Source organism: Streptomyces sp. NPDC015171, from assembly GCF_043079545.1.
Taxonomy (GTDB): Bacteria; Actinomycetota; Actinomycetes; order Streptomycetales; family Streptomycetaceae; genus Streptomyces.
In genome coordinates this window covers 1-57,671 of sequence record NZ_JBIBUO010000019.1, presented here as the reverse complement: position 1 = coordinate 57,671, position 57,671 = coordinate 1, and the positions used below count along the sequence as shown (strand labels likewise).

Below are 57,671 nucleotides of genomic sequence, written 5' to 3'. Positions count from 1 at the left end.
GGGGTTGCCGTGGACGAGAGCCAGTTCGCCCTCGCGGACCCGGGGAGCGACCAGCAGCGTGAACGCGGAGACCGCGCCTGTCCCCAGGAATTGGCCGGCTCGCACTTCGGTGGCCCGCAGCCGCCCTTCGTCGTGCGCGTTCTTGGCCCGCTGCCACAGTTCGGCTCTCACCCGGCCCTTTCGGGTGTGCGGGGCCAGGGGGGTGCGCTCGGTGACCGGCCCTCTGGTCTGCTGATAGCCGTAGTGATTGCCGAGCATCACGTAGTCGCCCCCGGCCCGCTCGGTCGCGGCGAGAATCGACGCGAACAGCGGTGGCATGGTCTCCGGCCAGGTCTGGTAGGCGGTCATGGCGGCGTTGAAGACCGTGGCCGCTCCGGCCAGGGCCTCGGCCAGTTCGTCGGTGCGGCCCGCGTCCAGGGCGACCCGTTCGACTGCAGGGTGGTCGGGGCCACTGCCGCTGCGGGTGATGAGGCGGACCCGCTCGCCGCTTTCGGCCAGTTGCCTGGCGGTCGCGACCCCGGTCGCACCTGCCCCGATGACGACTGATCCACCCATGGTCCTGTCTCCGTTCACCTCGAAAATGGAACGTTTCCCGAGGGAAACGTGGTTCACGGAGGGCCCGTCCGCACGCCCAACTCTGTCGCGCGGACGCAGAGTAGGTTAGTGGCCTGAAAGCCATGACCTCCAAGGATCTAGCCATGCATCGTGTCGCCGTCCTGGCCGTTCCCGCGGTCAAGCCCTTCGACCTGTCCATGCCGTCCGTGCTGCTCGGTGCCGCCGGACTCGACGGAAGCCCCGGCTATGAGGTGACGGTGTGCACCGCCACGCCCGGCGTGACCGCCGCCTCCGGCGGCATCGACGTGGTGATCCGGCACGGCCTTCAGGCGGTCGCGGCGGCGGACACGGTGATCGTCCCCTCGACCGCCAGCCGGCACGACGCCGAGCCCGCCGCCCTGGACGCCTTGCGCGAGGCAGCCGCCGCGGGCAAGCGCGTCGCCTCGATCTGCAGCGGCGCCTTCGTCCTCGCCCAGGCCGGACTCCTCGACGGCCGTGTCGCCACTACCCACTGGGCCCTGGCCGAGGAACTGCAGCGCGCCTTCCCCTCGGTGCACGTGGACGCCGGCCGGCTGTTCGCCGAGGACGGGCCGATCATCACCGGTGCGGGCTCGGCCGCCGGAATCGATCTGTGCCTGCACCTGATCAGTTCCGACTACGGCGCGGCCGTGGCCAATGCGGCGGCCCGTGCCGCCGTCGTCACTCCTGTCCGCCACGGCGGGCAGGCGCAGTTCGTACAGACCCCGCTGCCGGCCGAGACCGACTCCTCCTTGGACGCGGCCCGCATCTGGGCGCTCCAGCACCTGGACCAGCCGATCGCCCTGCGCGACCTGGCCGGTCAAGCCAGGGTCAGCGTGCGGACCCTGACCCGCCGTTTCACCGCCGAGACTGGTGTGACCCCGTTCCAGTGGCTGCTCCAGCAGCGGCTGCTGCGGGCCCGCGAGCTGCTGGAGACCACCGACCTCACCGTCGACCAGGTGGCCGGCCGCAGTGGCCTCGGCTCCGGCGAGTCGCTCCGCCAGCACCTCAGCCGCCAGATCGGCATGACCCCGGCCGCCTACCGGGGCGCCTTCCACCGTCTGAGTGTGAAGACCGGCCAGTGACCGCGCGGCTCGGTCCGGACCTGGTGAGATGAACAGGCTGGGAGGACGCCGAAGGGCACGGGATCAAGCGCCTGGCACCCTTCTGAAGTCCCTTCTGAAATCCGGCCCCAGGGCACGTCAGCATCGCGTCAGCCGGCCCTGTCACTCTTGTTCACGTGAACGGCCCGCACACCAACCGGCGGGCCGGGAGCAGGGAGAGGTGCCCGGAGTGGCTGATCGGGGACCAGCGAGCACGCCTCAAGGTCGGACCCCCTCACGGGGGACCACGCAGGTTCGAATCCTGCCCTCTCCGCCCCACAACACCCCCTCCACGACCGCAGGCACCGACTTGCGCCGGACGGTGGGCGCGGACGGTCAGTGCGCGCATGACTGGCCGGCTGCGCATGAAGCCGGCTCCCTTCACCAGGCCCCTGGGGATCGACCCTCTAGGCTGGCGCGGTGACTGATGAGCGGGAGCGGGTGCAGCCGTCGGGAGTGTGGGCCACGGCGGTCGGGGTGGCCAGGGTGCGGGCGCTGGAGACCGAGCGGGAGAACGCGCTGTTCCGCGACCCGCTGGCACGGGCCTTCGCCGCTGCCGGCGGCCTGTGGCCGTCCTCGTCGCCGCAGCCCGATGACGAGGCCGCGCGACGCCGCCGGCTGGCCGTGTCGTTCTCCATCGTCATCAGGACGAGGTTCCTCGACGACCTGTTGCGGCAGGCCTCAGCGTCCGGGGTCCGGCAGGTCGTGCTGCTCGGCGCCGGCATGGACAGCCGGGCCTTCCGCATGAACTGGCCCGAGGGCACGCGGCTGTTCGAGGTCGACACCGCCGCGCCACTCGACTTCAAGGCTTCGGTGCTGCGCCAGGAGCGGGCCGTCGCGCGCTGCGAGCGGACCACCGTCGCGGTGGATCTGCGTGCGGACTGGCCAGGCGCGCTGGCCGCCGCAGGGCACGACCCGGCCGCGCCGACCGCCTGGATCGCCGAAGGACTACTGATCTATCTGCCCGAGGACGCGGTGGAGCTGCTGCTGGCCCGGATCAGCGCGCGGTCGGCGGCAGGCAGCCGGATGGGGCTGACATTGGGCTCGCGCGGGGTGATCGAGCGCTTCGGCGCGGACGCCGCGCCGGGATCGGCGGCGTCCATGTGGATCTCGGAGACGCCCGACGACCCGGTGGGCTGGCTGGCCGGGCACGGCTGGGAGGCCGACAGCCACACCCTGCGCGAGCGCGCTGCCGCCTACGGCCGCCCGATCAGCACCCCGCCGCGGCGCGAGGAGCGGCCCGGCGGACTGATCTCGGCGGTCCGCCGGTAGAGCGCCTACCGGTTCCTTGGAGGATCGAATCCAAGTGGGGCCGGTGAGGGGATCCAGGTTCGCGTACGGACTCGGTCCGGCTCGCCGCACCCGGCCTCTCACGGTGCGCGCTGAGCGCCTCCGGCGCAGGTCTCCGCCTCTGCCAGATACAGCGCCACCGGGCCCAGGGTCAGCATTCCACTGGCGGCACCGGCGTGTTCCCCGCGGGCATCGCGCAAGGCCGCCTCGGCGAGTGCGGCCACTGCGCACTCGCCGAGGCGTACGGCGGCGCGGGCGGTCAGGCACCACATGGCTTCCTGCATGTGGTCAGGTGCCGGCTCGGGCACCGCGGCGAGCGCGGTACGGGCCTCCTCGACCCGGTCCTGGGCGAGCAGCACGTGGGGTCGCGCCCACGGCCGGTAGGGACCCCAGTCGAGGTGCGGATCGGTGGGCGCGGGCCGGTCGTGCAGCAGACGCAGCCCCAAGAGGGCGAGCGGCAACAGGCCGCGGTGCACGCCCGGCATTCCGGCCGTCTGGAGGGCGCTCTCGGCGGAGGCCTCGGCGGGGATCGACGTCCTGCACGACCAAGCGGACCTGGACGCAGGGTCGCAGCTGGCCATGCCCGTGACGGTCGTCCAGCAGGACTGGGGCGCGCAGCTGGGCTACGACGCCGCGGCGGTGTGGCAGGCGTGGGCGCCGGACCTCGACCACCGGCTCACCCGAGCGGGGCACTTCATGGCCGAGTAGGCACCCGGCGAGATCACGGCCGCGATCCGGGACCTGCTGACCCGCTGAGCCTTCTTGTCAGCCTTGGGGTGGGTGATGTGTCGGCACGGGAGGCCACTCCAGCGCCCGGGTGGGCCGTGGCCTACCGGCCCTGCCGTGGTCGACGGTCACCCGATGTTCCGCCCTCGCAGCGGAGACGGATGCAGCCGCGCGCGTGAGGACCGCGGGGCCCGCTCGCCGACGCTGAGCGGAGAGCCGGTGGTCATCCGCCGTCACGAGGCGGGGCCGGGACACTCGTCCGCAGGTCCGTGAGGACCTCTCGGGCCGCGCGGGTCCCGGAGGCCAGGGCGCCCTGCAACGAGCCCGTCGCACGGTGGTCGCCGCAGACGTAGCGCCCCGGAGCGAAACGCGTGCTCCGCGACAGCGGCCAGGGCGGGGGCATGGCCGGGAGGGCGTCCTGGACGGTGACCCGGTGAACGGTCTCCCAGGTCCCGGTGTCGGTGCCGTACACCTCGCCGAGGGCCGCGCGCACGGTCGCCTCGTCAGCCGGTCCCGGCGTGCCGAGGACGGAGGTGGAAACCAGGGCCCGCCCGTCGCTGGAGTAGCCGGGATGGACCTCGGTGAGCACGCAGGTGTTCAGGAACCGGCGGCGGCCGTCGACGATGAGCGTGGGCTCGGCCAGCGGTGAACGCCCGACAGCGTGGTAGAGGGTCGTGACCGTGCGGCCGGACGGTACGGCGAGACCGGGAAGAAGCCGCACGGCGGCGCTCTGCCCGGTGGCGACGACGGTCGCGGCGGCGGTCAGCTCGGACCCGTCAGCCAGCACAACGCCGTCCGGCGTCAGGGAGAGGACCGGTGTCCCCGTTCGCAGCACGGAGCGGGGCAGGCCAGCGGCGAGTTGAGCTGGGAGGGCGCCCATGCCGTCCGCCGGCAGGCAGGCGGTACCGCGCAGCAACGTACGCCACACGAGATGGAAGAAGCGCGCGGAGGTCTCAAGCTCGTCCTCGAGGAAGACACCGGACAGGAAGGGCCGGAAGAAGCTTTCCACGAAGGCGGGCGAGAAACCGGCGTCTGCGAGCGCGGTCAGCGTGGTGCCGTCCGGCCGGGCCCGCAGGCGCGCGGCGGGCGCCAGCATGTCGCGGGCCGAGAGCACGCCCAACGCCACGAGGTCGCGCGGCCCGGCGAGGCGGCCCGGCAGGAGGTCGCGGCTGTCCCGCAACCTGCGGGTGGGATCGGTGAACCGGCGCAGCTCGCCGCCCGTGTGGACCAGCACGCCCGGGGTGAAAGGCCTCAACCGCAGGGCACGCAGATCGAAACGGCGTTTGACCTGGGGGTAGGCGGTGTTCAGCACCTGGAACCCACGGTCCGCCGTGAAGCCGTGGACCCTGTCGGTCGCCACCCGGCCGCCCACCGTGTCCGCGGCCTCCAGGAGCATCACCCGCACTCCGGCCGCGACGAGGTCCGCCGCGCAGGCCAGGCCGGCCATGCCCGCCCCGATGACCACCACCTCAGCGTCCCTGCCGTCGGTCTTCCGCATGGCCTCGATCGCTCCTCGCCGGACAGGGGTGGTGCGCGGGTTCGCCAGGCTACGCCAGGCACCACCCGGCACCGGGCACGGCACGCGCGCTCACAGGAAAGACTGTCGCGGACTCAGGACGGCCGCACCGGTCGCGTCTCCTTCTCGTTTCCGCCGGCCGTCGGGATGCGCGAGTGCGGTGCCTCGGCCGGCTCTGCCCGGGCGGTCCCGGGGCGGTCGGGCCACCGGAAGCGGCGTCGGGTGTGCGGCACGGGCTCGGCGACGAGGCGGGTCCGCACGGGCAGCCCGCCGACGAGCGTCGGGGCCGGGAACGGCGGCCGCGGTGTCACGCGGGCGCTCGGTGGTCCGGTCGGAGGCGTTCGCGGCCGCCGCGACGGCCAGGCCGATTGTGCGGGCCTGCCGGTACGGAGGTGGCCGCCCACTGCTGATTGGCCCAGATCCTCGGTTTGCAGTGGCCCAGGCAGCTGGGCCGCCGCGGGGCTACGGTCGAGATATGACCATCGCTGTCAGCCTCTGCGCCTTGGGGCGGCAACGCGCTGAGTCGGGTCGGGCCTGACCGAATGGTCGGCCCATGGCCCGCGTCTCGATCAGCTGAAGGAATCCAGACCATGCCTGACAATCCACCGACCGCCGGCACGCGTCTCGCAACGGCCGCGATCACCCTCGACGACGTGTTCGTCCCGGACACCGCGGCCTCGGCCGCCGCATGGGAGCTGGCGTCCGCCTACCAGTCCCCCGCGCTGCTGAACCATTGCGCCCGGGCCTATGTGTGGGCAGCCGCGCGTGCCAGGGCGCACGGTATCGAGGTCGACTCCGAACTCCTCTACGTGGCCGCCTTGTTCCATGACATGGGGCTGGTGGCCGAGTTCGACAGCCACACCGTGCCGTTCGAGGTGGCCGGCGGTCACGTGGCGCGGGTGTTCACCGCCGGCGCGGGGTGGCCGGCGGGACGCCGCGAGCGTCTGGCAGAGGTCATCGTCCGCCACATGTGGCCCGAGGTCGATGTCGCCGTGGATCCCGAAGGGCACGTACTGTGCCGGGCGACAGCCCTTGAGATCGTCGGCAGGAACGCTGACGACTTCGCCCCGGAGTTCAGGGCCGAAGTGCTGGGGCGCTACCCCCGACTCGGTCTCGCCGCGGAATTCCTGACGTGCTTCCAGGAGCAGGCGAGGCGCAAGACCGACAGTTCCGCGGCGGCCTCCGTACGGTCAGGTCTCCAGGCCAGGATGGCGGACAACCCTCTTGACCTCCCTCAGCGCCCGACCGATCAGCGCCCGACCGATCACTGACGCCCCGACGACCGGGCGCCGGGGCCGGGCCTCCGGCCGGTTCCAGCGGGACACTTCACGGTGAGCGTCGAGATGAACGGACGCGAGTCTGCCCACGGCAGAAGTCCCTTGGCATGCTCGGGCCGTGCTGATTGGGTTCCGGGATGGAGTGCATGGAGATCCTGGTCCTGGGCGGTACGGCCTGGCTGGGGCGTGAAGTGTCCCGGCAGGCCCTCGATCGCGGCCACCGCGTGACGTGCCTGGCTCGTGGCGACAGCGGTCCGGTGGCGGAAGGCGCGCGCCTGGTGGCCGCTGACCGGCGCGATCCGGATGCGTACGCGTCCCTGCCCAGCCGGGAGTGGGACGCTGTGCTCGAGGTGTCCTGGCAACCCGGCTTCGTGCACAGGGCACTTGCGGCCCTGGGCGTGCGGGCACGTCACTGGGTCTACGTCTCCTCGGTCAGCGCGTACGCCTCCCACGGCGAGCCCGGCGCGGACGAGTCCGCCGCGCTGCTGCCCGCCACCGACCAGGAAGAGGTCGACCGTGACCGGTACGGCGAGGCCAAGGCCGCCTGCGAGAAGCTCACCCGGACGGCCCTGGCCGACCGCCTCCTGATCGCACGCGCCGGACTCATCGGCGGGCCCGGCGACCACAGTGACCGCTCCGGGTACTGGGTCGCCCGCGCCGCCCGCGACCCCCGGGCGCCGCTCCTCGTCCCCGACACCCCGAAAGCCCCGACGCAGACCATCGACGTGCGCGACCTGGCGGCCTGGCTCGTCGACGCTGCCCAGCGCCGAACCACGGGCACCTACGACGCGGTCGGCCCGACAGTGCCCTTCGCCGAGTGGATCGAGCTGTCCCGCGGCGTCGGCGGGCACACCGGACCGGTCATCACGGTGCCGTCCCAGCAGCTCCTCGCGCAGGGAGTGGCCCAGTACATGGGCCCGGACTCACTGCCCATGTGGGTGGTCGAACGAGGCTGGGAGGGCTGGTCGGCGCGCAGTGGGGCTGCCGCCGCTTCCGCGGGCCTGCGCCATCGCTCCCGCGCCGACCTCCTTGTCGACACCCTGCGCTGGGAACGCGAGCAGGGGCTGCACCGGCCACGCCGTGCGGGACTCGCCCCGGACAGGGAGCGTGGACTTCTGGCGTCCTTCGGCCAAGCCTGACCGACGTGCAGGATCCGGCGCCCCGGAGCGACGCTCCCGGAACGCCGGGGCTGCGGTGGGTGGCCGTGCCTCAGGCCCTCAGGGGTTCCTCAACTGCTTAGTCGCCGTGTGCGTGGACCAGGTCGTACTGGTGCGCCGCGAGGCCCGGTGGGCGGTCACCCCGTGCCCGCTCGCGGCGAGGAAGATGATCCGACCAGGTGTCATATCCGCATGATCACATGCCGCGCGGACCGGTTTCAGGGCTCTCCAGCTGATCTCGTACGGTGAGGGTTCGCAACGCCTGGAGGCAGGCTCCGGTCCCGGGTTCTCGCGTGGCGCCGTGTCGTGTGGCGATCTCGATCCTGCGGGCCAGCATCCGGTCGGTCACCGGGCGCACGCTGAGCGCGGGCGGTAGACGGGTTGCGGCCATGCGGGGCACGAGGACGGGGTGACCGCCGCTTGCGGCCAGGGCGATCATGGCTGTGAAGTCGGTGCAGACGTGCCGTATCCGGGGGGTGAATCCTGCCGACCGGCAGGCCTGGAGGACGGCTTCCCCGCATGCGGTGTGCGCGGGGGCGGTGATCCACGACGCGTTCGCGAGTTCCCGTAGGTCCAGCGGGGCCCCTTCCGCGTGCGCCGCGGGGTGATCATGCCGGAGGACGGCGACGAGCGGATCGAGAGACAGCAGCTGCGTGTCGACGCCGGCGGGCGCGGGCGTGGCCAGGTTGGTGTAGCGGTAGATCAGCGCGAGGTCCGCACGGCGCTGGAGCAGGAGACGGGCGGCTGGTTCGGGTTCGGCTTCGGTGATGTGGAGCCGCAATTTCGGGTGTGTCTGTTCCAGGGACCGGCTGAGGGGCGCGGCCAGCGGGGCGAGGGCGCTGGGAAAGCAGGCCAGGTGGATCGGCCCCACGGCCTCCTCGGCGTCGCTGTGCAGACGGTTCTGTGCCTGTTCGAGAGCTGTGAGCACGGTCTCGGTGTCCTCGGCCAGCCGGTGTCCGGCGCCGGTGAGGTGGATGGAGCGGCCCGTGCGTTCCAGCAGCCGGGCGCCGGTCTCCTCCTCCAGGAGCCGCAGCTGCTGCGAGACGGCCGAGGGGGTGACCCCGTGCAGTTCGGCCACTGCGGTCACCGTGCCGTGGGAGGCCAGATCACGCAGGAGAACGAGCCTTCGAACATCGAGCATTAGCTCAGCTTAAATGGAGGCTGTAGCCAATGTAGCTGGACAGGCAAGCGCTCCGGCCGCGACGCTGGCCCGTACCGCCCCCGTCCAGTGTGAGGAAGCCTTCGTGCGTGCCACCGTCATCCACGGCCCGAACGACATCCGGATCGAAGAGGTCCCCGATCCTCGGATACAGCAGCCCGCCGACGCGGTGGTGCGCGTGGTCAGTGCCTGTATCTGCGGCAGTGACCTGTGGGCCTATCGAGGTGTGGCCTCGCGGGTGGCCGGCCAGCGGATCGGCCACGAGTTCCTCGGCATCGTCGAGGAGACCGGCGCCGCGGTCACCGGCTTCGAGCCGGGTGACTTCGTGGTCGCGCCCTTCGTCTGGTCGGACGGCACGTGCGACTACTGCCGGGAGGGCCTGCAGACGTCGTGCCCGCACGGCGGATTCTGGGGTGAGGCCGGCTCCGACGGCGGCCAGGGCGAGGCGGTCCGCGTACCGTACGCCGATGGCACCCTGGTCCGGCTGCCCAAGGACGCGGCGACCGATGCCGCGTTGCTTCCGGCCCTGCTGGCGCTGTCCGATGTGATGAGCACCGGGCACCATGCCGCTGTTTCCGCCCGGGTCCGCCCCGGGGCGACCGTCGCCGTGGTGGGTGACGGCGCGGTCGGACTGTGCGGCGTACTCGCCGCCCGTCGTCTCGGGGCGGCCCGGATCATCGCGCTCGGCCGCCACCAGGCCCGTACCGACATCGCCCGCTCGTTCGGCGCCACCGACGTCGTCGCTCAGCGCGGCGAGGCCGCCGCCGAGGCGGTCAGGGAGTTGACCGGCGGCCAGGGAGCGCACGCCGTCCTGGAAGCAGTCGGGACCGAGGAGTCGATGCGCACCGCGATCTCCATCACCCGCGACGGCGGTGCGGTCGGCTATGTCGGCGTCCCGCACGGTGGCAGCGCCGGCGTGGACATCGGCCAGATGTTCGATCGAAATGTCACCCTGGCCGGCGGTGTCGCGCCGGCCCGCTCCTACATTCCCGAACTGCTCCCCGACGTACTGGCGGGCGTCATCGATCCCGGCTCGGTCTTCGACCGCACGGTCGACCTGGACGGCGTGCCCGACGGCTACCGCGCCATGGACGACAGGTCGGCGCTGAAGGTCCGCATCACTTTCTGAACGGCACGACGGAGAAGACCATGAAGATCGTTATTGCCGGTGGGCACGGCCAGATCGCCCGGCGTCTGGGCCGGCTGCTCACCGCCCGGGGCGACCGCGTCGCCGGACTCGTCCGCAACCCTGCCCACGGCGACGACCTGCTCGCCGACGGTGTGCGGCCGATCGTCTGCGACCTTGAGACAGCATCGAGCGACGACGTCCGAACGGCCCTGTCCGCGGCCGACGCCGTGGTCTTCGCCGCCGGCGCCGGCCCCGGCAGCGGCGCGGCCCGCAAGCACACCGTCGACCACCAGGCAGCTGTCCTTGTGACCGAGGCCGCCCTGCGCGCCGGGATCCGGCGGTATGTGATGGTCTCCACACGGGGCGCGGGCAGCCCGCCTCCGGCCCACGCCGACCAGGTCTGGGCCGCCTACATCCACGCGAAGACCGCTGCCGACGAGCACCTCATGGCCCAGGACCTCGACTGGACCGTCCTGCGGCCCGCGGCCCTCACCAACGAGCCCGGTACGGGCAGGGTACGACTCACAGCGGAGCGGAGCGTCGGGGAGATCACCCGGGACGATGTCGCTCAGGTCCTCGTCACCCTGCTCGACACGCCTGCCACGGCCGGGCTCGTCCTGGAACTCGCCGAAGGGCCTGATCGCATCTCCGAGGCGGTGGCGCGCGCCGCGAGCGAGCGCACCGGCGAGCGATCCTGATCTTCCGTGCCGCCCCGGGGCTGCCCTGCTCCCGCGGGCCCTGGCCGCCCCCCCTCCGGGGCGGCCGGCAGGACCTCCACGGTCGCCTCCCACTAGCGACGTGCGGCAAGACCGGCGAAGAGCAGTGCCGCACAGCCGAGCACGGCCAGTTGCACGCTGCCCGCGATGCGGCAGCGCAACGCGACCAGGCCGCCCCCGGAGAGCACGGCGCCGACGGCCAGGAGCCACATCGCGTGCCGTGCGCCCCCCGGCGCCTCAGGCGCGTTGACCGAGTCGTAGGCGTCGGCCCACCCCGTCATCCCGTAGCCGTACAGCAACCAGGCGATCACCAGCAGATCAACCAGGAGCTACTCAGACGTCGCTCTGATCTCCTCCCGCTCTGATCCCCGGCTCGGCGATCCGGTGGCCCCCGTCCGCACTCAGGGATGCGGGCCGGACCCTGGGCAGGGTGATCACGGGCGACCGGCTCGCTCGTCCGGACGACATCCCCGCCGGCTCCGCGCGCGGCCACGGCACGTCACCCGGGCGCGTCCGCCTCGCGCGCATACGGTGACGCGAGGAGGTGCGGCATGCGAGTGGGATTGCACGCGCTCGGGATCGGTCACGGTGCCCGTCCCGAGGTCATCCGGGCAGTGGCCACAGCGGCGGAGTCACACGGCTTCGCGCGACTCTGGTGCGGAGAGCACGTGGTCCTCGTGGACGCGCCCGCATCCCGCTACCCCTACTCCGAGGACGGCCGGATCGCCGTTCCGGCGGACGCGGACTGGCTGGACCCCCTGCTGACCCTGAGCTTCGCGGCAGCGGCCACCAGCCGCATCGAGCTGGCCACCGGCGTACTCCTGCTGCCCGAGCACAACCCGGTCGTGGTCGCCAAACAGGCCGCCACACTCGACGTCCTCTCCGCCGGACGGTTCGCCCTCGGTGTCGGGGTCGGCTGGTCGGCCGAGGAGTTCACCGCGCTCGGAGTTCCCTTCGCCGGACGCGGGCGGCGCACGGAAGAGTACCTGGCCGCCATGCGCACCCTCTGGACCGACGACCCCGCCTCCTTCGCCGGGGAGTTCACCCGCTTCGACGGGATCCGGGTCAACCCGAAGCCGCTGCACGGCGGCCGGCTGCCCGTCGTGTTCGGCGGCAACAGCGACGCCGCCCTGCGCCGCGCGGTCACGCTCGCCGACGGCTGGTACGGCTTCAACGTCCCGGCGGCCGACGTTCCGGCCCGCATCGCCGTGCTCGCCGACGAGTGCGCCCGCCACGGTCGCGCCTTCGACGAGCTGACGGTGGCCGTCGCGCTGAGCGACGGAATTCCGGAGCACCTCCCCGCACTCGGCGCGTCGGGCGTCACCGAACTCGTCGTCGTCGCCGTGCCCCCGCCCACCCCCGAGGAAGTGCCCGCCTGGGCGGCGGAACTCGCCCGGACGTGGATTCGCCCGGCGCGGTGACCAGGACCGGCCGGGGCGCACCGGCAACGCCGTACCGGACCCCCGGGGCTCCCTCCTTCAGGTCACACCTCCTCTCCCCCGGTGAGCCGCGTGTGCCGTCACGGGCCGGGCCCCGGGATCCTGATCCGGGCGGGGGAAGGTCGCCGGGGCCGAGCCGCGCGGAACCCGGATCCCCGTCAGTTGAGACGCGCAGGCCGCGGGAAACCGCTGAGGCAAAGGCGATTGGGGGCCCCACTCGGCCGGACCCGTGGGCAGGCCCCGGACAGGAGGCACCGTCATGCGCATCCCCGGCCCCGAGCACCACGAGGACGGCGGGCTGAGTGCCGTCACGGCCGCAGGCGGACTGCACGAGTACCAGTTACGCCTGCACGACATGTACGGGCCTGTCGTGCGCTTCCAGTTGCCGGGCGCTGACGAGGCCGTGTCGGTCGCCGACCCCGTGCTCCTGGAGGCCACGGCGCACATCGACAAGCGGCCCGAGAAGCTGTTCTCGTTCCTTGACCCCCTGTGCGAGGTGGGCAATCTGCAGGTTCTTCCCGCCGACGAGCACACCCCCTGGCGGCGGCTGCTGCTGTCGGTGCTCGCCGGACGCCCGGCCCACGAACGGCACTTCGCGCGCTTCACCGAGCTGGCGCGCGACCTCGCGGACCGCTGGGCCGAGCGTTCCGACGGCGAATCCGTCGAACTCCAGCAGGAGTTGACCGCGCTGTCGCTCCGTATGATCTGTGGGTTCGCGCTCGGGGGCGCGGAAGTCGATACCGACGCGGACCGTGCCGTCGACGCGTTCGAGGAGGTACTCACCGAGCATCTCGGACGCCTCTACCAGGTGCCGCGGGACGACCCGCGCTCGGCGGAGCGGACCGACAAGGCGCTCGCGTATCTGCGCGCGACGGTCGACCGTGTCGTGGCGGCGCACGGTGTGGGCGGCCAAAACGACCGCAGCGATCTGATCGGAGCGCTCGTCGAGGCCGGGACGAGCCCCGCACGGATCCGGGACACCGTGATGGTGACGCTGCTCGCAGCGCATCACACCACCGGCGTCGCCGTCTCGTGGACGCTGCACCTGCTGGGCCGTCACCCCGGCGTGGCCGACCGGGTCACCGCCGAACTGGACCACGTGCTCGGCGAGCGCGCCGCCCCCGACTACGGCGACCTGCGGCGGCTCACCTATCTGGACATGGTGCTCAAGGAATCGATGCGCCTGTTCCCGCCCGGCCCGTACGGTGCGCGGGAGACGACCGAGGACCTGGCCCTGGGCCCGTACGACGTTCCTGCCGGGACGACGTTGTTCTACCCGTTCTGGGCGGTGCACCTGAACCCCGAGTACTGGCCCGACCCGAAGCGGTTCGACCCTGAAAGGTTCACGCCCGAAAAGGTGGCCGAGCGGCCACGCCTCGCGTACGTCCCCTTCGGGTTCGGGCCGCGCGGTTGCGAGGGTGCCGCCCTGGCCACGGTCGAGGCCCAGCTCGTACTGGCCGTCCTCCTCAAGCGCCTGCGCTTTCTGCCCGCGCCCGGGCACGAGGTGACGCCGGTGGAGCGGTTCGTGCTGTGGGCACGGGACGGGATCCGGATGAGGGTGCGACCGCGGCACCTGTAGGGCGGACGCCGCGGGCCGTGGCGGTGGGCGCGGTGATGATGCTGACGCTCTCCCGGACCCAGAGGCACCGAGCCCCGGGATCCGGCTGCGGTCAGCCGAGCGGGAGTTCGAGCAGGGCGTTCTCGATCACCTCGGGCATGGCCGGGTGTATCCAGTACTGCCCTTCGGCCATGGAACGGGCGTCCAGGCCGAAGGACATCGCCTGGACCAGGGGCTGGATCAGCGTCGGTGCCTCCGGGCCGATGATGTGCGCGCCGAGCAGCTCCCCGGTGGCGGGATCGGCCAGGACCTTCGCGAAGCTGGTGGTGTCCTCCATGGCCCATCCGTACGCGATGCCGCTGTACTCCCGCGTCGCGGTCACATAGGCACACCCGCTGGCCTGCGCCTCCTGCTCGGTGATACCGACCGAGGCGATCCTGGGCGAAGAGAACACCGCGTGCGGGACGTGACGGTGGTCGGAGGTGCGGGGGGCGTCCGGGTGCAGCAGGTTGTGCTGGACGGTGCGTGCCTCGTGGTTGGCGACGTGCTTGAGCTGCCAGGGCGAGGAGATGTCGCCGAGGGCCCAGACGCCGGGCACCGGCGTCGCCTGCTGTGCGTCCACGACGATCCGGCCGTCCGGGTGCAGCGCGAGGCCTCCCGCGGCGGCGTCCACGAGATCGGAGTTGGGCCGGCGACCGGTGGCCACCAGCAGTTCGTCGGTCTCCAGCCGCTCGGCACCCTCGGGGCCCTCCAGGTCGAGCAGCAGTGAGCCGCCTTCGCGGGTCGCCCGCAGCAGTTTGCGGTTCAGCCGTACGTCCCACCGGTCCTGCGCGAGTTCGGTGAAGCGTCGCGCGACGTCGGTGTCCTCGTGCCGCAGAAGTATCTCGCCACGGGCGATCAGGGTGATCTCGACGCCCAGGGCGGAGAACACGTGGGCCAGTTCGGTGGCGACGAAGCCCGACCCCAGGATGGTCATGCGGCGCGGGAGCCGTTCCATACGCATCACCGTGTCGCTGGTGTGGTAGCCGAGCGTGTCGTCCAGGCCGGGGACTTCGGGGATGTCGGGGCGGCTGCCGGCCGCCACCACGATCCGGTCGGCGGTGATCGTGACGGGCCCGTCCGCGGTCGCCACGGTCAGCCGGCGCTCGCCGGTGAAGCGGGCGGTCCCACGGTAGAGGGTGACGTTGGCGTGTCCCGTCGCGCGGTAGCGCTCGCCACCGCTCGCGAGAGGGTCGATCCGGCCGAAGACCCGGTCACGCACCGCGGGCCAGTCGATGCCGCGCAGGGTCATGTCGACGCCCAGCGCGGCGCCGTGCTCCGGCGCGAGGGCGGTGTCGGCGGTGTGGACGAACATCTTCGTCGGAATGCAGCCGACGTTGAGGCAGGTGCCTCCGTAACTGTCCAGCGGGCCGACTCCCTTCTCGACGAAGGCGACCTTCCAGGCGCCGAAGCGCTCGTCGACGATCGAGTTTCCGGACCCGGATCCGATGACGACGAGATCGAAGTGGTTGTCCATGAAGGGAATCCCTGTCGGCTCGCGGTGGTGGTGCTGCTGTCGAGCATCATGCCGGAAGCGGCCGCCGGCACGGCCCGTGCCGCTCGCTCACCGGCGGACTGGGCGCCTTCGATGCGACCGGCGCGGTCGGCTGCCGTCGTGGTCGATGCCCAGTGCAGTCTGCCCTCAAGTGCCGGGCGCCGGTAGAGGTGGTGGCCGGCGACCCCGCCCGCACGCTCGTGATCTACACCGCCATGCCGGTCGCGGCGGTCCGGGGCTGGTTCAGGTACCGGCCGCTCGGGTGGAGCGGGGCTGCGTGCGCAGGTGGGGCAGCCGGGCGCAGTCTTCGGATTCGGCCAGGCCCTCGCCCAGGGCCAGGAGTGAAAGGAGCCGGACGGGTCGGCCTGCCGTGGCCGCTGCCTCCAGTTTGTGGTGGCCGTCGAGAAGGAAGTGGGTCAGGCCCCAGTGCCGGTAGTGGTCGGCCGGCTCGCCGATGGCGGGTTCGCACACGTCCAGCGTGGAGACCGCGACAGCCGTCGGGACCGCCCCCCGGCCCATGAGCTCGACGTACTCCGCCACACGGTCCCTCGCGTTCCACGTCGGGGCCACCATGGGCACGACGAACTCATAGAGGTGAGCGGACGCGTCGACTCTCGTCTCGAAGGTCCGGTAGTAGGGCGTGTGCGGGTACTCCGGCAGGCCCCAGAACTGGTCGATCCCCCATGTGGTGACCTGCTCGTCGCTGAAGTAGTCGCCTTCCTTGCCGGGGATGACCAGACGAGGCTCCACATGGAGCAGGAGGGGCAGGTAATCGCCCTCCGGCAGCAAGGCGCCGAATGCGTCGATCACGCCGCCGTCGTCCGGATCGGCCAGCGTGCCGGTGAGCTGCTCCTGCACGCTCTCCAGCGACAACGTCTGCTGTGCGGTCTCCAGCCGGCGGAACAGGAACGGGCAGGATCCGCACCAGGAGCTGAGTTCGAAGGCGGGATCCCCGTCGACCACCAGCAACCTGCGCCCCGGACCGCCACGGGCGTTGCGCTGTTCCGTCTCGAAACGCAACCGCGCCTCGGCGGCCGGGGTACCGAGCCTGCGCGGCTCTCCCGCTTTGATCATCACACATCCACCGTAAGGGAGGACGCCGTGGTTCGACACCACCGGCGGATCGGCACGCGTCCGGCCGGCCGGTCCGGCTGAGGACGCCCGGTCACCAGGAGGCGCCCGTCAGTCCTGGCACCGTCGGGGGCGAGGGCTGGTACGGATCGTGAAGGACGCCCCCTCTAACCTGGCCCCATGATGGATGCGGGGGATTTCCGGGTCGGTGACGTGCTGTCGATCGCCTGCCCCTTCACACCGGCCAGGGTCGAGCGGGGTGTGGCGTGGGACCACGTGTCGGTGCGGTGGCCGTGGTGGGACATCGACACCGGCAGCGATTCCATGCACTGGAACGGGATCGTCGCCCTGGGCGTCGCGGACCGCGGCGGCCTCGTTTCGCCTGAAGTGGAGGCGGAGCTGTTCCGCACCGACCCGCCGCCCGAGCACCTGAAGCCGGGAGACATCTGCCTGGTCGGAGTGGAGCCGACCGTGGTGCATGTGACGGCTGTCGACCGCCATGATCCTCCGCTGGAGACCGGCTGGCTACCGCGCCCCGCTCTGACCGTGACCGTGCTGCGCCGCGGCCTTTCCTACCGCGAGTTTTCCGACGACAGTCATCGCAACGGCACGGGATACACCCTTCACCCTGGCGACGGGATCCCTTTCACCTTCGAGCTGTTGACGCGCCCGTACGCGGCTCTCCGGCCGGGAGATGAAGTCGCCGACGCCGCCGGGCGCGCATGGCGATTCGCGGGGCCCTGGGACTGGCACGCCTTTGACGGCGCGGGTCCCGGCGCGGGCCCCGAGTGGCCGCTCGTCCTGCTGACCCGCGATGGAGCACCGTGCTCCACGGCGGACGCGGAGGCAGTGACGGCGAGCACGGCGGCCGGTTCCCACCAGGACACCGTCCGACACTGGATGTCTCTCACCCAGGCCACACCCACGCCCTGACCGGACGGGTCGACAAGGGCCCGTCCGCCCACCTCGTGCCCATGTCACCCATGTCACCGGTCTGTGACAGCGGTGTCGTGGAACGACGACGCCGGTAACCCCTCGGCTCACAGCCCCCTCCTAGTGATCAAGCAAGTACCGATGAGCCGAAACCGCTTCGGCTTCAACCACCGCATACCAAGGGGTCGTTCATGTCCGCCAACCGTCGCAAGGCCTTTCTCGTCTCCGCAGCCCTCGTAGGCGGCGCCCTGCTGATGACGGCGTGCCAGGACTCGGACTCCGGCGCCGCGCAGCACCCTTCGTCCGCCGCTTCGGCCGGCAAGTCGGACACCTCGTCCAGCCCGTCGGCCACGGGCGGTAAGGGGGGCACCGCCGGCGCGTCGTCCACGGGCAGCACTCAGGGCGGCGGCAAGGCCACCGCCGGGAAGAGCTCCGGGGGGCAGGGCACGGCCGCCGGCTCCGGCTCCGGCAGCAGCGGCAAAGTCGGCAGGTGCCGTACCGACGACCTGAAGATCACGGCGATGGACAGCACCATCGACGGTGACCCCGACGGCACCGTCGCGGTGCAGCTGCGGAACCGCGGCGGCCGGGACTGCACGATCAGCGGGTACGCGGGCGTCGACCTGAAGACCAGCGCGGGGCAGCTGTCCGCGAAGCGCACGGGCCAGGAGACCACCGTGACCACCCTCAGGAACGGGCAGTCGACGGCCTTCGGCATCAACTACCCGTTCAACAAGACGGGCGGCTCCGGTGTCCGTATCACCGGGCTGCTGGTGACCCCGCCGAACGAGACGAAGACGGTCACCCTCGACTGGCCGGGCGCCGCCACGCTGCCCGTCACCGACGGCACCGGCTCCCCCGTGAAGGTCGGCCCGATCGGAAGCGCCGGCCAGGGCGGCTGATCCGCACACCCGAGGGAGCCGATGGAGGGCTCGGGTCCTGGCCCCACCGCATGCGCGGTGGGGCCATTGCCTGTGCGGTCAATTCGGCCGCCCACACGCCTCGGCGTCAGACGCTCGTGCCACCGCCCGAGCCGCCGGTCCTGTCGGCCGTCGGTGGCAAAGCAGCCCGCGCTCCCTTGAGCCTGCCGCAGCGTCAGCTCACGCCGCCAACGGCCGTTCTCCCGGACTCGGCGACCTCTATGTGATGCGTGCGGGCGGGCAGGCCATCGGCCCGGTGGTCACCGGTTCCGTCGAGTACGGTCCCATGACGAGCGGCACGCCCGGGGAGGCCGAAGGTGCCGGCCCTCCCCCGGCCTGGTTCCGCTTGACCTTCACACAGTGGCAAGGCCTTCACTGTGCCGAGGAGGTGGTCCCGATGATCATGTCGAAAGAGGACACGAACACGATGCGCGCCCTGCGGGAGCTGAAGAGCGACAGCTCTTCGGTCCGGCTGCGGGCAGCGCTGACACTCGGCACGGCCCCGGACCCGGGGTTCATCGGCAGGCTCATCGAGCGGTGCGCGGTCGAACCCGAGTTCTCCGTGCGCGAAATGCTGACGTGGGCGCTCACCCGCCACCCGGCGTCGATGACGGTCCCGGTGCTTCTCGGCGAAGTCCGCTCGGAGAGTGCGCAGGCGCGGAGCCAGGCGTTGCACACGCTGTCCAAGATCGGGGATCGGCAGGCGTGGCCGGGGATCGCACCGGCGCTGCTGTCCGACGCCGACGACGAGGTGGCCCGGAGCGCCTGGCGGGCAGCGGTCGCGCTCGTACCCGAAGATGCGAAGGGCGAGTTGGCCGTAGTGTTGGCGGGACAGCTCGGGCGTGGCGAGCACGAGACACAGCTGAGCCTGAGCCGGGCGCTGGTCGCGCTCGGGGAGGCGATGTTGCCGGCGCTGGGCGCCGCGACGACGGATCCCGACCCCCGGGTGCGCGCGCACGCACTCGCCACGGACCGGCTGTGGCGCGATCCGGATGCCGGATTCGGGTTCGCGATCGAGGGGGCGAAGCGCGTCGTCGCCCTCGGCGGAGCCGGCCGGAAGGGGCAGTAGGCATTGTTGATCGGTGATGTCGCGCGACGGTCCGGGGTCAGCGCCCGCATGCTCAGGCACTACGAATCGCTCGGCCTGGTGCGACCGACGGATCGTACCGACTCCGGCTACCGCGAGTACTCCGGCGAGGACATCCGCCGCGTCTTCCATATCGAGAGCCTGCGGTCATTGGGGCTGTCGCTGCGTGAGGTCGGGCGGGCGCTCGACGACCCCGGCTTCGCGCCCGCGGGACTCGTCGAGGACCTGATCCGCCAGACCCGCGACCGCCTCGCAGCGGAGCAGGAGCTGCTCACCCGACTGCGTCGGATCGGTGCCGTGGAACCCGCCGGCTGGGAGGACGTCCTCCAGGTCGTCGCGCTCCTCCAGGGGTTGGGGTCTTCGAGCGCGGGGGCGCGGCAGCGCGCGGCCCTGTCCGCGGTCGAGGACGTTCCCGTGCCGGTGGAGGCACTGGTCGAGGCCGTGCTGCGCGAGTCCGACCCCAGTGTCGCCGGAGCCCTGCGGTGGGCGCTGGCGCAATCGAGCGAGGACGGGTCGGCGCTGCTGGCCGAGGGCCTCGGCTCACCCTCCGCCGAGGTGCGCAAACGTGCCGTGCAGTCCCTCGCCGAGATCCCGCACCGCGAGGCGACCGCACTGCTGCGGGACGCCCTCGCGAACCACGACGTCGTGGTCCGCGGGTACGCCGCTCTGGCGCTCGGCGCACGCGGGGTGGCCGACGCGATCCCGGCGCTCATCGACATGATCGTCGAGGAGGGCAACGACGCCGACGCCGCCGATGCGCTGAGCGCGCTGGCGAGTGATCCGGCGTTGGCCGATCGGATCGCCACCGGGCTCGTCGACTGCCTCGCCCGCGGCACCACGGGAGCATCCGCACGTCGACGGCTGGCCCAGGCGCTCGCCGACATCCCGGGAGACACGGCGTCACGTGCCCTCGTAGAGCTGTCCCATGACGAGAACCGCGCCGTCGCCCTCACCGCGACCTACATTCTCAAGCTACGCAGCACACGGCGGTGAACCGGTGACGGCGGTGCCCCGTGCGCGGGTCCCGGTCGTCGCCGGGGAGCCACCCGCACCCTTGAGGGTGGCTCCCCGGCGAACCCAGGACGGCTCACCCGCCACGCCGCGCGGCACCGGCGGCCTCGCGAGCTGCCTGACCGGATGCCAGTCCGGGGCGCGAGCACCCTGACCTCGATCGTGACGTCCGTACCGACTGACCTCGGCGGTCAGCGGGCGCTCCGGCACGCCTTTGCTCCGGCGGCCGGCGGGACGGTGATGGTGGACAGTCTCTTGGTGGCCCGGGTCAGGGCGACGTACAGATCACGCTCGCCGCCAGGGCGGGCGGCGGTGATCCCGTCCGGGTCGACCACGACGGCGGCGTCGAACTCCAGGCCGCGCGCCTGTGAGGCCGGCACCAGTCGGGCGTGCCGCTCGACTCCCGCGGCCGCGAGCTGTGCCGTCCTGTCATCGGCGCAGATCACCCCGACCAACTCCCCCGGATGCGCGGCGCCCTGCTCGCGCAGCTCCCGCACGAGGTCGGTGACGAGCGACTCGGGGGCCGCGGCAACGGTACGGGGCACCTCGCCGCGCCGGATCGACCGGATCGGTGGCCGCCCCGGGGCGATCCGGCTGAGCAGGTCGCCGGTTACGGCGAGGATCTCCTGCGTGGTCCGGTAGCTGACGGTCAGGGTGCGCAGGTCGAAGCGGTCTCCGAGGTGCGGGCCGAGCGCCTCCTTCCAGTCCCGGGCCACCGTCGCCGGTCCTGCCTGGGCGAAATCTCCGACCAGGGTCATCGACCTGCCCGGGCAGCGACGCACGATCATCCGCCACTGCATGACGGTGAGCTCTTGCGCCTCGTCGACGACGACATGCCCGAAGACGTGCTCAGGCGGGCCGTCGACCAGGCTCGCCGCCTCGTCGAGCAGCGGCACGTCGGCGTCCGTCCACGGCGCGTCCGGCGTTCGCCGCAGCAGGGCCCGCTGGCCGTCGGTGAACTGCCGCAGGTACGCGGCCGGCGCGTCGCCGTCGGTCAGCAGGGCGCGGACCACGTCGGCGGCCGTGAGCCGAGGCCACAGGTCCTCGACGGCCTGATCGAGCAAGGCGTCGTCCAGGAGTTCGGCGCGCATGGCGTCGGCGTCGAACTCGTCGGCACCTGTCGCGGGCGTGTCATCGATACCGAGGCGGCGCAGGTCCGCCGCCGCGACCCGGTCGAGATCGAGGCCGGTAAGTTCCGCGACCTGCGCGTCGATGCGTTCAAGCGCCTCGGCACCACTGCGGGCAAGCTCACGGACGAGGGCGTCGACCAGCAGCTCCTTGAACAGCTGCCGTGCCCGGTTGTGCGCGAGACCGCTGGTCTGTGCCGACTCCCGCGCTCGCGCGACATCGCTGTCCGTCAGCGCGACCCGCTCCTGCCCGACCCGGACCTCGAAGTCACCGCCCGGAGCCTGCCGAGAGCGCACCACAGAGGCCAGTGCGCCGGCCAGTGCGGAGCCGCCCTTCAAGCGCGCCACCTCGGAGGAGTCGGCGGCGCCCGGTACGACGCCGGCGAGTTCCTCGCACGTCGCAAGGACGACGTCGTTCTCGCCGAGCGAGGGCAGGACCTGGCTGATGTAGTCGAGGAACCGCGCGTTCGGCCCCAGTACGAGCACGCCGCGTTCGGCGGCCCTGGGGAACGCGTACAGCACGTACGCGGCGCGGTGCAGCGCCACCACCGTCTTGCCGGTCCCCGGACCACCCTGCACCACCGTCACCCCGCGGTGCGGCGACCGGACGATCGCGTCCTGCTCCGCCTGAAGCGTGGCGACCACCGCTCCCATCCGCCCGGTGCGCCTCTCCTGGAGCGCCGCGGCCAACGGGCCGTCGCCGACGACGTCATGCGCGGTGGGTGCTGAGCCGTCGAGCAGCTCATCGCTCACCCCCACCACCGTGCGGCCCGTCACACGCAGATGGCGGCGCCGCCGCAGCCCCATCGGATGGACCGGAGTCGCCTCGTAGAAAGGCCGCGAGGCTTCCGCCCGCCAATCGACCAGCACGGGCAGCTCGTCCGAATCCCTGTGCAGCCCCAGCCGCCCGATCCGCAGGACGGTGCCGTCCGCCAGGTCGATCCGGCCGAAGACCAACCCGTCCTCGGCCCCCTCCAGCCGACGGACCTCCCGCGCCAGCCGCCCGGCCGCGACCTCCCTCTCATACAACTCGCCCGCCCCGTCGGACGGCGACGCGAGCACGTCCGCCAGTTGCTCCCGCGCCCCGGCCAGCCGCTCGTCGAACAGCTCGCCTATGACGGAGACCTGAACCCGCTCAAGCTCCACCTCACGCACGGCAACGTCGTTGATCTGAGACAAGAAAAGGCCCTCTCGGCTCAACCCGCCAGTATTTCGAGGCGCCACTATGCAGACGGATTCCGGAAAAGTAAATATTGACCAAAGCAGGGGGAATGTGTCCCTGCCGCGCCACGCGCCCGCTCGCGGATCCGCCACCGGAATGCGGCTTTCTTCCGCGGCCTCCACCCGGCGCGGCAGCGGTGAAAGGCCCCCTCTGCCCGGGCTGCCACCCGGCATTGACCGCCCCCGGCGATGAGCTGCCCCACCGGCCGGCACTCAGGTCAGCGGACATGACGACGCCGGAGAGCCGCCGTCGTGCACGACACCCCGCTCCCGGTGCGATACCACGCGGACGCGTCCCGCCGGTCACGTTCGACGTCATCTTCCGCGCTGTTGGGCAGCCGGTGGCGCAACGGCCCTGCTTTCGGGGCGAGTTCCGACCGAGCGGCTCCCGTGCCCGGCTGGCCGGACCAGGGCTCACCGCATCCCGGTTCCCGGCCGAGGGAGTCGCCGCTCCGGACTACCCGGCCCGGTAAGCCCGGAGGAAGGTCCGTACCCCCTCGACGACGAGCGGCCGGACGCGGTCGTCCTCCGACGCGTTCGCGGAACCGAGCCGGTCGAGGGTGACGCCGAAGGTCAGCGCGAGGAACTGGTCGGCCGCGAGCCGAGGGTCGGGGACGGCGAGCAGGCCGGCCCCGGCGAGGGCGGCGAGGTGCTCGGCGATCGCCTCGTCGGGGGTGTCGGCCATGGCGTTGTAGTCCGGGTGGGGCAGGTGCCCCGACTCCGCCCGGACCAGCCGCTGGAGCGTCGCGTACTCCGCCGAGCCGAGCATGTCGGTGGCGATGGTCATCGCGAACGCGACCAGGGCGTCCTCCAGGCGGGACTCCTCGGTGACGCCGGTGAGGGTGTCGTCGAGAGTGCGCCGGATCGTCGCGATCAGGGATTGGCCGATGGAGTCGACGACTGCCTGCAACAGCGTCCGCTTGTCACCGAAGTAGTCGTAGACCGTCCGCTTGGACACCTCGGCACGGGCGGCCACCGCGTCGACGCTGGAGCGGTCGAAGCCGTCGGCGAGGAACAGTTCCCGGGCCGCGGTGAGAATGGCGGCCCGCTTGGGCGCGGACCCCTCGCGCAGCGTCTTCATGGTCGACATGAGCATATCCTAATGGAACTACACTGCACGGTATAGTGTAGCTAGTGATGTGCACAGACGGTACGCCTCGCACGCCGCGAGAGAAGCGTCATCTCCTCACTTGCCCCAGCGGAACGGCACCCCGTGCGCACCCGCGCCCGTCTCCGCCCGTCCAGTACGGAAAGGACACCCATGACGGCACCTGTCACTCCCTCGCTCCGCATCGGGAAAGCCCCGGTCGCGGCCCTCGGCACACTGGCGGTCGCCACCGGCGCCCTGGAGTCGGTGGTGACGCCGACGCTCCCGCTCCTGCAACGGGAGCTGGACATGAGCCCCGCCGAAGGGGCGCTGCTCAGCATCGTGCTCCTCGTCACCGGCGCCCTAGTCACACCGATCGCGGGCAAGTTAGGCGACCGCTACGGCGGAAAGCGGGTCCTGACCCGGCTGATGGCGGTGGTCGGCGTCGGCGGTCTGGTGTCCGCCGTGGCCCCGAACCTGCCGGTGCTGCTGCTCGGCCAGGTGCTGCAGGGGGCCATGGTGGGAGCGCTGCCCCTGTCGTTCGTCCTGGTGCGCGCCCACCTCCCCGCGGGCGAGTCGAAGGTGGCCATCGGGGTCGTCAGCGGACTGTTCGTCGGGGGCGGGATGGCGGGCACGCTGTCGGCCGGCCCTGTGGCCGAAGGGCTGTCCCGCCACTGGATGTTCGCGCTGCCGACGCTCGCGGTGACCGGGGCCACCGTCCTGGTGCACCGGCTGATGCCGGACGTCCCGCAAGACCGGCCGGACGACGCCGGGATCGACTGGCCCGGATCGGCCCTCCTGAGCGCAACGCTCGTCACGCTCATGCTCGTCCTCGCGCAGGCCCCCGACCTCGTCGCGCGGCCGCTCGCGCTCGGCGCCCTCCTCCTGGTCCTGGCCGCCCTCGTCACCGCATGGGTGGCCGTCGAGCGGCGCGCGCCCTCGCCGATGATCGATCCGCGCATGCTGGCCCGGCCCGCGGTGTGGAAGTCGTGCGCCCTGACGTTCACGATCTGCGTCGGTACCGCGATGCCGGTCTACCTCGTGCCGCAGTTGTTCGCGGTGCCCGCGGATGCCTACGGTTTCGGGGCCGACGCCACCGCGATCGGGTTCTTCCTGCTGCCCGGCGCCGTGACCGCGTCCCTCGCCGGGCCACTCGGCGGGATCGGGGCGCGGCGTCTCGGCCCGCGTGCCGTGGTCACCGCCGGAGCCGTCCTGCTGGGCGGCGCCCTGCTCGCCCTCGCGGCCGCGCACACCGAGGTCTGGCACCTCGTCGCAGGCAAGGCGCTGATCGCATTCGCCAACGGCCTGTGCGTCACGGCGCTGGTGACCGTCACCGCCACCTCGGTCGCCCGGTCCGACACCGGGATCGCCACCAGCCTGGTCCTGGTGACCCGAGTCCTCGGCTATGCCGTGGGCATGCAGCTCAGCGGTGCCCTGCTCACCGCCGGTACCCCTGCCGGGACGGACGTTCCCGCCGAATCCGCCTTCGTCACCGGCTTCCTCATAGCTGGCGCCGTGACGGCGCTGTCCCTGCTCGTCACCCGCACCATGAGCAAAGGAGCCGGCGCGTGACCCGTACGGATCCGCCGAGGAGCGACCGCCCCACAGCGTGGCGCGCGGTCCTGGTGGTCAGGGACAGCGTGGCGGGCCCCCCGTGCTCGCGTTCTGGGCGGACCGCCACGGATACACCGTCACGGTGGCCGGGGAGGCGGCCGCGGCGCGTGACAGCGGCCGCCCCGTCGACGTGCGCGGTACCGCGTGCGGGGGCCGTCGGCGGGATGCGCGTCCTGCCGCCGCCGCGGGACTCGCGTACCGGCCTGGGCGGGCTCGTCTTCCTCGAAGGTGACGGCCGCGAGGTCGCCGCGCTCGCCCGGCGCTCCGTCACCGGCGGCGTCGTGCGACAGGACTTGACGGTGCGCCCCGGGGATCTGACCCGCGCCCCGCACGCGGCAGTCCGGTACGACGTGTATTCCTCGTTCGCCTGCTCCATCCCGTGGACTGTCCCGAGGCGTCCGGCCAGGGCGTCGGCGTCACCTCCAGCACAGGCGGCGGACGCACCTGCGAGACCACCGTCCGTCCCGCACCGGTCAGCCCTTCGGCGACGGCGCCGACACCACGCCCGGACCGGCCGCCGCAGACCGACGCGTACCCGGCCCACAGCCCACGACCTGGCCATCAGTCCCAGCGAGCACCGTTGCCGGCATCAGCCCGGAACGGCGGACGGCCCCGGCTCCGCCGCATCCGAGACGTCCTCGCGATCTGCTCACGGCCGGACACTCTGCGTGGCAAGATCGTGCGGGACGGCGTCAGACGACTTACGCGGGAGCAGAGATGGCCGAACGGCAGAACGGCACGGTGAAGTGGTTCAACGAGGAGAAGGGGTACGGCTTCATCACCCCGGAGCAGGGACCGGACCTGTTCGTGCACTTCCGGGCGATCGAGGGAGCCGGCTTCAAGTCGCTACGGGAGGGGCAGAAGGTGACGTTCGAAGCCGTCCAGGGGCAGAAGGGCATGCAGGCGGACAAGGTCCAGGTCCAGGGATAGGAGTCGGACGCGCCCTGCCCCCAGCCCGGCATCGGCGCGCACGGCCTCTTCTGGCCCCGGCCCGTCACCGTGACCGCCGGGGCATGCCGAGGCCATGACCCACGACCACGGCGAGCCGCGTGGGGCTCAGGCGGGCTGCCGGACCCCTCCCTGCCGGGCCCCTCCCGCGGGCGGCTGCACCGCGACCGGGCGGGGGCCCGCCGGACCGGCCCGCACCGTGTCACACCCGGCCAGGGCAGCAGGGGTCGGGGCCGCGCGGGCAGAATCGTCGCGGCTTCGTCACGGACCGTCCGGACCACGCCCGCGGCGAGGCGGACGGCGTCGGCGAAGGCCGCCGACAGGCCGTAGAGGACCTTTGCCGGTCAGGATCTGGCCGGCCTCGGGGGCGGGGGCGGCCCGAAGGGATTGCCGTCTCCCACGGGAGCGAACGCCTCTTTGCGGTCCCGCAGTGTCACCTCGCGCGCCGGCGGACCGGTCATGGCCACCGCATGTCGTTGAGGCCCCCGCCGCCCCGCTTTGGCGCAGAGCACTCCCGCAACGCCTTCGTCCTCGGCACGGCCACACGCTTTTCTACACTGCACGGTGTAGTGTAGTGATGCTCGACCCTCCCCGTACCCATCCGCCCGAGCCGTCCGTCGCAGCCAGGCCCGCGCGAACCCAGCTACAGCCGAACCCACTTGAGCCCGCCGAGCGATCTCGGCCACCGCACCCGAAATCCCCGGCACACCGGGCCGCCGGGATCCGACCCAGGCCTCGCGAGGCGGCAGACCGCCCCGCGCACGACCGGCCCCGCGGTCGCCCGGTACGACGGACGTCCCGGCCCGATTCCGCCCTCGTCACCGCTTCGTCATGGCGGGCGCCGGACCGACGCCGTGCCTGTTCGACACCCGCTTCATGAGTAGAGGAGTCCGAGAATGACCCGTACCGACATGCCGAGGGACGCCCGTGCCGCCCGGGGGCGCAAGGTTCTGATATCCGGGGCCAGCATCGCGGGGCCCGCCCTCGCGTTCTGGCTGAACCGCTACGGATTCGCCGTCACGGTGGTGGAGAAGGCGGGCGGCCCTCGCGACGGCGGTTACCCCATCGACGTACGCGGCACCGCACTTGAGGTCGTCCGCCGGATGGGAATCCTGCCGCGACTGCGGGAGGCGCATATCGATCTGCGCAGGCTGACCTTCCTCGACGGGGACGGCAGCATGGTCGCCTCGCTCGAACCGCACACCGTCACCGGTGGTGTCGCGGGACAGGACCTGGAGGTACGGCGCGGGGACCTGACACGTGCCCTCCACACGGCCGTCCGTGACGACGTGGAATTCCTGTTCGACGACTCCATCGACACCCTCGACCAGTCCGGCCACGGGGTCGACGTCACCTTCCGCGGCGGCGACACGCGTACGTTCGACCTGGTGTTCGGGGCGGACGGTCTGCACTCGCGTACCCGCGAGCTGCTTCTCGGTCCCGAGGAGCAGTTCCACCGGTACCTCGGCTACTGCTTCGCCGGGTTCACCATGCGCAACACGTTCGGGCTCGTCAACGAGACCACGATATGGAACACCCCGGGCAGGGCCGCGGCGCTCTACGCCCTAGGGGACGGCGACGACGTGCACGCCTTCCTGAACTTCGCCCGGCGGGAACCACCTCTGGACGCGTTCCGGGACCCGGAGGCCCAACGGGATCTGGTCGCCGCGGTCTTCGCCGACGCGGGGTGGGAAATCCCGGGCATGCTTTCCGCCCTGCGCGCCGCGGACGACCTGTTCTTCGACGTGGTCAGCCAGATCCGGCTGCCCCGCTGGTCCAGCGGCAGGGTCGCGCTGGTGGGCGACGCCGCGTACGCGCCCTCGTTCCTGACCGGACAAGGCTCCAGTCTCGCTCTCGTCGGCGCGTACATGCTCGCCGGCTCCCTGGCCGGCCAGGACCACACCACGGGCTTCGCCGCCTACGAACACGGCACCCGTGAGTTCGTCACCCTGAACCAGGACCAGGTCGCCGAGGGCGATGCCACGCTCTTCCCCACCACTGCCCGGGCCCTGGAACAGCGCAATGACATGTTGCGCGAGCTCAGCTCGGCCGTCCCGTCCGCGGAGCGACGCCCGGCCCATTCGGCCCTCACCCTGCCCGAATTCACGCCCATGACGTGAACCCTGGCGCACGCGAGCGACGACAGCGTCGACGTCGGTCAGCTGCGGCAGTCCGGCCCCGGACCTGCCTCATGCTCCTCTCCCTCCCTCGGCCACCGGCAGCGCACGCGATGCCCAAACGCGCGTTCGGAGCTGTGGGAGGACCGGCGCGGAGGCCGTCCGAGTGGTCCTGCACCGGCACGCGGTGCCCCAACGCGGCACCGACGTGCCGCACGTCTCACGCTGAGGGCGGCAGGCAGGCGAAACGGCGCAGAGACAGGCGGTGGCCACGTGACGGGTGCGGTGGACGGGTTCGTCACGCGTGTTCGGGAGCTGACCGTGCCCGGCGCCGTGTCACCGGACGAGCGAGCCCGGTGGGCGAGGCTGTGGGACCAGGCGGCCGAGGTGGCCCGCGCGGCGTTCGAGGAACGGGATCCGGACGCTCTGCTGGCCGCGCACCGAGCGCTGACCTGGATCTACGACCAGCATTTCCTCACCCCTGATCAGGGACCGGTGGAGGCGCAATTCCATCCGGCCGCGTCGGGTGTGCAAGCGGTGCTGGAAAGGGCGTGGGAGCGGGCGGAACAGGCTCGGGTGCCATGGCGCGCGGAGGACGTGCCCGGTGAGCCGGTGAAGTTCGTCCGCTGGCTTCAGGAGATGATCGGCGGGCACGCGGTGTGCGGGCATCCGCTGTTCGACCACCTGGCCGAGCAGGCGGACCGCGAGCAGGTCTTGCGCTACCTGGAGTTGGACGCCCCGCTGAACGTGCGGTTCTACGACGTGCTGCTGATGGCGATGGTCGGCGCACGCGGGCCGATGCGTCAGGAGATGGTGCGGAACCTGGTCGACGAGACCGGTGACGGCGACGAGTCACGGGGGCACGCGAACCTGTGCCGGGCCGGGCTGAACGCGTTCGGCCTCACCTACGACCCGCTCGCCACCACCGCCCTGCACGGCTGGCAGGGCCTGGCCGGCTACAACCACGTCGTCGGCGTGGCCCTGCACCGACGGCACCACTGGCGGATGCTCGGCAGCCTGGCCGTCACGGAGACCCTGGATCCGCCCGCCTACACCAAACTTCTGACCGGCTGCAGCCGGGTCGGCCTTGCCACCCTGGCCGATGGTGCCACCGGCCTGGCAGAACGGCAGTGGGACGGACCGCTCGCCTTCTACGCCGTCCACATCGTCCACGAAGCCGGCCACGCCACCGGCTGGATCACGGATGTCGTCCTCCCCCGAGTCACCGCGCATCCGCAAGCCGCGTACGAGATCGCACTCGGTACGATCGGCCGGCTGAACACGGCCGCCGACTACTACGATCACCTGCTGGCCGAATTCACCGCGCCCACGGCCCGCGAAGCGACACGCTGACGAAAACGACACGATGACGAGGACGAAGTGGCCGTCCCCCATGTCTCTGTGCCCGTGCAGGCTCGGGGTCGGGGTCGTTCAGGACACCGTCACGCGATGAACCAGCAAGGTCGGCAGCGCCTGGCGCCACAGACGGTAGTCGTCGCTGCTCCGCATGGGTGAACTCGTGAAAGGACACGAACCCGCCGCAGGCCGCCGAGCGTCGTGACAGGCATGGAAGCGATCAACGAGGCTCACGTGTCGCAGCCGGGACTGGTCGTCGTCGACATCACAGCCGCCGACGACCAGACCGCGTTCGCCGTCCACACCGCCCTCGCCGCACTGTGGGCGACGACCTCCGTGGAACGCACCACCCGCGACCACGGACAGCCCTGCGTGCGGCTGCGCTGCTACCTGGACCTGCGCCAGCGCCCCGCTCCATGATCTCTACGAACTCCCTGATCCGCGGTCGACGGGTCGGTCCCGCTGAAGAGCAACGGCGGAGCGACGGCCGCGTACCGCGCCGTGCACCGCTCAGCGCCTTCTCGGAGGCCGAGGTGCCGCGGACCGCGCGGGCAGCCGCGGAAGTCTGGCCGTCCGACTCACCAGGCTTCCGCGACCGTGGGCGCATGCTGCACGCCCGCGTCTGTCGTCACAGAGTCGAGCCGGGGTCTCCGGGCCGGATGCGTCCGCGCCAGCCACCGCTCTCGGCGCCGCCGCCCTCGACGTAGTCCTTGAAACGGCGCAGGTCACCCCGTACACGCCGGTCGATCATGCCCAGGGCGTCCGCGCCCTTCTCGGCGACGCCGGTGGGTTCGAGTTCCATCACGAGTTCCACGCGGGTGTGCGTATCGTCGATCCGCTCGAAGCGGACCGATCCGCGCTGCTGCACATCACCCGCGATCGATCGCCAGGTGATCCGGTCATCCGGCAACTGGTCGACGATCTCCGTGTCGAACTCGCGCCGCACCCCGCCGATGCTGGTGGTCCAGTGGTTGTGCCGGTCGTCGAGCTGCCTGACCTCCTCGACGCCTTCCATGAAATTCGGGAACTCCTCGAACTGTGTCCACTGGCCGTACGCCACGCGAAGCGGAACCTCGACATCGAGAGCTTCCTTGACCGTGCTCATGAGTCCCTCCTTGTCAGTTCGTCCTCGCCGGAACGGGTACGCGGGCGTCCGCCGCCGTGTGGCGGCCCCGCCCGGCGCTCCCGCCGACGGTCTGCCGTGCGCAGATCCGACGAGTACCCGCGGACTGCGGTACGAAGACTCGAGATCGTTCACCAGTTCACACGACGGCCGCGCCGACCGCTCTGCACGACCTCGTGTCCTCTGAGATCCAGGCCGGAAAGCGGGTACCCGGTCGGGCAGCCACTGACCCCGAGGGCCGCTCCGCCCTCTGTCCCGCAGAGGAAACTCCATGTCCACGAGTAAGGGCCGGACGGCCTCCGGCAAGGACCGCGCAGCCGTGTTCGACGTGGACGGAACCCTCGTCGACACCAACCACCTGCACGTGGTGACCTGGTGGGAGGCGTTCCGCCAGGCCGGACACTCGGTGTCGACGCATGCGATACACCGGGCGGTCGGACTGGGTTCCGACGATCTCGTCGCCCATCTGCTCGGCGACGATTCCGCCTCGGACACTGATGAGGCGGAAAAGCTCAGCACAGCGCACAAGGTTCTCTACGCCCAGTACTTCGATCGGCTGTCCCCCCTTCCGGGCGCGGGACGTCTGCTGCGGCAACTGGCGGGCGACGGCTGGACAGTGGTCCTGGCCACATCCGCCGGTGGCGACGAACTGTCAGCGCTCCGGCGGGCGATCGACGCGGACGACGCCATCAAGGCGACCGCGAGCGCCGACGACGTCACCCAGGGAAAACCGGCCCCCGAGCCCGTCGAGCGGGCACTGGAGCTGGCCGGGGTTCCGGCGGAGCGTGCCGTGTTCGTCGGGGACACGGTGTGGGACATGCAGGCGGGAAGCAGTGCGGGGGTGACCTGTCTCGGGCTGCTCTGCGGTGGCATCCCCCGTGCGGATCTGGAGGAGGCCGGCGCCGACGCCGTCTTCGATGACCCGGCCCACCTGCTGGCCTCACTGTCACGGACTCCTCTGGCGTGACGAAAGCCAGGCTGCCCCGGCCGCACCGTCGTTGACGGTCGGCTGCCCGGGGGCGTCCGCAGGGCGTCGCGGATGCGTGTCCGGCGCGCAGGCGTCCCGCATGCCGCGTCGGATCTTGACGGCGGAAGCTCTCGTCCTCAGTGGTGGGCATCGGGCGCAGGTGCTGGCAGGCCGTATGGGTTGGGCCGTATGGGTTAGCCAGCCATAATCACCGTGCGCAGTCAGTCAAGTACGACTGGTCCCGGATCGCGAGGGGCGAGTGCGGCGTGGGACGGGAGGGGCGGCGTTGCCGGCTAGGCGATGTCCGCCCAATGGACGGCGTGACCCGCTTCCTGGTGCTCACCGTGGTCCGCGGCGACCTGGTCGACGATCGCGAGTCCGCGGCCGTGTTCGTCGTCGGCGACAGGGGCCGCGCGGTCGAGAGAGGGGCCTCCGTCCGACACCTCGACGTACACGTGGCCGGTGGCGGGATCACAGTCCAGGCCCAGCCGCAGCGGCGGCTGAGCGTGCCGTACAGCATTGCCGACCAGTTCCGAGACGGTCAGCACGACCGAATCAGCGACCTCGCCGGCGACTCCCCACCCGTTCAGCAGCGTCCGAGCGATCGTACGGGCCTGCCCTGCGGCCTCCGGACGGTGCGCCAGGGTCCATGGTCGTGCCGACGCCCACGCGCTGTGGTCGTACGTCACGGTCGTCACCTCCTCCAGCATCGCGACGACGCCCCTGGGCCGGAGTGCCGTCCCAGTTACCCTTATGCTCGCCCCCGCTGCCGCCATGCGTCTTCCAGGCCAGTGCCCAATGCCTCTACCGGTCAGCGGGTGCACGCTGTACGCCGTGACTCATGATCCGTGCACTCGCTGACCGACCGCTGCGGGGGCAACTCACGGGCTATGTGGGCGAAATGCGCGGTTCATTTGCCGCCCGACGTGATCCATGGCCACTTGACGGTGCAGACCACGGCGGGCGCGACGAGCATGGCCAGCAACCACAGACACACGCTCGCCGGCGAGTAGATGTAGTAGCGCCAGTGCTCCGGCAGGGGCGACGGCGCGAGCAGGAGCACGATCAGCACAGCCCAAGTGGCCAGCACCACTGCTGCCATGCGTACGGCCGTCATTCCTGTCGTCATTCCCTCTTGGCCCCTTCGCCGATCGATCGTCTCGCGGAGAGGAATGATAGGACGGCTGGAATGATCTCGACGCGGAATGGGTATGGCGGCCTGTCTGCGGTGCTGGTGGCGTGTTCGGCCTCACGGCCGCCACCAGGCGGGGTGCCGCACGGGCGGTCGGCGGCAGGGGTCAGTGGCCCTGCCAGTGCGGGGCGCGTTTCTCGGCGAAGGCGCGGGCTCCTTCACGCGCGTCCTGGGACGCCAGGACGGGGGCGACGATCTGGTCCTGCTCGCGCAGGGCGTCCTCGTCGCGGAAGGCGGTCCGCTCGCTGACGACGCGTTTGACGGCGGCGATCGCCAGCGGAGCGTTGCGCGCGACGCGGCCGGCCAGTTCCAGGGCCCCGGTCAGCGCGGCGCCCGGCTCGGTGAGGTGGTTGACGAGACCGAGTCGCTCGGCGCGTTCGGCGGGCAGCGGGTCGCCCGTGAGGAGCAGCTCCAGCGCGATGTTGCGGGGGATGCGTTCGGGCAGGCGCACCATGCCGCCTTCCGGGGCGACGATCCCGTAGTGCACCTCGGTCTGGCCGAAGGTGGCGTCCCGTGCGGCCACGATCATGTCGCAGGCGAGCGCCATCTCGGTGCCGCCGCCGAGCGCGTACCCCTCGACGGCGGCGATGAGCGGGGTCTTGATGCGGGCACGGGTGATGCCGGCGAATCCGCGTCCGGGGATGACGGGTGTCTCTCCGGTCGCGAAGGCCTTCAGGTCCATGCCCGCGCTGAAGACGCCGCCCGCGCCGGTGAGGATGCCGATCACGAGGTCGTCGCGTGCGTCGAGCTCGTCGACAGCGGCGGCCAGCGCGTGCGCGGTGGCGGCGTTGATGGCGTTGCGGGCTACCGGCCGGTCGATGGTGATCACGAAGATGCCGTCGCGTTCCTCGGTGTGCACGGTCGGGGTGTCAGAGGCCGCGTTCATGGTGGTCGTTCCCTTCTCCTCCGCGTCTCCCCCGGCAGTCGAGGCGGCTGTGCCCCGACAGCCGGGGGGACGGGGCGGTCGGCGGTCAACGGTCGTACCGTCGTGTCGTTGTGTCGTTGTGCCGTCGTGTCGTCGTGTCCCCGGCTCAGTCGATCGCTTCCGCCTTGCGCAGGCCGTCGATCCCGGCGTCGTCGAAGCCGAGGTCACGGAGCACCGATTCGGTGTGTTCGCCCAGGTCGGGTGCCGGGCGCGGGCGGACCTTCCGCTCCTGGTCGAGCCGTACGGGGCTGTCGATGGTCAGGTGGGGTTCGGGGCTGCCGTCGTCGATGGGTACGAAGATCTCGTTGGCCAGGAACTGGGGGTCATGGGCGCACTCCTCCAGCGTCTGGACGACTCCGTAGGTGAGGCCCTCGGCGTCGAGTACCTCCCGCCACTCGGCCAAGGTGCGGGTCGCGAACCTCTTGTCGAGCAGGCCGGCGATCTCTGCCGCGTGGGCGCGGCGGCTCGGTGTGTCGGCGTAGTCCGGGTTCTCCGCGGCTTCGGGGTGGCCGATGGCCTTGAGGAACAGGGGGACCTGCTTGTCCTCGTTGGCGAAGGCCAGCAGCACCCAGCGGTCGTCCGCCGTGCGGTAGGCGTTCGCGAGCGCATTGGGCGGGTCGGCCCGGTCGAGCGGGCGAGGAGCCTTTCCGCCGACGAGAACGGCCTGCAGCCACATGCTCGCCGCCCAGGCGCCTTCGGCGATCAGCGACGCGGTGACGCGCGCGCCCTGGCCGGTCCTCTCCCGCCGGTACAGCGCGGTCATGATCCCGGCGAACAGGGTGATCGCCGTCGGGTGGTCGCCCGATCCGAACGCGTTCATCGTCGGTGCCGCGTCCCGCTGGCGTGTCACGTCCATCAGGCCGCTGCGCGCCCAGAACGCCGTCACGTCGAACCCGGGAAGGTGGGCGTCGGGGCCCTCCTCGCCGAACCCCGTGACATCGGCGTAGACCAGCCGGGGGTTGAGCGGGGCGAGGTCGTCGTACTCCAGTCCCAGCTTGGCCCGGGTGCGCGGCGGGAAGTTGGTCACCAGCACGTCCGCCCACCTCACCAGCCGCTCGACCACGGCCCGGGCGCCGGGCGACTTCAGGTTGAGGGCGATGCTGCGCTTGTTGCGGTTGTCCAGCTGCCAGGGGTAGTTGATCCCCTCGACGCGGGGGTTCGGAGGTATGTGGCTGAGAGCGCGGTAGGCGTCGCCGTAGTGCGGGGGTTCCACTTTGACGACGTCGGCGCCGAAGTCGCCGAGTATCGTGGCCGCGGCGGGACCGGCGATGAAGCTGGCGAGGTCCACGACGTGGAGTCCTTCCAGCAGGGGCGTGTCCGCCATGACAGATCCTCTCTCGTCAGGACTCCCGCCCGGCGCCGACGGCCGCTCGCGTGGCCGTGGTCGCCGACGTGATGTCATGCCGGGTCAGTGGTCCTGGACCACGGGTACGAAGGCGTTGTAGCCGGTGATGTCACGTCCGACGATCAGCGCCTGCACGGTGTCGGTGCCCTCGTAGGTGTCGATCGCCTCGATGTCGCACAGGTGCCGGGCAACGTGGTAGTCGAGGATGATCCCGTTGCCGCCCAGCATGTCCCGGGCGTCGGCGAGGATGGCCCGAGCCCGTTCGGTGTAGTGCATCTTGGCCAGAGCCACCCGGGGCATCGAGTACTTGCCCTCGTCCAGCAGCTGGCTGAGGCGGTACTGCATGCACACCATGTCGGTGATGTCCGCCAGCATCCGTGCCAGCCGGTACTGGATGAGCTGGAACGCGGCCAGTGGCATCCCGAACTGCTTGCGCTGCTTCGCATACGCCAGGGCGGTCTCGTAGCCCGCGATGGCCGCTCCGACCGATTCCCAGGCCACGCAGAAACGCGAGGCCAGCAAGACCTTCTCAGTGTCCCTGAAGGTCCGGCCGCCTTCCAGCCGGTTCTCGGCGGGCACCCGGACGTCGGTGAGGGAGATCTGGGCGTTCTGGACGCAGCGCAGCGCCGTCTTGCCGGTGATCGCCCGGGCCTCGAAGCCCGGTGTGCCTTTTTCGACCACGTATCCGCCCACGTGCCCGTCGTCGCCTCGGGCCCAGACGATCACGTAATCGGCGAAGGTGGCGTTGCCTATCCACCGCTTGTGACCGTTGAGGACATAGGAGTCACCGTCCCGGCGAGCGGTCGTCTCCAGCTTGACCACGTCCGTGCCGTGCGCGGGCTCGGTGAGGCCGAAGGCCCCGATCTTCTCCATCCGCGCCATCGGCGGAAGGAAGCGCTGTTTCTGCTCCTCCGAGCCCAGTACGCCGATGGACGTCATGGCCAGGGCCGAGTGGACCCCCATGAACGTGGACATGCTCAGGTCGCCGCGGGCCAGCTCGAGGATCACGATGCCGGCCGTCACGTTGCTCATCCCCGGGCAGCCGTAGCCGGGAATCTGGAAGCCCGCGATGCCCAGCCGCGCCAGTTTCGGCACCAGCTCATGGGGGAACTCCGCGCGCTCCCAGTAGGGATTGATGACCGGGATGACCTCCTGGTCCATGAAGTCCCTGACCTTGTGCCGCAGGGTCTGCTGCTCCTCCGTGAGGAGGTCGCCCAGCAGGTAGTAGTCGGAGGTTTCCGGTCCCCCCAGCACCGGGGGTTCCACCACATGCCCGTTACCGGCGGGACCGGCACCCCCCAGGACACTCTGGTTCGACCCGGCTGCTGTGCGGTGTGTCGCGTTCATGGGCTGCGTTCCTTCCGGTCGGCGAGGATCAGACCGTGTCTGCGCACCCGACGCTAGAGACCGACAGCAAGGCGGACATCAGGCGTATGACACCAATTTCACGGGCAAATTGGTGCTCGTGGACGGGTTTGCCTGTTGCACGGGTCGCGGCGGCAGCCCTGCGGGCGGCGGGGTGTGCTGGACGTCTCCCCGGCGCCGGCGCCGCGACGCACGGAGGCACAGGCTCACGCACGGGACTGGAACCGGAAGAAGAGCAGGGACGTCCTCTGGAGTGGGCGAACCCGTTCGAGGTTCGGAGAAGCGCCCGCCGCACTGGAGGCACTTCCGCGGCGCGAAGGCTTCGAGCCGGCCTACCGGTGGTCAGGCCATATGTCGAGGACGGTGCCCGCCTCTCCGTCAGTGAGGGTGACCCGGGCATCGCGCATGCCACTCCACTCGCCGACCCAGCGCCGGAATTTGTCGCGCGCGATCTCCTCACGACCCCACCAGCCGTGCTGCACCGCCCGGCCGCCGGTATCGAGGAGCACGTGATACCGACCGAAACTGGTCATGCCGGACGGCTCTCTTGAGACCACCCCGGCTCGGGGACCATCGGGTACGTCGCCTCCAGCGTCACGCGGGTGGGGCGGCTTTCGCAGCTCATACCCAGATTAGAGCGCATGTTCGATTCTCTGGGCAAGCGACACCCTCACGCTCATACCGGGTGAGCGTCGCCTACGACAGCGAACCTTCATCATGCGCAGGAGAGGCAACCGGGCCCAACGGTCATGGCCGCTGAGCCGGGTCACCGAGCTATGACCTACCGCTGGACCACGACGTTCTCCGCCTGCGGTCCCTTCTGGCCTTGAGTGACGTCGAACTCGATCTTGTCGCCCTCCGCCAGCTCCTTGAAGCCGGTGGTCTGAATGGCGGAGAAGTGGACGAACACGTCCGGGCCGCCGTCATCATTCGTGATGAAGCCGAAGCCCTTCTCCGCGTTGAACCACTTCACGGTGCCTGTTGCCATCAGTTCAATCCTTTTACCCATGTGACAGCGCCGTAGCGTCGGCGCTGACCGTAGCCACCTTGTTACTCCGGCCCTTAAAGCATGACACCTCGAACGGCTTTCCGCTGCTAGACGACGGCCGGTGCGCACTCATCTGCGCATTCACAGGTCAGCTCCGGCCCCGCCTGGCCATCCGCACTTACCGTGGATGGGGATGGCGGCAATCCGCCGATGCGGTTCATGGGCCGAAGCGAAAGACGCTTTCCCGACCGAGATAGGCGACGAGTACACCGAGAAGTTCAAGCACCCCGTTCTCGGAACTTTACGACGACCCGCTCGCCATATGGCGGGAGCGGGCCGAGGACGTGCGCGGCAGCCCGGTGCCGGTGGATCGCTTCATCCCGGACGAGGCACCCGGTGAGACCACACGCCAACTGATGGATTTCCTGCGGCAGTGCGCAGTGCTCCGCGGGCGAAGGGGCACTGTCGGGCTCTGTACTCGTACGCCCTCCCGCCCGGCGCGAGGCGTTCATAGCAGCCCCGCCTCGCGGCGCGGCTCCCGATCCCGATCCAGATCCCGATCCCGATCCCGATCCCGATCCCGATCCCGATCCCGATCCCGATCCCGATCCCGCGACGATCGTGCAGGTGCGGGCGAGCATGGTGCTACGTCCGCGCAACCCAGGCCCATTGGATGGGAGCACCTCACACCATCTCGGGGAAGGAGAACGCCATGATCGCCACATACGGCTGTACCGGTCCGCGGCAACGCCGCCTTCCGCGCGTCGGCGCGATGGCCCGGGCCGCCCTCCGGCTGATCCCCGGACCGGCCTCCCGGACCGCAGCTCCGGTGCCCGCCGATGCTGCCCCGCCCTCGTCCACCCTCGCGTACCCCGCACCGAAAGGCCGACGACGATGACCACGGCTCGACCCGCCCTCGACCCCGAACTGCGCGCGCTTCTGACCGACATGCCGCTGATGACGGAGCTCAGCCCGGAGGTGCTCGCACATCTCCGCCAACTGCCCTCGACGCCCCTGGAGCCCCTCCTCGCAGACCGTCAGGTCGACCGGCGCGAGGTCAGCGTGCCCGCCGAGGACGGCACCTCGATCCCGCTGTCGGTGTTCAGCCCCTCGCACATCGATCGCACCGCCGGGGCGCCCTGCGTCTACTGGATACACGGCGGCGGCATGATCATCGGCGACCGGTTCGCACAGATCGACCTCCCGCTGGAGTGGCTTGACGCCTTCGGCGCCGTCGTGGTCTCGGTGGACTACCGACTCGCCCCCGAGGCCACCGGCACCGCGCTCGTCGACGACTGCTACCAGGGACTTCTCTGGGTCGCCGCGCATGCCGAGGAGCTCGGCATCGACCCCGCCCGGATCGTCGTCGCCGGCGCCAGCGCGGGCGGCGGACTCGCGGCCGGCCTCACGCTGCTCGCCCGCGACCGCGGCACTCCGGCGATCGCCGCGCAGATGCTGATCTGCCCCATGCTCGATCACCGCAACACCAGCACCTCCAGCCGCCAGTACTCCGCCGGACACGGCGTCTGGACCCGCGAGATGAACGAGTTCGCATGGCGCGCCGTCCTCGGCGACCTCAGCGGCGACGAGGTGCCCGAGTACGTCTCGCCCGCACTGGCCGCCGATCTCTCGGGCCTGCCGACCACGTTCATCGACACCGGCTCCGCCGAGGTCTTCCGCGACGAGGACACCGACTACGCCACCCGCATCTGGGAGGCCGGCGGCCAGGCCGAACTCCACGTCTGGGCAGGCGGCTTCCACGGGTTCGACACCATGTACCCGCAGGCGCACATTTCGGCCACCGCCCGCCGGACCCGTACCGACTGGCTCGCCCGGGTCCTGTCCCATGCCGGGCCGGACGAGGCCGGACCGGTACCGCCTGCTACGCCGCCCCAGTGAGCGACTCCCGCGCACGCTCGTCCGCGTCGTCGCCCGTCGAGGGCCCCGCGCGCTACGGCAGGGTGAGGATCTCGGCTCCGTCGTCGGTGATGGCGATGGTGTGCTCACTGTGTGCCGTCCGGCAGCCCGTCGCGCTGCGGAGCGTCCATCCGTCGGCGTCGGTGACGAGTTGGGCGGTGTCCGCCATGACCCACGGCTCCAGCGCCAGCAGCAGCCCGGGGCGCAGCTTGTATCCGCGGCCGGGGCGGCCGGTGTTCGGGACGTGCGGGTCCTGGTGCATCGTCGATCCGATGCCGTGTCCCCCGAACTCGGTGTTGATCGGGTAGCCCGCCTCGCTGAGGACGGTGCCGATGGCGTGGGAGATGTCGCCGATGCGGGCGCCGGGGCCGGCCGCGGCAATCCCCGCGGCCAGCGCGCGTTCGGTCGCGTCGATCATCGCGACGCTCTCCGCGGGCTTCGCGTCGCCCACGAGGAAGCTGATGGCCGCGTCCGCCGCGACTCCGCCCCTGGACACGGCGAGGTCGAGTGTCAGCAGATCGCCGTCGGCCAGCGTGTAGTCGTACGGCCGTCCGTGGAGCACGGCGTCGTTGACCGCCGTGCAGATGTAGTGGCCGAACGGACCGCGCCCGAAGGACGGTGCGTAGTCGACATAGCAGGACTGCGCCCCCGCCTCGATGATCATCGCCTTGGCCCACCGGTCGATGTCCAGCAGGTTCGTGCCGACCGCGCTGCGGCTCTTCAGCGTCTGCAGGATGCCGGCGACCAGGGCGCCGGTGTCTTTCGCCCGGGTCAGCAGGGTGGGGTTCAGGATCTCGATCATGGAGCGCCCTTCGCATGCAACCAATAACTATACCGGCCATACTATACCGGTATGAGAATCGGCGGACGCGAGCCGGACCCGTCACGGCGCCACCCACGACAGGCCGTCCTCCGCGACCGCCCACTCATCGGGGTCCGCCGGATCCGGGCCGTCGAGCGGGCCGCCGTACAGGGCCTGCTCCTGGAGGTCGTTGCCGGTGCGGAAGGTGTCCCGGACGATCGGGGCGGTCAGCAGCGGGTTGATGTGACCGGCGCCGGCCGCCAGCTTGTCCACCGCTTCGTCCAGTTCGGCCGCGGCGGTGCTCCAGCGGGTCGTGTGCTGTGCGGCGCCGAGCACGGACGCGTCGCCGGAGGCCATGCCCGCGGCGAGTTCCGCGAAGGCGGCGGCCTCGTCGCCGTCGAAGCGGGTGACCTTCTTCGCCGACCAGAAGTAGGAGTCCTCGTTGCGCTCCATGTCGTAGAAGGCGACGAGGAAGTCGTAGAACACCCCGTACTCGCGGCGGTAGCGGGCCTCGAACCCGGCGAAGCCGCGTTCCTCCGGGAGGCTGCCGTCCAGGGCGGAGTTGACCGCGCGGGCGGCCAGCAGGGCGCCGTAGGTCGCCAGGTGGACGCCCGAGGAGAGCACCGGGTCCACGAAGCACGCCGCGTCGCCGACCAGTGCCATGCCCGGCCGCCACAGCGACTGCTTCCAGTAGGAGTAGTCCTTGCGGACGCGGACCCGGTCATACGGCGGTTCGGTCGCCGCCGGCACACCCGTGAGGAGCCGGTCGATGTCGGGGCAGGCCCGGATCATGTCCCGCCAGGCGCCGCGCGGGTCGGCCTGTACGGCCGCGTAGTGCTCCGGCGCGATCACGGCCCCGACGCTGGTGAGGTCCTCGCGCAGCGGGATGTACCAGAGCCAGCCGGCGTCGAACGCGGCGCAGATGATGTTGCCGCTGTCCGGTCCGGGGAGCCGTCGGCCGCCGGCGAAGTAGCCGAACACGGCGAGGTTGCGGAAGAAGTCCGAGTACACCCGGGACCCGCCGACCTCGCCGTGCAGACGGCTGGTGTTGCCGGAGGCGTCGATCACGAACCGGGCGTGCGCCGTGCGCGCGGCACCGTCCGGACCGGTGTACTCCACCCCGCGCACCCGCCCGCCCTCGGCGAGCACCCGGCGCACGGGGCTGCCCTCGCGCACCTCGGCTCCGGCCCGCTGGGCGTTGCGCAGCAGGATCTCGTCGAAGCGTGAGCGCTCCACCTGGAAGGCGGTCGCCGTCGGGTCGGGCAGGCGCGGCGTCGTGGAGAAGGAGAACCGCCAGGGCTCCGGGTCACGGCCCCAGCGCATGGTGCCGCCGCGCTTGAGGGTGAAGCCGGCCCGGGCGACCTCGTCGGCGACGCCGAGGAGCCGGCACAGGCCGTGGACGGTGGCGGGCAGCAGTGACTCGCCGATCTGGTAGCGGGGGAAGGTGTCCCGCTCCAGTAGGAGCACGCGGTGCCCGCGCAGGGCCACGGCCGTCGCCGCGGTGGAGCCGGCCGGCCCGCCGCCCACGACGACGAGATCGTAGTCAGAGGTCATCGGGGGTCTCCTGTTCTCGGGTTCGCTGCCCGGGTCACCTGGTCAGCCAGGCGCGGATCGCCGCCGCCGTGCTGTCGGCATCCCGGTGGAGCACGGAGTAGTGGTCGCCGGGGAGGTCCGCGCTTTCGTGCGGAAGCGGCCAGTGCGGCTGCCAGTCGGCGTGGGGGTCGATGCGCCGCATGTCCGCCGTGGGCCGGCCGCGCAGCAGCAGGGTGGGCACCGGTGAGGGTTCTGGGTGCCAGTCCTCCAGCACGCGCGCGTAGCCGCCCCCGGCGATGAGCAGGGAGTCGTCCGACTCGGCGACGACGTCCTCCGGCAGCGCGGTGCCCGCGGCCATCAGCGCCAGCCCACGCGGATCGTCCCGGCGCAGCACTCCCTCATGGGTGTCGATCAGGACCACACCGGCCGGCGGTCGCCCGCTCTCCGCGAGGTGCCGGGCCGCCGCGTGCGCGATCGCACCGCCGGCGCAGAAGCCGACGAGGACGGGCGGCGTCGCGAAGGCCAGGGCGCGGATGGTGTCGGCGTGCGCCCGGACCACTGTGTCCATGCCGTCGGGCACGCCCCGGGGTTCCCCGAACCCCGGATGTTCCAGCAGGTACACGTCGTGCTTGCCGCCGAGCCGCTCGGCCAGGGCGTGCGGGACGCGGTAGTGCGTGGAGAGGTAGTCGGGGACGTACACGACCGGTGTGCCGTCGCCCTGGGCGAGCCGGACCGGCGGGACCGAGTACCGGGTGCGGTCGGCGGCGGAGAAGGCCGGCAGGGCGTAGGAGGCGAGGTGGCGCAGCGCCATGGCCTCGAACGGGCCCTTTTCGCACAGCACTTGGTGGTAGAGCGGGCTGAAGCGGTACGGCGCGGGCGCTGCGGTCTCGGGTCGCGTCTCGGGTCGCGTCTGAGGTCGCGTGTCGGGGCGCGTCTCATGATCGGCCTCTTCGCGCGGCAGCGCGCCCGCCGCGCGCAGGGCCTCGTGGACGTGTGCCGCCAGCCGGGACGGCGTGGGGTGCTCCAGTACGACGGTCGGGGCCAGCCGCACCCGGGTGAACGCGCTGAGCCGGTTGCGGACCTGTACGGCGGACAGGGAGTCGAAGCCGAGGTCGGTGAAGGGCCGGTCGGCGGGGAGCGCGGCCGTGTCCGGGAAGCCCAGGACGGCGGCGATCTCCACACGGATCAACTCGGCGAGCACGGCCTCGCGTTCCCGCTCGGCGACCGCTGCCAGCCGTTCCCGCCAGGCACCGGGTGTCTGCAGGGTCGGGGCATCGCCCGGCCCCGTGGGCCCACCGGTTTGTGCGGGCCGGGGCGCGGGGTCCGGCAGCAGGTCCGCGAGGACCGGTGCGGCGGCGGACCGGCCGGCGGCCGCGCGGTCCAGCGGGATCGGCACCAGGACCGGTTCCGCCGTCCGCAGCGCCGTGTCCAGGAGGGCCATGCCCTCGTGCTCGGAGACGGGCAGGACGCCGCCCTCGGCGAGCCGGACGGGCGCGATCCCGCCCGCCATGCCCGGCTCGCCCGCCGTGGCCCACGGCCCCCAGGCCAGCGCCTGCGCGGGCAGCCCCTGGGCCGTGCGGTGCCGGGCGAGCGCGTCGAGGAAGCCGTTCGCGGCGGCGTAGTTCGACTGACCGGGCCTGCCGAGCACCCCGGCCGCCGAGGAGTAGAGCACGAAGGCGGCGAGGCCGAGGTCGCGCGTCGCTTCGTGGAGGTACCAGGCGCCGTCGGCCTTCGGCGCGAGCACCGCCGCGAGCCGCGTCGCCGTCATGGTGTCCACCAAGCCGTCGTCGAGGGTGCCGGCGAGATGGAAGACCGCCCGCAGGGCCGGCCGGCACGAGGCCACCAGGGCGTGCACGGCCTCGCGATCGCCCATGTCACAGGCCGTCACCCGGACCTCGGCGGGTACGTCGGCCACCCACTCGGGGATATGGCCGCCGCGGTTGGTCAGCAGCAGGTGCCGCACCCCGTGGCCGGCGACCAGATTCCGGACCAGGCTCGCACCGAGTGCGCCGGTGCCGCCCGTGACGAGCACCGTGCCCTCGGGTCCCAGTGCGGGCGGCGCTGCGGCGGGCGGGCCGGCGGGCGCCAGCCGGGGCACCAGTACGGTGCCGGCGTCCAGGGCGATCTGCGGTTCGCCCGAGCGCAGCGCCGCCGCGAGCGCGCTCTCGGAGGCCGGAGTTCCGCGCCGGTCGGCCAGTACGATCCGGCCGGGGTGCTCGGACTGGGCGCTGCGCACGAGTCCGGCGGCCGCCGCTTCGGCCGGGTCGGGGTCCTCGCCGGTCGCGTTGTGGGTGAGCACCAGCAGACGGCCCGGCAGGTCGGCGGAGGTCCGGTCCCGCACCCGCTCCAGCACGGCCGTCACCAGCGCGCGTACCCGCTCCGGCATGCCGGTGCCCTCGGGCAGGGCGGCGGCCGTGCGGGCCAGGTCGAGTACCTCGTGCGCCTGGTCCGTGTCGCCGGCGGTGCGGGCGGGGTTCGCGGGGCGCCAGGTCAGGCGGTACGTCTCGGTGGGGGCCGCGATCTCCCTGGTGACCACGGACGCCACGGCCGCGAGGGGGCGGCCCGCCGGATCGCTGAGCGCGACCTGGAACTCGTCCGGGCCCAGTCGCCGTACCACCGCCCGCGCGGTGGAGGCGCCCGTCGCATGGACCGTAAGGCCGGTGCAGGCGAGCGGCACCCGGGGTGCTCCCGCGGCCGGGGGCTCGGCCAGCAGGGCGGCGTGCAGGGCCGCGTCGAACAGCGCCGGATGCAGGGTGTAGGCGGCGGCCGTCGCCGCCTCGCCCGGCGGCAGGGCCAGGTCGGCGAAGACCTCGCCGTCCCGCCGCCACAGAGCGGTCACCGCGCGGAACGCGGGGCCGTAGTGCAGGCCGTGGGCGGCCAGGCGCGGATAGTCGACGGGCAGGGGCCGGGCGCCCGCGGGCGGCCAGGTGCCGCTCGGGTCGGCGGGCGGCGGAGCCTCGGCCGCCGCGAGCGTCGCCGTGGCGTGCCGGGTCCAGTCTGCCGTCCCGGTGGCCGGGCGGCCCCAGATCGCGATCGGCCGTTCGCCGGAGTCGTCGGGAGCGCCGGCCACCACCTGGACGCGCATCGGCCGTGCTCCGGTCAGCACGAGCGGTTCGTGGAAGGCCAGTTCGGCGAGCCGGACCGGACCGTCGGTGGCCGTGGCCCGGCAGGCCAGCTCGGCGAAGAGGGTCGCCGGGGCCAGCACGCGGTCGCCGACGCGGTGGTCGGCCAGCCAGGGGTGGCGCGTGGTGGACAGGACGGCCGTGTGCCGGATCCCGGGTCCGTCGGCGTCGGGCTGCGGGTGCCCGGTCAGGGGGTGGCCGGCCGGGACCGGGTGCCGTACGGCGTCCAGCCAGTAGCGCTGCCGCTGGAAGGGGTAGGTCGGCAGCGGACGGCGGCGGGCACCGCTGTCCGCGTACACCGCCCGCCAGTGGACGTCCACGCCGTGTACGTGCAGCGCGGCCAGCGCCTCCAGTGTCGTACGCGCGTCGGTGCACGACGTGAACACCGCACCAGCGTCCGCGGGGACGCACTCCTCGGCCGCCGCCGCGAGCGAGGCCGACGGACCGGCCTCCATGAACACGCCGACGCCGTCCTCGGACAGCCGGGCCACCGCGTCGGCGAAGCGGACGGTCTCACGGACCTGGCGTACCCAGTGGCCGGCGGTGGCGAGCGCCTCCGTCTCGGGGCGGCCGGTCAGCGTCGACACCACCGGCACGGCGGGCCGGTGGTAGGCCACCGACTCGGCGACCGCCCGGAACCCGGCCGTCATCGGATCCAGCAGCGGCGAGTGGAAGGCGTGGCTGACCCGCAGCCGGCGGGCGGGCCGTCCCAGCAGGCCGGCCAGCGCCGTCACCGCGTCCTCGTCCCCGGAGAGGACGACCGACGAGGGGCCGTTGACCGCGGCGACGGCGACCCGGCCCGGTACGTCCTCGATCCGGGCCGTCACCTCGGCGAGCGGCGCACGGACCGCGGCCATCGCGCCGCCCTCGGGCAGGGCGGCCATCAGCCGGCCGCGGGCGGCGACCAGCCGTACGGCGTCGGCGCGCGAGAACACCCCGGCGACATGGGCGGCGGCCAGTTCGCCGACCGAGTGTCCGACCAGGTGGTCCGGTTGGATCCCGAACTCGGTGAGCAGTGCGTGCAGGGCGACCTCGAAGGCGAACAGGGCGGGCTGCGCGTAGTCGGTGCGGTGCAGCAGGCTGTCGTCGGGAGCGTCGATCACCTCCAGCAGCGGCCGGTCGAGCCAGGGCGTGAACTCCTCGCACAGGGAGGTGAACGCCGCGTCGAAGGCCGGGAAGAGGGCGCGCAGTTCGCGGCCCATGCCGGACCGCTGGGCGCCCTGGCCCGCGAACAGCAGGGCCAGCTTCGGGCGGTTCCGCGCCGTGCCGCGCAGCACGGCCGGGTTGTCGACGCCGGCGGCCAGGTCGCGCACTGCGGCGAGCAGGCTTTCGGTGTCGGGGGCCACGACGGCGGCCCGGTGGGACAGCGGTGCCCTGGTCGTCGCCAGCGAGTACGCGATATCCAGGGCGTCCTCCTCGCCGGCCGGCCCGGTGGCCAGCGCGGCCGCGTGGGCGCGCAGGCCCGCCTCGTCGCCGCCGCCGACCAGCCAGGGCGTGACCGGGAACCGGCGCACCGGGACCGGCGCGGCATCCGGCCCGGTCGGCTCCTCGATGATCACGTGGGCGTTGGTGCCGCCGATGCCGAACGAGGAGATCGCGGCGCGGCGCGGGCGGTCGCGGCGCGGCCAGGGCCGGGCCCGGTCGAGCAGGCGTACCGCCCCCGCGGACCAGTCGACGTGCGGCGACGGCCGGTCCGCGTACAGCGAGGCGGGCAGTTCGTCGTGGTGCATCGCCTCGATCATCTTGATCAGTCCGGCGATGCCCGCGGCGGCCTGGGTGTGCCCGAGGTTCGATTTCACCGAGCCCAGCCACAGCGGCCGCTCCGGATCACGGTCCTGCCCGTATGTCGCCAGCAGGGCACCGGCCTCGATCGGGTCGCCGAGCGCGGTGCCGGTGCCGTGTCCCTCGACCACGTCGACGTCGGCCGCCTCCAGGCCCGCATCGGCCAAGGTGCGCCGGATGAGGTCCCGTTGGGCCTCGCCGCTGGGCGCGGTCAGTCCGTTCGACGCGCCGTCCGAGTTGACGGCGGAGCCGCGCAGCACCGCGAGCACCGGATGGCCGTTGCGCCGGGCGTCCGAGAGTTTCTCCAGCAGGACCAGACCGACGCCCTCGCCCCAGGCGGTGCCGTCGGCGCCCTCGGCGAAGGACCGACAGCGGCCGTCCCGGGACAGGCCGCGCTGACGGCTGAACGCGATGAACGGCTGCGGGCCCGAGAGCACCGTCACCCCGCCCGCCAGCGCGAGCGTGCACTCCCCGGCCCGCAGTGACCTGGCGGCCAGGTCGAGGGCGACCAGTGAGGAGGAGCAGGCCGTGTCCAGGGTCATGGCCGGGCCGCGCAGTCCCATGACGTAGGAGATGCGGCCCGAGGCCACGCTGCCCGAGGAGCCGATGCCGACCTGCGACTCCAGTTCGTGCGGCGAGACCCCGGTGTCGTAGGCGGCGTGCATCAGGCCGACGAAGACGCCGGTGCCGGAGCCGCGCAGGGCGGGTGCGGGGATGCCCGCGCGCTCCAGCGTCTCCCAGGCGACCTCCAGCAGCAGCCGGTGCTGCGGATCGGTGGCGAGGGCCTCGCGGGGGGACATGCCGAAGAACAGCGGGTCGAAGCCGGCCACGTCGTCGAGGAACCCGCCCCGGCGGACGTAGGTGGTGCCGAGCCGGTCGGGGTCGGGGTGGTGCAGGAGGTCCAGGTCCCAGCCCCGGTCGGTGGGGAAGTCACCGGTGGCGTCCACGCCCCCGGCCGCAAGCCGCCAGAGGTCCTCGGGCGAGTTCACCCCGCCCGGATAGCGGCAGCCGACGGCGACGATCGCCACCGGCTCCGCCCGCGGGCCGCGCGGCGGGGCCGGCGGAGCGGGTGGTACGGCCGTGCCGTGCAGGCGGGTGTCCAGGTAGGCGGCGACGGCGGCCGGGTTGGGATGGTCCCAGACCAGCGTGGCCGGCAGGCTCAGGCCGGTGCGCCGGGCGAGGCGGTGCCACAGGGTCATCGCGTCCATCGAGGTCAGCCCCAGGTCGGCGAAGGCGACGGCGGCCTCGGCCGGCGTCCCGCGGATCGCCTCGGTCTCCTCGCACACCAGGCTGGTCAGCGCGGCCCGCCGCTCGGCGGCCGGCCGGTCCGCCGGCGGCAGGCCGTCCCAGTCGGGGCGGTGCCCGGTGAGGGCCTCGCGCAGCAGGGCCCGGCGGGGTTTGCCGGCGCCGGTGCGCGGGACGGCCGGGGTGAACAGGATCTCCTCGGGCACCTTGTGCGCGGAGAGCACCTCGGCGCAGGCCCGCAGCAGACCGGCGGCATCGAGTGCCCGGTGCTGCGGCACGACGAACGCCACCGGGACCTCGCCCAGCAGCGGATGGGCTCGCGCCACCACGGCCGCGTCCCGCACCCCGGGCAGGTCTCGCAGGACCCGCTCGACCTCGGCCGGGTCGACGTTCTCGCCGCCGCGCACGATCCGGTCGCCGGCCCGCCCGGTGACGGTCAGGCAGCCGCTCTCGTCGACCTTGCCCAGGTCACCGGTGCGGTACCAGCCGTCGCGCAGGGCGGCGGCGGTCTCCTCGGGCCGGTCGTGGTAGCCGAGCATGACGCCGGGGCCGCGCACCCAGATCTCGCCGTCCTCGGCGTCGGTGGCGCCCCCCGCCGTCCCGGGGCGGACGAGCCGGACCTCCATGCCGGGCAGCGGGATCCCGCTGCCGCCGGGCTGCCTCGGGCCGTCCGGGGACTCCATGGCGATCTTGCCGCAGGTCTCGGTGCTGCCGTAGCCGTCGAGCAGCGGGGCACCGAACCGCTCCTCGACCCGCGCCCGCAGCTCCGGGTCGCTGGGAGCGCCCGCTGTGGCACAGAACCGCAGCGAGGGGACCGGACCCAGGCCGGCGTCGAGCAACTGCTGGTAGGTCAGCGGGACACCGGCCAGGACCGTCGGCGCGTACGCGTCCGCCAGGCGCACCAGCGCTGCCGGATCGGCGTGCGCGGTGATCCGGGCGCTCGCCCCGGCCGCGGTGGTGCCCAGCACGCACAGCGAGTGGGCGTAGGTGTGCGACAACGGCAGCGGCCACAGGATCCGGTCCGATGCCGACAGGCCGAGCCGCGGCAGATAGCAGGCGACCGCGGACCACAGCGCGGACCGCTGGCTGGAGACCGCGGCCCTGGGCGTGCCGGAAGTGCCGGACGTGTAGAGCAGCCAGGCCGGTTCGTCCAGGCCCAGGTCGTCCGGCGGCGGGGGCGCGGATACGGCGGTGAGGGTCTCGTAGCCCGTGGCGCCGTCCGGCGAGGGGCCTTCGCCGGTCACCACAAGCCGGATCTTCCGGCCCGCCGTCAGCCGGGTGATCCGCGGCAGGTTCCGCCGGTCGGTGACGAGCACGGCCGGAGCGCAGTCGGCCAGCAGTGCGGCGAGTTCGGCGTCGGTGCCGCGCGCGCTCCACGGCACCCCGACCGCGGCCGCCCGCACCGTGGCGAGCAGTCCCTCGGCCAGCTCCACGGCGTTGTCGAGGCAGAAGGCGACCCTGGCTCCCCGGCCGACACCGAGGCCCGCAGCCAACCGGCCGGTCCTGCGCTCCAGTTCGGCCCAGCCGACCGCGCGCCGGTCGTCGGCGAAGGCGACCTTGTCACCGTGCAGCGAGGCGTTCTGGCGCAGCAACTCGGCCACCGGTCGCACCTCGTACACGTCCCCCGCACCCACCTGACCGCTTCCCCTCGCTTCGCCGCACCGCGCCGTGCCGCCCCGCTGACCAGCGTACGGCGGCACGGCGTGCGACACGCGGGAGGCACATCGCCGTCAGCCCGCGGCAGTTGCGGACCGGCCCCCGTCGGCGACGACGGGGGCCGCGCCGCCGACGGTCAGACCTTCTTCGCCACGTAGAGCCGGTAGCTGTCCACCGGCGGCATGAACTGCGACGGCAGCACACCCATCCTCTTCAGCAGCTTGGTGGATCCGCTGTCGGTGTAGCCGGCGAAGGAACCGCCCACGGCCTCCGGGCCGACCCGCTTGGCCATGTGGCGCTGGATGGCGCCGACCCGCTGCTCCCGCAGCGCCTTGTGGAAGGAGCCCTCGGGGGCCAGCCGCCGGTGGATCGCGGCCTGCACCTGTGCGGAGATGTCACGGTCGAGCACCCACTCCAGGCCGAGGTCCTTCGCCTTGAGCTGCTCCAGGTAGGCGTGGCGCTGCGTGGTGTAGAGGTCGACGTGCGTGAAGTAGCCGCCCGGCTTGAGGACCCGCGCCACCTCCTGCAGGAACCTCTCCAGGCTCGGGTAGTTGTGCGCGCTCTCGATGTTCACCAGGACGTCGACCTCGCCGTCCTCGAACGGCAGGTTCTCCGCATCGCCCTGGACATAGCGCAGCCCCCGGCGGGACAGCGAGGCGTTGGCCCGCTTGACGGCCTGGTCCGACAGGTCGAGGCCGATCATGCTCTTCGCGTCGACCACGCGGGAGAGGAAGTTCAGGCCCTCGCCCAGTCCGCAGCCCACCTCGAGGACGAACCTGTCGGCGTAGTCGTCCAGGTCGAGCGGCACCTCCCTGAGGGCGGCGAAGTACAGCTCCTCGGAGAATCCGTCCGTGTCGTAGTCCAGGAAGCCGGGGATGCGGTCGTTGATCTCCTTGGCCACCTGGTCGTCGTGGTAGCCCCAGTTCCACAGGATGCCCTTCTTCGACATCCGGGCCTGCAGGTCGTAGCTGGTCGAGATGTTCTTCTTGTGCGTGCCCTCCTTGGCACGCTGACCGTCCTGATCGTCGGTCAGGTTGATCTCGTTGACGCTCGTGAACAGGCCGTACATGTCCTCGCGTGTGCCCATGTTCCGTGGTCCTTTCTCATGGTGCCGTCATCAGGTGGGAAAAACTCAGTGGGCGGCCGGGACGGGTGCGCCCAGCCGGCGGGCCAGGTCGTCCACCAGCGCGCCCAGTGCCTCCGGTCCGTGCGCCGCGCCGAACACGGTGAAGTCGGGGCGCACCAGCACGGCCGTCGCGCCGTGCTCGGCCAGGTACGGGAGGTAGCGGTCCTCGATGTCGACCACGGCGCCGGGGCCCGGCACCCGTGATTCCTCGTCCGCGGGCAGCACCTGCGCGTAGCGGGTGCCCAGAGCGTCGAGGAAGGCACGCCGCGGGCCGTCGAGCAGGTCCGCCGGGCTGTCGGCCGCGAGCAGGACGAAGCCGAGGCCGACGATGTCGTCCAGCAGTCCGGCCCCGTCGGGACCGGCCACGCGTGCCTGCGGGAGCAAGGTGCCGGCGGGCGGCAGCGGCGTGCCGTCCTCGGCGCACCGCAGGAGTCCTTCGGTCAGGGGGATCGCGGTCGACATCGGCAGCGCGCCGGTGCCTTCGCGGTTCCGTGCGGCCAGCATGATCGCGTCCCGGTCGGCCGCCGCGACGGGGTCCGTCACGCAGATCACCTTGCCGAGCTTCACGGACGTGGTGATGGCGTTCTGGACGTGCGCCCGGCGCTCCACGGTGTAGGTGTCGAGCACGGAGTCGTCCGCGAGACCCCGCAGCAGCAGGTCCAGTTTCCACGACAGGTTGGCGACGTCCCGGAAGCCCGAGCACATGCCCTGCCCGGCGAAGGGCGGCATGAGGTGGGCGGCGTCCCCCGCGATCAGCAGCCGGCCCTTGCGCCACTCCCCCGCCCAGCGGGCCTGGAAGGTGTAGACGGCGTGCCGTTCCAGCGTCGCGTTGTCCGGGCGTACGGAGAACATCTCCAGCATGCGCCACAGGGTCTCGTCGCGCCGCAGCTCCTCGATGTTCTCGCCCGGCAGCCGCATGAACTCGAAGCGGCGGTGACCGGGTCCGGCCGACACGGCGGTCCGCGGTCGCCGCGGATCGCAGATCTGGAGGTTGTTGGGGCTGAAGTCGCGCGGCTCGCGCAGCACGACGTCACAGATCAGCCAGTCGTAGAAGAACCCGAGATCGGTGAGCGAACTCTCCATCGACTCCCGGACGAAGCTGTTGGCCCCGTCGCATCCGACGACATAGCGCGCGGTGAACGTGTGTTCCTGCTCGTCGGCGTCCTCGGAGATCACCTCGACCAGGTCGCCGCGGTCATCGAGTTCGACGACCTCCTGTCCGCGCACCACCCGAAGGTCCGGGAAGTCGGTGCCGCGGTCGATCAGCGTGGCCTCGAGCCCCGGCTGGTAGATGGCCGTCGCCTGCGGCCAGCCGCAGTGGCCGTGCTCGGCGCTCTCCATGTGCAGCAGGGTCTCGCCAGCGGCGTTGCGCCAGGCGTAGTCCCGTGAGTTCTCCCCGAACTTGTCGAGGAAGGGCCCGATGCCGGCGGCGGCCAGGATGCGGGCGGCCTCGTCGTCGAAGCCGACGGCCCTCGGCATGGGGTACGGCTGGGACCAGCGCTCCACGACCGTGACCCGCCAGCCGTGCCGGGCCAGCAGGATCGCCAGCACCTGTCCCACCGGGCCGTAGCCGATGACGGCCACGTCCGTGTCGGTCGCGGCGCCCGCCCCGGTCCCGGCGGTCTGCGTCTCCACTGTCATCTCCGTCCGGTCCCGCCTCAGCCGTTGCCCGTGCCGGCGAGGATGTCCTTCACGACGCCCTCGAACTCGGCCTTGTCGATCAGGGTGCGCATCGTCTCCCGGCCGTTCTCCACGGTCAGCAGACGCCTGCCGGTGAGCACCAGTTGCCCGTTCTCGGTGGCCCGGCCACGCAGCACCGTGTTGGCGAACAGCGAGTTCTTCACGATCTGCTCGGCGGCGGTGTCCCGCGGGTCGTCCCAGTCGGAGACGGCACGGGCCGTCAGCTCGAACCGGTACACCGAACGCCAGTCGCCGGTGGCGGCCCTGCGCTCCAGCACATGGCGTGTGCCGTCCGGCGTGAGCCGGTAGGCGCAGCCGAACTGGTGCTGCACCTCGTCGGTCACCCGCAGCGGCTCCAGATACGAGGGTCCGGCGAAGCCCACATCGACCAGCCAGGTCTCTCCGTCGAGCCGCACGCCGGTGAAGGTGTGCTCGAAGTCCGGCCCGAACCGCCCGTCGGGCCAGCGCTGGGAAGCGGCCAGGATCGAGACGTCGTAGCCGAGTTCGGCCAGCAGCCGCCGGAACAGGCCGCTCAGGTCGTGGCACACTCCGCCCGCGCCGCCGACGACGATCGCCTGGAATGCCTCGTCGACGTCGATGTCGACGACGTTGCGGAACCCGGTGAAGCTGTTGATGAAGTGACTGCTGTCGTAGGCCAGCGTCATCAGGTGGTTCTTGTGCAGTGAGCGCAGCGTCTGCGCGTCGGGCTCGGGCACCTCCGTGAAACCCAGGCGGCGCAGGTAGGTCTCGACCTCGAACATCCGGTTACTCTCCCTTCTCCGTGGAGTCCCACTTGGCCAGCAGCTCACGCAGCCGCGACACGGCCCGCGCACGCGACGCGTCGTCGTGCAGCGCCGGGGTCAGCGTCGATTCCAGCTTGCCGATCTCCTCGGCGACCGCCTCCGGTGTGACGGTGAGTTCGGGCTCCAGGCCCTCCAGCATCAGCTCGGCGATCATGCCCGCGGTGGGGAAGTCGAAGATCAGCCCCTGCGGCAGGTCTAGCCCTGACTCCCGGTTCAGCCGGTTGCGCAGTTCGAGACCGGTCAGCGAGTCGAAACCGATGTCGAGGAAGGCGACCCCGTCCTCGACCGCCGACGAGCCCGTGGCATGTCCGAGCACATGCCCGGCCTCCGCCGACACCAGCTCGGTCAGTACGGTCAGCCTCTCCTGCGGGGACAGACTCAGCAGCCGTGCCCGCAGCGCCTCGCCGTCGTCCCCGGCCCCCGCCTCCTTGCCGGTGGCGGGGGCGGTGGCCGTGAGAGCGGCGACCTCGGGCAGGGCGCGCAGCAGCGGGCGTTCCCGGGCGGCCGTGTAGGACGGTGCGAACCGCGACCAGTCGATGCCCGCCACCACGAGGTGTCCCTCGTCGCGCGCCATCGCCGATCCCAGTGCCTCGACGGCGAGTTCGGGCCGCATCAGCTCGACGCCGACCTCGGCGAACTCCTCCGCCACGGAGGCGTCGACCATGCCACCGCCGCCCCAGGCACCCCAGGCCACGGCGGTCGCCGCACGCCCCTCGGCCCGCCTGCGGTGCGCCAGTCCCTCGACGAAGGCGTTGGCGGCGGCGTAACCGGCCTGGCCCGCACCGCCCCAGGCCGCGGCCCCGGAGGAGAACAGCACGAAGGCGTCCAGCGGGCGGTCGGCGAACAGCGCGTCCAGGTGCACGGCACCGGCGACCTTCGCCCGGCCCACCTCGGCGAACTCCTCCACGGTGGTGTCCGGCAGCTGCCGGGGCTCCTGGGCGGCGCCGGCGGTGTGGAAGACAGCGGAGACGGGCACGTCGGCCGGAACCGCCGCGATCACCTCGGCGAGCGCCGCGCGGTCGGTGACGTCACACGCCGCGATGGTGACCCGGGAACCGAGCGCGGTCAGCTCCGCCTCCAGCGCGTCCGCCCCCTCGGCGGACCGGCCGCGGCGGCTGAGCAGCAGCAGGTGCTCGGCGCCCCGGCGGGCGGCCCAGCGCGCCACATGAGCACCGATACCGCCGGTGCCACCGGTGACGAGGACCGTACCGCGCGGTGCCCACGCCTCCCCGGGCAGTGTGCCGTCGACCGTGGCGGAACGGGCGTCGACCGTGGCGGACTCGGCGTCGACCGTGGCGGAATCGGCGCGGATCATACGGCGCGCGTACGCACCCGTGGGCCGGATCGCCACCTGGTCCTCGCCGTGCTCGCCGCGGAGCACGGCCACCAGCCGGCCCAGCGCCGCCTCGTCGGGCCCGGCGGCCACATCGACGAGCCCGCCCCAGGCCCTGGGGTGGTCGAGAGCGAGTACGGTGCCGAGCCCCCACATCATGGGCTGCGACTCGCTCCTCACCTCCGCGTCCTCCCGGACCGCGACGGCCCCCGAGGTCAGGCACCACAGCGGGGCGCTGACGTCCAGATCCCTGAGCGACTGCACGAGGGTGATGGTGGCCGCCGTACCCCGCGACAGCGTGGGGCGGCCGGCGTCCGGCCGCTCGTCCAGCGCCAGCAGGGACACCACCCCGGCCGGTGCGCCCCGCTCCGCGTCGAGACACGCCCGGATGAGTTCCGCCAGGCCCTTCCGGCCCTCGCCGTCCACCTCCAGCCGTACGACATGGCCGCCGTGCGCGGTCAGCGCGCCACGGGTGGCCTCCGCCAGCGCGTCGGCGGCGTGCCCCGCGGGCACCAGCATCAGCCAGGTGCCGGCGGCTTCGGCCGCACCCGGCGCCGCCGCCGGGGCGTCCGTGACGGGCTGCCAGTCGATCCAGTACCGCCAGCCGTCCAGCACAGCCTGGTCCCGGTGGCGGCGGCGCCAGGAGGACAGGGCGGGCAGCACACCGTCCAGGGCTGTCGCGTCGAGCCGCAGGGACCGCGCCAGCGAGTCCGCGTCACCGCTGTCCACGATCTCCCAGAACGCCGCGTCGACCGGATCGGACACGGTCTCGGTCTGAGTCTTGGGCTGGGTCTGGGTCCCGGGGACGGCCGGTCCGTCGCCTTCGATCCAGTAGCGCTGGTGCTGGAAGGGGTAGGTGGGCAGGTCGACGCGGTGTGCGCCGGTGCCGGAGAAGACTTTCTCCCAGCCGATGCCGACACCGCGGGTGTGGAGTCGGCCCAGGGTGGTCATCAGGGCCCGGTCCTCGGACGTGTCCCGCCGCAGAGAAGGCACGCAGTCCTGGGCGACCATCCCGGACAGTACCCCGTCGGGGCCCAGCTCCAGGAACGTGGACACCTTCTCCGCGCGCATCGCACTGACACCGTCATGGAAGCGGACCGTGCCGCGTACATGCTCCACCCAGTACTCGGGAGAGCACAGCCGCTCCGGGTCCGCGAGTGCACCGGTCAGGTTCGACACCACCGGCAAGGAGGGCTGGTGATAGGTCAGTCCGGCCGCGATCTGGCGGAACTCTTCGAGCATGGGATCCATCAGGGGCGAGTGGAACGCGTGCGAGACCCGCAGCCGCTTCACCCGACGACCCTCGAAGCCGGCCACCACCGCCTCGACCTCGTCCTGGACACCCGACAGCACCAGCGATGTCGCACCGTTCACGGCGGCGATGCTCACGCCTGCGGTCAGCAGCGGCGCGACTTCGTCCTCCGCCGCCTCCACCGCGACCATCACACCACCAGCCGGCAACGCCTGCATCAACCGACCACGCGCCACCACCAATGCCGCCGCATCCTCCAGCGACCACACCCCCGCTAGGTATGCCGCCGTGACCTCACCGATCGAATGACCCGCCAGGACATCAGGGACCACTCCCCACGACTGCACGAGGCGGAAGAGCGCGACCTCGATGGCGAAGAGGGCGGGTTGGGCGTATCGCGTCTCGCCGATCAGGTCCTCGGCGTCGAAGACCAGATCCTTGAGCGAGCGGCCCAGGCTCTTGTCGACTGCCGCACACACCTCGTCGAAGGCGTCCGCGAACACCGCGAACTTTGCGTGCAGTTCACGGCCCATGCCGACGCGCTGCGATCCCTGGCCCGTGAACAGGACGCCCAGACGCCCGGGGACCACGGACTCGGCACGCACCGAGGCGAGACCGTCGCGGGCCTCCTGTGCCGAACCCGCGACCACCACCGCACGGTGATCGAAACGAGCACGCGTCGTGGCGAGTGAGTACGCCGTGTCCGTCAGGCTCAGGTCCGGGTGCGATTGCAGGTGGTCGGCCAGGCGCCGGGCCTGCGCGCTCACCGCGTCGGCCGTCCTGCCGGACAGCACCAGCGGCACCACACCGTCCGGCACCGCCACACGCTCCACCGGAGCCGCGGGCTCGACCCCCTCCAGAATCACATGCGCGTTCGTCCCGCTCAGGCCGAAGGAGGAGACAGCGGCGCGACGAGGGCGGCCATCGGATTGGGTCCACTCGCGTGACTCGGTGAGCAGTTCCACCGCACCGGCGGACCAGTCCACCTTCGGCGAGGGCTCGTCCACGTGCAGCGTCTTCGGCAGCACACCATGCCGCATCGCCTGCACCATCTTGATCACACCCGCCACACCGGCCGCGGCCTGCGCATGACCGATGTTCGACTTCAACGACCCCAGCCACAGGGGGCGGTCATCACCGGGCCGCTCCTGACCGTATGTGGCTATCAGGGCCTGCGCCTCGATCGGGTCGCCCAGCGAAGTTCCCGTACCGTGCGCCTCCACCGCGTCGACGTCGGCCGCCGACAGACCGGCACTCGCCAGCGCCTGCCGGATCACACGCTGCTGCGAAGGGCCGTTCGGGGCGGTGATGCCGTTCGACGCGCCGTCCTGGTTGATGGCCGCTCCGCGTACCAGGGCCAGTACCTCATGGCCGTTGCGGCGGGCGTCCGACAGCCGCTCCAGCAGGACCAGGCCCACGCCTTCGGCCCACGACGTACCGTCCGCACCCGCCGCGAACGACTTGCACCGCCCGTCCGCCGCCAGACCCCGCTGCCGCGAGAACTCCACGAAACTGCCGGGTGTGGCCATGACGGCCACGCCGCCGGCCAGCGCCAGGGAGCACTCGCCGCTGCGCAGGGCCTGCATGGCGGAGTGCATCGCCACCAGCGACGACGAACACGCCGTGTCCAACGTCACCGCCGGGCCCTCGAAGCCGAAGGTGTACGACACCCGGCCCGATATGAAGCTGCCGGCGTTGCCGTTGCCGAGGAAGCCTTCCAGTTCCTCCGGTACGCGCGTGAGGTTGGTGGCGTAGTCGTGGTACATGGCGCCGGCGAAGACACCCGTACGGGTGCCCTTCAACGAGGTCGGATCGATCCCGGCCCGCTCCAACACCTCCCACGACG

42 protein-coding genes and 4 pseudogenes (1 of these 46 running past the window's edge) are annotated in these 57,671 nt (G+C 72.0%); 21 read left to right on the top strand and 25 right to left on the bottom strand.

Annotated elements, in window-relative coordinates; translation table 11 throughout:
* Window positions 1-555 carry the 5' portion of an NAD-dependent epimerase/dehydratase family protein gene (locus ACF073_RS35110; RefSeq protein WP_392075532.1) on the bottom strand. 342 nt of this gene lie to the left of the window's left edge, so the window shows 555 of its 897 coding nt (coding positions 1-555); it begins with the start codon at window positions 553-555; its stop codon lies beyond the left edge, outside the window.
* Between the two features lie 143 nt (window positions 556-698).
* On the opposite strand from ACF073_RS35110, the gene ACF073_RS35105 reads away from it, so the two are divergent.
* From ACF073_RS35105 to ACF073_RS35095, 3 genes and pseudogenes are all read left to right on the top strand, one after another.
* Window positions 699-1,658, top strand: a complete 960-nt coding sequence (locus ACF073_RS35105; RefSeq protein ID WP_392075531.1) for a GlxA family transcriptional regulator — start codon at window positions 699-701, stop codon at window positions 1,656-1,658.
* A gap of 193 nt (window positions 1,659-1,851) precedes the next feature.
* A pseudogene (locus ACF073_RS35100) lies at window positions 1,852-1,950 on the top strand.
* Between the two features lie 182 nt (window positions 1,951-2,132).
* Complete coding sequence (locus tag ACF073_RS35095) at window positions 2,133-2,948, top strand: class I SAM-dependent methyltransferase (protein WP_392075575.1); 816 nt, start codon at window positions 2,133-2,135, stop codon at window positions 2,946-2,948.
* A 98-nt stretch (window positions 2,949-3,046) separates the two neighbouring features.
* Here ACF073_RS35095 and ACF073_RS35090 read toward each other — a convergent pair.
* Window positions 3,047-3,478: pseudogene (locus ACF073_RS35090) on the bottom strand (SARP family transcriptional regulator); the annotation flags it as partial.
* A gap of 4 nt (window positions 3,479-3,482) precedes the next feature.
* Between ACF073_RS35090 and ACF073_RS35085 the strand changes: the two are divergent.
* A pseudogene (locus ACF073_RS35085) lies at window positions 3,483-3,674 on the top strand (alpha/beta hydrolase); the annotation flags it as partial.
* A gap of 241 nt (window positions 3,675-3,915) precedes the next feature.
* Here ACF073_RS35085 and ACF073_RS35080 read toward each other — a convergent pair.
* Window positions 3,916-5,190 (bottom strand): NAD(P)/FAD-dependent oxidoreductase, encoded by a 1,275-nt coding sequence (locus ACF073_RS35080; RefSeq protein WP_392075530.1) that lies wholly within the window; start codon window positions 5,188-5,190, stop codon window positions 3,916-3,918.
* 608 nt (window positions 5,191-5,798) lie between these two features.
* On the opposite strand from ACF073_RS35080, the gene ACF073_RS35075 reads away from it, so the two are divergent.
* Both ACF073_RS35075 and ACF073_RS35070 read left to right on the top strand, forming a co-directional pair.
* The gene (locus ACF073_RS35075) at window positions 5,799-6,479 is read left to right on the top strand and encodes an HD domain-containing protein (protein WP_392075529.1); all 681 of its coding nucleotides are present in this window, start codon (window positions 5,799-5,801) and stop codon (window positions 6,477-6,479) included.
* 152 nt (window positions 6,480-6,631) lie between these two features.
* The gene (locus ACF073_RS35070; RefSeq protein ID WP_392075528.1) at window positions 6,632-7,624 is read left to right on the top strand and encodes an NAD-dependent epimerase/dehydratase family protein; all 993 of its coding nucleotides are present in this window, start codon (window positions 6,632-6,634) and stop codon (window positions 7,622-7,624) included.
* 100 nt (window positions 7,625-7,724) lie between these two features.
* Here ACF073_RS35070 and ACF073_RS35065 read toward each other — a convergent pair.
* Together ACF073_RS35065 and ACF073_RS35060 are read right to left on the bottom strand one after the other, a co-directional pair.
* Window positions 7,725-7,814: pseudogene (locus ACF073_RS35065) on the bottom strand (chloramphenicol phosphotransferase); the annotation flags it as partial.
* Window positions 7,815-7,838: 24 nt separating this feature from the next.
* Window positions 7,839-8,783, bottom strand: coding sequence for a LysR family transcriptional regulator (locus ACF073_RS35060; protein WP_392075527.1), 945 nt, complete (start codon window positions 8,781-8,783; stop codon window positions 7,839-7,841).
* A gap of 103 nt (window positions 8,784-8,886) precedes the next feature.
* Between ACF073_RS35060 and ACF073_RS35055 the strand changes: the two genes are divergently transcribed.
* Entirely contained in the window at window positions 8,887-9,930 is a 1,044-nt protein-coding gene (locus ACF073_RS35055) for a zinc-dependent alcohol dehydrogenase family protein (RefSeq protein WP_392075526.1), read from the top strand.
* Between the two features lie 20 nt (window positions 9,931-9,950).
* Window positions 9,951-10,628: an SDR family oxidoreductase gene (locus tag ACF073_RS35050; RefSeq protein WP_392075525.1), complete on the top strand. Its 678-nt coding sequence runs from the start codon at window positions 9,951-9,953 to the stop codon at window positions 10,626-10,628.
* A gap of 92 nt (window positions 10,629-10,720) precedes the next feature.
* Here the strand turns inward: ACF073_RS35050 and ACF073_RS35045 are convergent, their stop codons facing one another.
* Complete coding sequence (locus tag ACF073_RS35045; protein ID WP_392075524.1) at window positions 10,721-10,957, bottom strand: hypothetical protein; 237 nt, start codon at window positions 10,955-10,957, stop codon at window positions 10,721-10,723.
* Window positions 10,958-11,197: 240 nt separating this feature from the next.
* On the opposite strand from ACF073_RS35045, the gene ACF073_RS35040 reads away from it, so the two are divergent.
* Window positions 11,198-12,067 carry an LLM class F420-dependent oxidoreductase gene (locus tag ACF073_RS35040; RefSeq protein ID WP_392075523.1) on the top strand — a complete coding sequence of 290 codons (870 nt, stop codon included), beginning with the start codon at window positions 11,198-11,200 and terminating at the stop codon, window positions 12,065-12,067.
* A gap of 277 nt (window positions 12,068-12,344) precedes the next feature.
* Complete coding sequence (locus ACF073_RS35035) at window positions 12,345-13,664, top strand: cytochrome P450 (protein ID WP_392075522.1); 1,320 nt, start codon at window positions 12,345-12,347, stop codon at window positions 13,662-13,664.
* A gap of 91 nt (window positions 13,665-13,755) precedes the next feature.
* Here ACF073_RS35035 and ACF073_RS35030 read toward each other — a convergent pair whose 3' ends face one another.
* Together ACF073_RS35030 and ACF073_RS35025 are read right to left on the bottom strand one after the other, a co-directional pair.
* Window positions 13,756-15,159 carry a mycothione reductase gene (locus ACF073_RS35030; protein WP_392075521.1) on the bottom strand — a complete coding sequence of 468 codons (1,404 nt, stop codon included), beginning with the start codon at window positions 15,157-15,159 and terminating at the stop codon, window positions 13,756-13,758.
* Between the two features lie 261 nt (window positions 15,160-15,420).
* Window positions 15,421-16,251, bottom strand: a complete 831-nt coding sequence (locus ACF073_RS35025) for a hypothetical protein (protein ID WP_392075520.1) — start codon at window positions 16,249-16,251, stop codon at window positions 15,421-15,423.
* Window positions 16,252-16,428: 177 nt separating this feature from the next.
* Here ACF073_RS35025 and ACF073_RS35020 point away from each other — a divergent pair, with 177 nt between their 5' ends.
* From ACF073_RS35020 to ACF073_RS35005, 4 genes are all read left to right on the top strand, one after another.
* On the top strand, window positions 16,429-17,181 hold the full coding sequence (locus ACF073_RS35020) for a hypothetical protein (protein WP_392075519.1): 753 nt from the start codon (window positions 16,429-16,431) through the stop codon (window positions 17,179-17,181).
* A 191-nt stretch (window positions 17,182-17,372) separates the two neighbouring features.
* Window positions 17,373-18,083, top strand: coding sequence for a DUF4232 domain-containing protein (locus tag ACF073_RS35015; RefSeq protein ID WP_392075518.1), 711 nt, complete (start codon window positions 17,373-17,375; stop codon window positions 18,081-18,083).
* 244 nt (window positions 18,084-18,327) lie between these two features.
* Complete coding sequence (locus tag ACF073_RS35010) at window positions 18,328-19,170, top strand: HEAT repeat domain-containing protein (RefSeq protein WP_392075517.1); 843 nt, start codon at window positions 18,328-18,330, stop codon at window positions 19,168-19,170.
* A 3-nt stretch (window positions 19,171-19,173) separates the two neighbouring features.
* Window positions 19,174-20,181 carry a HEAT repeat domain-containing protein gene (locus ACF073_RS35005; protein WP_392075516.1) on the top strand — a complete coding sequence of 336 codons (1,008 nt, stop codon included), beginning with the start codon at window positions 19,174-19,176 and terminating at the stop codon, window positions 20,179-20,181.
* Between the two features lie 209 nt (window positions 20,182-20,390).
* Here ACF073_RS35005 and ACF073_RS35000 read toward each other — a convergent pair whose 3' ends face one another.
* Complete coding sequence (locus ACF073_RS35000; protein ID WP_392075515.1) at window positions 20,391-22,505, bottom strand: HelD family protein; 2,115 nt, start codon at window positions 22,503-22,505, stop codon at window positions 20,391-20,393.
* Window positions 22,506-23,004: 499 nt separating this feature from the next.
* Window positions 23,005-23,637: a TetR/AcrR family transcriptional regulator gene (locus tag ACF073_RS34995; RefSeq protein ID WP_392075514.1), complete on the bottom strand. Its 633-nt coding sequence runs from the start codon at window positions 23,635-23,637 to the stop codon at window positions 23,005-23,007.
* A 171-nt stretch (window positions 23,638-23,808) separates the two neighbouring features.
* On the opposite strand from ACF073_RS34995, the gene ACF073_RS34990 reads away from it, so the two are divergent.
* The 5 genes from ACF073_RS34990 to ACF073_RS34970 all read left to right on the top strand — a co-directional run bounded on the left by ACF073_RS34990 (window position 23,809) and on the right by ACF073_RS34970 (window position 30,089).
* Window positions 23,809-25,206, top strand: a complete 1,398-nt coding sequence (locus tag ACF073_RS34990) for an MFS transporter (RefSeq protein ID WP_392075513.1) — start codon at window positions 23,809-23,811, stop codon at window positions 25,204-25,206.
* A gap of 759 nt (window positions 25,207-25,965) precedes the next feature.
* Complete coding sequence (locus ACF073_RS34985; protein WP_392075512.1) at window positions 25,966-26,178, top strand: cold-shock protein; 213 nt, start codon at window positions 25,966-25,968, stop codon at window positions 26,176-26,178.
* A 914-nt stretch (window positions 26,179-27,092) separates the two neighbouring features.
* Entirely contained in the window at window positions 27,093-28,316 is a 1,224-nt protein-coding gene (locus tag ACF073_RS34980; protein WP_392075511.1) for an FAD-dependent monooxygenase, read from the top strand.
* 270 nt (window positions 28,317-28,586) lie between these two features.
* Window positions 28,587-29,666: an iron-containing redox enzyme family protein gene (locus tag ACF073_RS34975; protein WP_392075510.1), complete on the top strand. Its 1,080-nt coding sequence runs from the start codon at window positions 28,587-28,589 to the stop codon at window positions 29,664-29,666.
* 213 nt (window positions 29,667-29,879) lie between these two features.
* On the top strand, window positions 29,880-30,089 hold the full coding sequence (locus ACF073_RS34970; protein WP_392075509.1) for a DUF6207 family protein: 210 nt from the start codon (window positions 29,880-29,882) through the stop codon (window positions 30,087-30,089).
* A gap of 208 nt (window positions 30,090-30,297) precedes the next feature.
* Here ACF073_RS34970 and ACF073_RS34965 read toward each other — a convergent pair whose 3' ends face one another.
* The gene (locus ACF073_RS34965; RefSeq protein ID WP_392075508.1) at window positions 30,298-30,774 is read right to left on the bottom strand and encodes an SRPBCC family protein; all 477 of its coding nucleotides are present in this window, start codon (window positions 30,772-30,774) and stop codon (window positions 30,298-30,300) included.
* Between the two features lie 289 nt (window positions 30,775-31,063).
* Here ACF073_RS34965 and ACF073_RS34960 point away from each other — a divergent pair, with 289 nt between their 5' ends.
* Window positions 31,064-31,759 (top strand): HAD family hydrolase, encoded by a 696-nt coding sequence (locus ACF073_RS34960; protein WP_392075507.1) that lies wholly within the window; start codon window positions 31,064-31,066, stop codon window positions 31,757-31,759.
* 293 nt (window positions 31,760-32,052) lie between these two features.
* Here the strand turns inward: ACF073_RS34960 and ACF073_RS34955 are convergent, their stop codons facing one another.
* The 7 genes from ACF073_RS34955 to ACF073_RS34925 form a co-directional block, all read right to left on the bottom strand.
* Window positions 32,053-32,457: an ATP-binding protein gene (locus ACF073_RS34955; protein ID WP_392075506.1), complete on the bottom strand. Its 405-nt coding sequence runs from the start codon at window positions 32,455-32,457 to the stop codon at window positions 32,053-32,055.
* 212 nt (window positions 32,458-32,669) lie between these two features.
* Window positions 32,670-32,888, bottom strand: a complete 219-nt coding sequence (locus ACF073_RS34950; protein WP_392075505.1) for a hypothetical protein — start codon at window positions 32,886-32,888, stop codon at window positions 32,670-32,672.
* Between the two features lie 169 nt (window positions 32,889-33,057).
* Window positions 33,058-33,837, bottom strand: a complete 780-nt coding sequence (locus ACF073_RS34945; protein ID WP_392075504.1) for a crotonase/enoyl-CoA hydratase family protein — start codon at window positions 33,835-33,837, stop codon at window positions 33,058-33,060.
* Between the two features lie 145 nt (window positions 33,838-33,982).
* Complete coding sequence (locus ACF073_RS34940; RefSeq protein WP_392075503.1) at window positions 33,983-35,200, bottom strand: CaiB/BaiF CoA transferase family protein; 1,218 nt, start codon at window positions 35,198-35,200, stop codon at window positions 33,983-33,985.
* Window positions 35,201-35,284: 84 nt separating this feature from the next.
* Window positions 35,285-36,568 (bottom strand): acyl-CoA dehydrogenase family protein, encoded by a 1,284-nt coding sequence (locus ACF073_RS34935; RefSeq protein WP_392075502.1) that lies wholly within the window; start codon window positions 36,566-36,568, stop codon window positions 35,285-35,287.
* A 350-nt stretch (window positions 36,569-36,918) separates the two neighbouring features.
* Window positions 36,919-37,119 carry a hypothetical protein gene (locus ACF073_RS34930; RefSeq protein WP_392075501.1) on the bottom strand — a complete coding sequence of 67 codons (201 nt, stop codon included), beginning with the start codon at window positions 37,117-37,119 and terminating at the stop codon, window positions 36,919-36,921.
* Between the two features lie 248 nt (window positions 37,120-37,367).
* Complete coding sequence (locus ACF073_RS34925) at window positions 37,368-37,574, bottom strand: cold-shock protein (RefSeq protein WP_392075500.1); 207 nt, start codon at window positions 37,572-37,574, stop codon at window positions 37,368-37,370.
* An 894-nt stretch (window positions 37,575-38,468) separates the two neighbouring features.
* Here ACF073_RS34925 and ACF073_RS34920 point away from each other — a divergent pair.
* Complete coding sequence (locus tag ACF073_RS34920; protein ID WP_392075499.1) at window positions 38,469-39,473, top strand: alpha/beta hydrolase; 1,005 nt, start codon at window positions 38,469-38,471, stop codon at window positions 39,471-39,473.
* A 52-nt stretch (window positions 39,474-39,525) separates the two neighbouring features.
* Here ACF073_RS34920 and map read toward each other — a convergent pair whose 3' ends face one another.
* From map to ACF073_RS34885, 7 genes are all read right to left on the bottom strand, one after another.
* Window positions 39,526-40,293, bottom strand: a complete 768-nt coding sequence (gene map / locus ACF073_RS34915) for a type I methionyl aminopeptidase (protein WP_392075498.1) — start codon at window positions 40,291-40,293, stop codon at window positions 39,526-39,528.
* A gap of 81 nt (window positions 40,294-40,374) precedes the next feature.
* A complete protein-coding gene (locus ACF073_RS34910) occupies window positions 40,375-41,847 on the bottom strand; it encodes a tryptophan 7-halogenase (protein WP_392075497.1) in 1,473 nt (490 codons plus the stop codon).
* Window positions 41,848-41,881: 34 nt separating this feature from the next.
* Window positions 41,882-49,609, bottom strand: coding sequence for an SDR family NAD(P)-dependent oxidoreductase (locus ACF073_RS34905; RefSeq protein ID WP_392075496.1), 7,728 nt, complete (start codon window positions 49,607-49,609; stop codon window positions 41,882-41,884).
* 158 nt (window positions 49,610-49,767) lie between these two features.
* Window positions 49,768-50,718, bottom strand: a complete 951-nt coding sequence (locus ACF073_RS34900) for a methyltransferase domain-containing protein (protein ID WP_392075495.1) — start codon at window positions 50,716-50,718, stop codon at window positions 49,768-49,770.
* Window positions 50,719-50,763: 45 nt separating this feature from the next.
* Entirely contained in the window at window positions 50,764-52,398 is a 1,635-nt protein-coding gene (locus ACF073_RS34895; RefSeq protein WP_392075493.1) for a bifunctional 3-(3-hydroxy-phenyl)propionate/3-hydroxycinnamic acid hydroxylase, read from the bottom strand.
* Window positions 52,399-52,415: 17 nt separating this feature from the next.
* Window positions 52,416-53,198 (bottom strand): arylamine N-acetyltransferase, encoded by a 783-nt coding sequence (locus ACF073_RS34890; RefSeq protein ID WP_392075492.1) that lies wholly within the window; start codon window positions 53,196-53,198, stop codon window positions 52,416-52,418.
* Between the two features lie 4 nt (window positions 53,199-53,202).
* Window positions 53,203-57,671: type I polyketide synthase (locus ACF073_RS34885; protein WP_392075491.1), on the bottom strand; the 4,469-nt coding region annotated here is incomplete at its 5' end.

Bases quoted from the DNA above. Each gene is read 5' to 3' on its own strand.
- ACF073_RS35105 (WP_392075531.1), top strand. From the start codon at position 699: ATGCATCGTGTCGCCGTCCTGGCCGTTCCCGCGGTCAAGCCCTTCGAC.
- ACF073_RS35080 (WP_392075530.1), bottom strand. From the start codon at position 5,190: ATGCGGAAGACCGACGGCAGGGACGCTGAGGTGGTGGTCATCGGGGCG.
- ACF073_RS35075 (WP_392075529.1), top strand. From the start codon at position 5,799: ATGCCTGACAATCCACCGACCGCCGGCACGCGTCTCGCAACGGCCGCG.
- ACF073_RS35070 (WP_392075528.1), top strand. From the start codon at position 6,632: ATGGAGATCCTGGTCCTGGGCGGTACGGCCTGGCTGGGGCGTGAAGTG.
- ACF073_RS35060 (WP_392075527.1), bottom strand. From the start codon at position 8,783: ATGCTCGATGTTCGAAGGCTCGTTCTCCTGCGTGATCTGGCCTCCCAC.
- ACF073_RS35050 (WP_392075525.1), top strand. From the start codon at position 9,951: ATGAAGATCGTTATTGCCGGTGGGCACGGCCAGATCGCCCGGCGTCTG.
- ACF073_RS35040 (WP_392075523.1), top strand. From the start codon at position 11,198: ATGCGAGTGGGATTGCACGCGCTCGGGATCGGTCACGGTGCCCGTCCC.
- ACF073_RS35035 (WP_392075522.1), top strand. From the start codon at position 12,345: ATGCGCATCCCCGGCCCCGAGCACCACGAGGACGGCGGGCTGAGTGCC.
- ACF073_RS35030 (WP_392075521.1), bottom strand. From the start codon at position 15,159: ATGGACAACCACTTCGATCTCGTCGTCATCGGATCCGGGTCCGGAAAC.
- ACF073_RS35025 (WP_392075520.1), bottom strand. From the start codon at position 16,251: ATGATCAAAGCGGGAGAGCCGCGCAGGCTCGGTACCCCGGCCGCCGAG.
- ACF073_RS35020 (WP_392075519.1), top strand. From the start codon at position 16,429: ATGATGGATGCGGGGGATTTCCGGGTCGGTGACGTGCTGTCGATCGCC.
- ACF073_RS35015 (WP_392075518.1), top strand. From the start codon at position 17,373: ATGTCCGCCAACCGTCGCAAGGCCTTTCTCGTCTCCGCAGCCCTCGTA.
- ACF073_RS35010 (WP_392075517.1), top strand. From the start codon at position 18,328: ATGCGTGCGGGCGGGCAGGCCATCGGCCCGGTGGTCACCGGTTCCGTC.
- ACF073_RS34995 (WP_392075514.1), bottom strand. From the start codon at position 23,637: ATGTCGACCATGAAGACGCTGCGCGAGGGGTCCGCGCCCAAGCGGGCC.
- ACF073_RS34990 (WP_392075513.1), top strand. From the start codon at position 23,809: ATGACGGCACCTGTCACTCCCTCGCTCCGCATCGGGAAAGCCCCGGTC.
- ACF073_RS34985 (WP_392075512.1), top strand. From the start codon at position 25,966: ATGGCCGAACGGCAGAACGGCACGGTGAAGTGGTTCAACGAGGAGAAG.
- ACF073_RS34980 (WP_392075511.1), top strand. From the start codon at position 27,093: ATGACCCGTACCGACATGCCGAGGGACGCCCGTGCCGCCCGGGGGCGC.
- ACF073_RS34970 (WP_392075509.1), top strand. From the start codon at position 29,880: ATGGAAGCGATCAACGAGGCTCACGTGTCGCAGCCGGGACTGGTCGTC.
- ACF073_RS34965 (WP_392075508.1), bottom strand. From the start codon at position 30,774: ATGAGCACGGTCAAGGAAGCTCTCGATGTCGAGGTTCCGCTTCGCGTG.
- ACF073_RS34960 (WP_392075507.1), top strand. From the start codon at position 31,064: ATGTCCACGAGTAAGGGCCGGACGGCCTCCGGCAAGGACCGCGCAGCC.
- ACF073_RS34950 (WP_392075505.1), bottom strand. From the start codon at position 32,888: ATGACGACAGGAATGACGGCCGTACGCATGGCAGCAGTGGTGCTGGCC.
- ACF073_RS34945 (WP_392075504.1), bottom strand. From the start codon at position 33,837: ATGAACGCGGCCTCTGACACCCCGACCGTGCACACCGAGGAACGCGAC.
- ACF073_RS34940 (WP_392075503.1), bottom strand. From the start codon at position 35,200: ATGGCGGACACGCCCCTGCTGGAAGGACTCCACGTCGTGGACCTCGCC.
- ACF073_RS34935 (WP_392075502.1), bottom strand. From the start codon at position 36,568: ATGAACGCGACACACCGCACAGCAGCCGGGTCGAACCAGAGTGTCCTG.
- ACF073_RS34930 (WP_392075501.1), bottom strand. From the start codon at position 37,119: ATGACCAGTTTCGGTCGGTATCACGTGCTCCTCGATACCGGCGGCCGG.
- ACF073_RS34925 (WP_392075500.1), bottom strand. From the start codon at position 37,574: ATGGCAACAGGCACCGTGAAGTGGTTCAACGCGGAGAAGGGCTTCGGC.
- ACF073_RS34920 (WP_392075499.1), top strand. From the start codon at position 38,469: ATGACCACGGCTCGACCCGCCCTCGACCCCGAACTGCGCGCGCTTCTG.
- map (WP_392075498.1), bottom strand. From the start codon at position 40,293: ATGATCGAGATCCTGAACCCCACCCTGCTGACCCGGGCGAAAGACACC.
- ACF073_RS34910 (WP_392075497.1), bottom strand. From the start codon at position 41,847: ATGACCTCTGACTACGATCTCGTCGTCGTGGGCGGCGGGCCGGCCGGC.
- ACF073_RS34900 (WP_392075495.1), bottom strand. From the start codon at position 50,718: ATGGGCACACGCGAGGACATGTACGGCCTGTTCACGAGCGTCAACGAG.
- ACF073_RS34895 (WP_392075493.1), bottom strand. From the start codon at position 52,398: ATGACAGTGGAGACGCAGACCGCCGGGACCGGGGCGGGCGCCGCGACC.
- ACF073_RS34890 (WP_392075492.1), bottom strand. From the start codon at position 53,198: ATGTTCGAGGTCGAGACCTACCTGCGCCGCCTGGGTTTCACGGAGGTG.